This is a genomic window from Pseudomonas sp. FG98, assembly GCF_057808595.1.
The window spans coordinates 1-56522 of the sequence record NZ_JBMDIJ010000027.1 but is presented as its reverse complement, the minus strand read 5'-3'; the positions used below and the strand labels follow the sequence as shown (position 1 = coordinate 56522).

The window sequence follows — 56522 nt, the reverse complement described above, 5'->3', positions numbered from 1 at the left end:
ACCAAACCACCCATCCCGCCGCTGCAACCGCCACCCCATCACCCCCAGCGTCACCCCGCGCACCGCCATGAACAGCAGGAACGCCAACCACAACCCATGATTGCCCAGATCCCGCGCCAGCCAGGCGAAGGGCAGGGCGATGAGCACGCTGAGCAGCATGGCATCACGCATTTCCCGAGCGCGTGTGGCGCCGATGAACAGGCCGTCGAGGACATAGCTCCACACCGCAATCAACGGCAGCAGGGCCAGGTACGGCAGGTATTCGAAGGCGGTTTCGCGCACGCTGGGGATATCGGTCTGCATGGCGATGAACAAATGTCCGCCGAACAGGAACAACACGGCGAAGCCAAGGCTGGCGATCAGCGACCAGCCGCTGGCGACCGTCAGCGAGCGGCGCAGTGCCGCGCGATCGCCAGCGCCGATGGCATGCCCGCACAACGCTTCCACCGCATGGGCCAGGCCATCCAGGGCGTAGGCGGTGAGCAGCAGGCCGTTGAGCAGCAGGGCATTGGCGGCGACCGTGGCTTCGCCCATGCGCGCGCCCTGCACGGTGATCAGGAAGAACACCCCCTGCAAGGCCAGGCTGCGAATGAAGATGTCGCGATTGACGCTGAGCATCGGCCGCCAATTCTGCCAGCGCGCCAGCGCCGCCCAGATCACGCGTCCCGGATAGGCACGCAAGGACGGTCGGGTCAGGGCCAGGCCGAGCAGGGCGGCAACCCATTCGGCGATCACCGATGCGCGCGCCGAACCCACCACGCCCCAGTCCAGCCCGAGGACGAACCACAGGTTGAGGACGATGTTCAGCAGGTTGGTGGTCAGCAGGATCGCCAATGGCGCCCGGGCGTTCTGCGTGCCGAGGAACCAGCCGACCAGGGCGTAGGTGGCCAGCGCCGCAGGCAGGCCGAGCAGGCGGGTGGTGAAGAAGTCGCGGGTGCCTTGTTCCAGGTCCGCGCCCGGCTGCATCAGGCCGAGGGCAAGGTGGCTCAGCGGGATCGCCAGCAAGCCGAGCAGCAAGGCAAACAGCAGCGCCAGGCTCAGCCCTTGCAGCAGCACCTGGCGCAAGCCGTCGCCGTCGGCCCGCCCGGCGGCCTGGGCGGCGAAGCCGGTGGAGCCCATGCGCAGGAAGCCCAGTACCGCCACCAGCAGGGTGTACAGGCTGCCACCCACCGCCACCGAGCCAAGCTGGTGGGCATGGGGCAGGTGGCCGATGACCGTGCTGTCGACCAGCGCCACCAGTGGCACCGAGATATTCGACAGGATCATCGGCGCGGCCAGGGCCCAGACCTTGTGGTGGGTGGGGCGGTGGCGCCAGTCGGTGAGCAACGCGGGCATGAAGCGGTCCTTCGCATAGAAGAGGTGGGCGACATTCTACCCATCCCGCGGCACTTTGCCGGGTGAACCCTGTCTCACCTCGGCATCGGTCCCCGGTGAAACCGCGGACCTTGATATATAGTTTCCCGTCTGCCCCTGCTGCCGAAGAGTTTCCTCCCATGCTGAACAAAGGATTGTGGCTGGCCTGTGCGCTGGCGCTGCTGAGTGCCTGCGACTCGTCTTCCCCCGACAAACCCGCCCCGGCGCCGGCTGAAAAAGCCGCTGCCGCAGCCAGCGCACCGAAGGTCGACGATGCGACCCTGGCCCAGCGCTATGCCGGCCGCGAACTGAACGTGGTGGATGTCTCGGAAGTGCAGGTCGATGGCGCCAGCGCGCTGTCGGTGACCTTCTCCGCACCATTGGAAGCCGACCAGCGCTTCGCCGAGCGCCTGCATCTGGTGGACACCACCAAGGGCAAGGTCGACGGTGCCTGGGAGCTCTCCGACAACCGCATGGAACTGCGTCTGCGCCATCTGGAGCCCAAGCGCAAGCTGGTGCTGACCATCGACGCCGGCCTGCGCAGCGTCAACGGCAACTCGCTGGCCAACGAATATGTCAGCCGCCTGGAAACCCGCGACATGGAGCCGAGCATCGGCTTCGCCAGCCGCGGTTCGCTGCTGCCGACCCGCCTTGCCGAAGGCCTGCCGGTGATCGCCCTGAACGTGGACAAGGTCGAGGTGGAGTTCTTCCGCATCAAGCCCGAGTCGCTGCCGACCTTCCTCGGCTCCTGGGGCCGCAGCAGTTCGCTGCAAAGCTACGAGGCCCGCGACCTGCTGCCGATGGCCGACCTGGTGTACGCCGGACGCTTCGACCTGAACCCGGCGGCCAACACCCGCGAAACCCTGCTGCTGCCCATGGCCGGGATCAAGCCATTGCAGGAAGCCGGGGTGTACCTGGCGGTGATGCGCGAGGCCGGCACCTACAACTACTCGCAGCCGGCAACCCTGTTCACCCTCAGCGATATCGGCCTGTCGGTGCACCGCTACAGCAATCGCCTGGACGTGTTCACTCAAGCGCTTGAAGGCGGCAAGGCCCTCGGGTCCATCGACCTCGACCTGCTCGACCACGACGGCAAGGTCCTCGCCCAGGGCAAGACCGACAGCGACGGCCATGCGCAACTGCCCCTGCCGCCCAAGGCCGACGTGCTGCTGGCGCGCCAGGGTGCCAATACCACGATGCTGCGCCTGAACAGCGCCGCGCTGGACCTCTCCGAATTCACCGTCACCGGCCCCCAGGCCAATCCGCTGCAACTCTTCGTCTTCGGCCCGCGTGATCTGTATCGCCCCGGCGAGACCGTGCTGCTCAACGGCCTGCTGCGCGACCAGGACGGCAAGCCGGTGAAGAGCCAGCCGATCAATGTCGAAGTGCGCCGCCCGGACGAGCAGGTCAGCCGCAAGTTCGTCTGGGAGGCGGATGCCAACGGCTTCTACCAGTACCAGCTGCAATTGGCCGGCGAAGCGCCGACCGGGCGCTGGCAACTGCTGTTCGACCTGGGGGGCGGGCGCAAGCAGGTCTACGAAGTGCTGGTGGAGGACTTCCTGCCCGAGCGCCTGGCCCTGGAGCTGAAGGGCAGCGACACACCGTTGAGCCCGGATGAAACGGCGGAAATCAGCGTCAACGGTCGCTACCTCTACGGCGCCCCGGCGGCGGGCAATCGCCTCAGCGGCCAGGTCTACGTGCGCCCGCTGCGCGAAGCGGTGCCGGCGCTGCCCGGCTATCAGTTTGGTTCGGTGACCGAAGGCGAACTCAGCCACGATCTGGAGCTGGAAGAGTCCACCCTCGACGCCAACGGCGAGGCCACCATCAGCGTCGCCAGCGAATGGGCCGAAGCCCGCTCGCCGCTGCAACTGACGGTGCAGGCCAGTCTGCAGGAGTCCGGTGGCCGGCCGATCACCCGGCGCCTGGAGCAGCCGATCTGGCCGGCGGATCATCTGCCGGGGCTGCGCGGCCTGTTCGATGGCGAGGAAACCGACGGCGATGCACCGGTGGAAGTCGAATTGCTGATGGCCGACCGCGACGGCAACAAGCTGGCCGCCGACAACCTGCGGGTGCGTCTGGTCCGCGAGCGCCGCGACTACTACTGGAACTACTCGCAGAGCGACGGTTGGAGCTACAACTTCAACGAGAAATACCTCACCGAAAGCGAGCAGAGCGTCAGCGTGCCCAAGGGCAGCACCACCAAGTTGAGCTTCCCGGTGGAGTGGGGCCCGTACCGGGTCGAAGTGGAAGACCCGGAAACCGGCGTCACCAGCAGCCTGCGCTTCTGGGCCGGTTATCGCGCCCAGGACAACGCCGACGGCGGCGCGGTGCGTCCCGACCAGGTACGCCTGGCCCTGGACAAGCCGGCCTACAACGATGGTGACACGGCCAAGGTCACCGTCACCCCGCCGGCCGCCGGCAAGGGCTACCTCATGGTCGAAGGGGGCGATGGCCCGTTGTGGTGGCAGGAGATCGACGTGCCGGCCGAGGGCAAGGCCTTCGACATCAAGCTGGACCCGAAATGGGCGCGCCATGACCTCTATGTCAGCGCCCTGGTGATCCGTCCCGGCGAGCGCAAGGCCAATGTCACGCCCAAGCGCGCGGTGGGCGTGCTGCACCTGCCGTTGGACCGCGCCCAGCGCAAGCTGGCGGTCACCCTCGAAGCGCCAGAGAAGATGCGACCCAAGCACCCACTGACGGTGAACATCCAGGCGCGCAATGCCGACGGCAGCGTGCCGAAGCAGGTCCAGGTACTGCTGGCCGCAGTGGACGTGGGCATCCTCAATATCACCAGCTACGTCACTCCGGACCCGTTCACCGGCATGTTCGGACGCAAGGCCTACGGCGCCGACCAGCTTGATATCTATGGCCAGTTGATCGAAGCCGGGCAGGGCCGCCTGGCCAGCCTGGCCTTCGGTGGTGACGCCGGCATGGCCAAGGGTGGCAAGCGCCCGGACACCAGCGTGACCATCGTTGCCCTGCAAAGCGCGCCGGTGACCCTGGATGCCGAAGGCAAGGGCCAGGCTACAGTGGATATTCCCGACTTCAACGGCGAACTGCGCCTGATGGCCCAGGCCTGGAGCGAAGACCGCTTCGGCGTGGCCGAGGCCAAGACCGTGGTGGCCGCGCCGCTGATCGCCGAGCTGTCGGCGCCGCGCTTCCTCGCCGGCGGCGACCGCACCAGCCTGGCCCTGGACCTGTCCAACCTGTCCGGTCAGGAGCAGACCCTCGCCGTGGCCGTTGCCACTGAGGGTCAACTGGACCTGCAAGGCGCCTCGCACCAATCGCTGAAGCTCAAGCAGGGCCAGCGCGTCACCCTGAAGATCCCGGTGCAGGCCACCGGCGGCTACGGCCAGGGCCGCATCACCGTGCGGGTCGACGGCCTGGTCCTGCCGGGTGAAACCGACACCGGCTTCTCCCGCGACTGGACCCTGGGCATCCGCCCGGCTTACCCGGCGCAGCTCAAGCACTACCGCGTGGCGCTGAACGGCGGCGAGCCCTGGACCCTGCCGGAGCAGGACCTGGCGACCTTCGAACAGGCCGGACTGGAGGGCACCCTGGCCTTGTCCAGCCGTCCGCCGCTGAACCTGGCCGAGCAGATCCGCGCGCTCAAGGCTTACCCCTATGGCTGTGCCGAGCAGACCACCAGCGGCCTGTACCCGTCGCTGTATGCCGACGCCGCGACGCTCAAGCGCCTGGGCCTGACCGGCGAGCCGGCGGACGAGCGCAAGCGCAAGGTCGAGATGGGCATCGAGCGCCTGCTGGGCATGCAGCGCTACAACGGCAGTTTCGGCCTGTGGAGCTCCGACGGCGACGAGGAATACTGGCTGACCGCCTATATCACCGACTTCCTCCTGCGCGCCCGCGACCAGGGCTTCGCCGTGCCGCCGGAAGCGCTGAAAAAGGCTAGCGAGCGCCTGCTGCGCTATGTGCAGGAGCGCAACCTGATCGAGGTCAACTACAGCGAAAACGCCGAGCACAGCCGCTTTGCCGTACAGGCCTACGCTGCGCTGGTGCTGTCGCGCAGCAAGCAGGCGCCGCTGGGTGCGCTGCGCAGCCTGTTCGAGCGACGTGCCGATGCCCGTTCCGGCCTGCCGCTGGTGCAACTGGCCATCGCCCTCGACACCATGGGCGACAAGCCACGCGCCGACCAGGCGCTGCTGGCCGGTCTGGCGGCCGGTCGCGAGAAGGGTTGGTTGGCTGATTACGGCAGTGCGCTGCGTGACCAGGCGCTGATCATCGCCCTGCTCGACGAGTACAAGCTGGCGAGCAAGGACATCCCGGATCGCCTGTTCAAGCTCTCCGACCAACTGGCGGCCAGCCCGTGGCTGTCGACCCAGGAGCGCAATGCGCTGTTCCTCGCCGGGCGTGGCCTGGCCCAGCAGCCGGAAAGCAACTGGAGCGCGCAACTGGACAGCGCCGGGCAGGTCCGCGAGCTGAATCCGCAGCAGTCCGGCCTGCATCTGGAAGGCGCGCTGCTGGCCTCGCCGCTGACCCTGCGCAACGAAGGCGATCAGACCCTGTATCAACGCCTGACCCTGTCCGGCTACCCGCGCCAGGCGCCGCCGGCCAGTGGCAACAACATGACCATCCGCCGCGACTACCTGGGCATGAATGGCCAGGCGCTGGATCTCAAATCGCTGGAAAGTGGCGACCTGGTGCTGGTGCACCTGGCGATCGAGGCCAAGGAGCGGGTGCCGGATGCCTTGGTAGTCGACCTGTTGCCAGCGGGCCTGGAGCTGGAAAACCAGAACCTCGCGCAAAGCGCCGCCAGCCTGGACAACGCCAGCAGTGCGGTGAAGCAATGGCGCGAGGCGATGGAGAACGCCAACGTGGTGCACCAGGAATACCGTGATGACCGTTATGTCGCGGCACTGAACCTGGATGGCTATGGCACCACCCATCTGCTGTACCTGGCGCGGGCGGTGACCCCGGGCAGCTACCGGGTGCCGCCGCCGCAGGTGGAATCGATGTACCGGCCGGATTGGCAGGCGGTGGGGGCGAGTGCCGGGGAGATGGTGATCAAGGGCCGCTGAGCCCTTGAGGGCCTCATCGCCGGCAACGCCGGCTCCCACAGGATTCTGGGTCAGCCACAGTATCTGTGCCCGGCGCGATCCCTGTGGGAGCTGGCTTGCCAGCGATGCTTTTGCTCAGCGCACCACCCAACTCAACACCCACAACCCCAGCAGTGCCCAGATGATCCCCGCAATCACCGATGCCCGCATGAACGCCCTGACCGCCGAATACAGCAACAGCAAGCCGATCAGCAGGATCAGGATGCTGATCAGCGAGGTATCCATCCCCAGGGTGCGAGCCAGGCCGTCGATGAAGTTGCCTCCGGCATTGGCCAGCATGGCGAACAGGCCGCTCAGCAGGTCCACCACGAATTTGATTGCGGCGCCCAGCGCCTGCCCCAGCCACTCGAAAAAGCCTTCTACCTGCATGGTCGTGTCCTGATGATCGTCACAGCATTGGTGCTGCATCCCAGCCTTTGGCCATCTGCGGGCCGCTGCGGTTCCCGTTCGTGTTCAGCGTAGCCCTGCCACGGGGGCGCAAGGCGCGCCTGGCGAGTATCGCGGCCCTGGCCGCGCTGGGCCTGGTGGCGCTGCTGTGGCTGGCCGACCGGATCTGGCCGCTGCCACTGCCCGCCGACGACCTGGCCCGGGTGGTGCTGGCCGAGGACGGCACGCCGTTGTGGCGCTTCGCCGATGCCGATGGCGTGTGGCGTTATCCGGTGTCGGTGGACGAGGTCTCGCCGCTGTATCTGCAAGCGCTGCTGACCTACGAGGACCGCTGGTTCTACAGCCATCCCGGGGTCAACCCGCTGTCTCTCGGCCGTGCTGCGTGGCAGAACCTCTCCGGCGGCCGGGTGCTGTCCGGCGGCAGCACCCTGTCGATGCAGGTGGCGCGCCTGCTCGATCCCCATGAACGGACCTTGCCCGGCAAGCTGCGCCAACTGTGGCGCACGCTGCAACTGGAGTGGCACCTGTCCAAGCGCGAGATCCTCGAGATCTACCTCAACCGCGCGCCCTTCGGCGGCACCCTGCAAGGCGTGGCGGCGGCGAGCTGGGCCTACCTGGGCAAGTCGCCGCAACAACTGACCCCGGCCGAGGCGGCGCTGCTGGCGGTACTGCCCCAGGCTCCCAGCCGACTGCGCCCGGACCGCCATGCACAGCGCGCCACGGCGGCACGGGACAAGGTCCTGCAGCGTCTTGGCGAGTATCAGGTCTGGCCTCGACAGCAGATCCGCGAAGCCATGGAGGAACCCCTGCTTCTCGCCCCACGCCAGGAGCCGGCGCTGGCCCCGTTGCTGGCACGGCGCCTGAACCGTCCGGACAGCCCGCCGCTGATCCGCACCACCCTCGATGCCAGCTTGCAGCGCCGCCTCGAAGACCTCCTCGCCGGCTGGCGTGCGCGCCTGCCCGAACGCACCTCCGCAGCGATCCTGGTGGTCGAGTCGCAGACCATGGCGGTGCGCGCCTATCTCGGCTCGGTGGACCTCAACGACGAGCGCCGCTTTGGCCATGTCGACATGATCAGCGCCTGGCGCTCGCCGGGTTCGACGCTAAAACCGTTCCTCTACGGCATGGCCATGGACGATGGTCTGATCCATTCCGAATCGCTGTTGCAGGACGTGCCGCGCCGCTACGGCGACTACCGCCCCGGCAACTTCTCCATGGGCTTCAGCGGACCGGTCGCGGCCAGCTCGGCCTTGTCGCTGTCGCTCAACCTGCCGGCCGTGCAATTGCTCGAAGCCTACGGGCCCAAGCGCTTTGCCGCGCAACTGCGCGCCGGTGGCATCCCCATCAGCCTGCCGGCCCTGGCCGAACCGAACCTGTCATTGATCCTCGGCGGCGGAGGCAGCCGCCTGGAGGACCTGGTGGCCGGCTACAGCGCCTTCGCCCGCGATGGCATGAGCGCTGGCCTGCGCCTGCAACCGCAGGCGCCGCTGGTGGAGCGGCGCATGCTCTCGCCGGGGGCAGCCTGGATCGTCCGGCGGATTCTCAGCGGCCAGGCCCGGCCGGACCGCGATCCTCATGCAGAGCTGGTACAGCGCCCGCAACTGGCCTGGAAGACCGGCACCAGCTACGGCTTTCGCGATGCCTGGTCGATCGGGGTCGGTCCGCGCTACCTGATCGGCGTGTGGATCGGCCGGCCTGACGGTACCCCTGTGCCGGGCCAGTTCGGCCTGGCCTCGGCGGCGCCGCTGATGCTCCAGGTCCATGATGTGCTGAGCAACCGCGACAGTCAGCGCGGTATCCGCACCCCGGTGCCGCCAGTTCCGGCCAGCGTCGGCGTCGCCGCGATCTGCTGGCCGCTGGGTCAGTCGTTGGCGCGCAGCGATGGCAATTGTCGGCGCCAGCGCTTCGCCTGGACCCTCGATGGCACCACGCCGCCGACCTTGCTGGCGCAGGACCAGCCGCTGGGGGTCGGACTGCTGGAAAAGGTCTGGGTCAACGAGCGCGGGTTGCGGGTCGATGCTGGTTGCCCAGGCGCCCAGTCGCGGGATGTCGCCCTGTGGCCTGCGCCGCTGGAGCCCTGGCTGAACCGGGTGGAGCGCCGCGAAGCGCGGCTGCCGGCCATCGATCCGGCTTGCCCGCCGCAGGTGCCGGCCAGCGCGCCGCCGCTGTCCATCGTCGGTGTGCGCCAGGGCGATCAGCTCAGGCGTCCGGCCACCAGCCGCGACGCCTTGCTGCTGGATATCTCGGCGCTGGGCGGCGATGGCCAGCGCTGGTGGTTCCTCAATGGCGCGCCGCTGGGCGAAACCGCTGGCCAGGAAGTGCTCAAGACCCGTTTCGACGCGGCCGGGCAATACGAACTGAGCGTGCTCGATGCCAGCGGCCAGACCGCCCGCCTGACCTTCCAGGTCAGCGACTGAAACCGATAGAGCGCCTCTGCAAAAGGGGCGCGTCGACACGGCTGTCTGGCGCCAGATACCCGTCAAATGGTTATAGCGCGAAAGTCGAAGTGCCATCATCCAGGCCGAGGAGCCCTTTCAAGTCATTGAATTTGAAGGGCTTTTTTTGCCATCAACAACGTATATATCGGGTTAATACCAAGTTCAGAATTGTGACTCCACGCCTGCCGGACTGAGATAGCTGCACCGACGCGGAGGTTTCGTTCCTGGAGCTCTCCGCACACATAAAGCAGCGGCAGCGAAAGCAATGGAGTCGCCATGAACACTCAAGCGTGGATGAAAGCAAGTTCGGCACTGGCACTGGTGATGGCTGTAAGCCTCTCGGCAGGATGCAGCAGCGGTGGCGGTGGTTCTCATAGCGTTGTGGACGGTTCTTCTTCCCCGGCGTCCGCCGACAGTGCGGCAGCCGACAGCAGCACCAGCAGCACCGATGGCAGCACCGCCAGCACCGACAGCGGGACCGGCGGTGGCTCCGGCTCGGGCAGCAGCACTGCCAGCAGTGGTGGTTCGGGCGGCGGCGGCGGTGGCGGTACGGGCAGCTCTGGTGTCGCCAGCGGCGGCTCCAGCGGTTCTGGCAGCACCGGCAGTGGCTCCACTGGCTCGTCCGGCGGTACTGGCACTTCCTCCAGCAGCGGCCTGATCGCCGATGTCGGCGCCGCCGCAGGCAGCGCGGTCAGCAGCGTCGGCGCCGCCGTGACCAGTTTGCCCGTACTGGGTGATACCGGTGTCGGCACCGTGCTTTCCTCGACCGGCAACACCGTCACCAGCACGACGGCAAGTATCGGTAATACCCTCAATCAACTGGGCGCCGGCAACAACGCCATCGGCAGTACCCTGGAAAGCGTCAAAGGTGGCGTGATTCAGTTGGGCAGCGGTACCCAGGGCCTGGTCGGCAGCGGCACCATCGAGCAACTGCCGGTGGTCGGCGGCACGGTCAACCAGGTGGTGACCATGCTCGGCGATACCCTCAGCACCCAGACTGGCACCGGTGCCCTGGGTAATGTGACCTCGCAAGTAACCAATGTCGCGGTTCCTGTGGTAGCCCTGGCCAACGGCGTGGTTACCAGCCTGGGCTCGGCGGCCAACCTGACCTCGCCGGTGGGTGGTGTTGTCGAGCAGGTCGGCAGCGTCGTGAACAACGTCGGCAGTGCGGTGAGCGGCGCCGGCAACGACAGCGGTGTCCTCGGCACCGTCGGTGGCCTGGTCAGCACGGTGGGTACCACCCTGACCCAAGGTGCTACCAGTGGCACATCAAGTACTAACAAAAATGGAGTGGTCGGTACCGTCACCGGCGTGCTGGGTGGTGTCGGTCTCGGCGTGTGGCAAGCCGCAGGGCAAAGCCCGCTGGGTACGGTCGGCATCAGCGTGGCCAATGCTAGCGACGCAGTCGCCGTAGGCGGCCAGCTGGCGGGTGGCGATGGTGTGGCAGACCACGGCGTGGCGCACCAGACCGCCGCTGTGGTCAAGCCTGTGGCAGAGGTGCTCGTGCCAGTGGTGAATACCGTGGCCGGCATCACTCAAACAGTTGGTGAAACCACCGGGCTGGCCGCTCCGGTCAACGACCTGCTGGGTAGCGTCGGTGGCCTGACGGCCTCCCTGGGCAATGCGATTGGACAGAGCGACAACCCGGCGATGCAGCATGTAGGCGCGCTGTTGGGTGGTATGGCGCCTATTTCCGGCTCCTCCGGTACTGTCAACCAATCGGGCTACGGCGCCAGTGGCGTCCTTGGCTCTACTGGCGGCACCTTGCTCGGCGACTCCCAGGGCAGTGGCTTGGCCGGCCTGGGTGGCGTAGTCGGCGGTGTCACCAGCACTGTCGGTGGTGTGGTGGATAGCCTGTCCGGCAGCGGAGTGCCTGGCACCGTGGGTGGTCTCACCACCACCGTGGGCGGTGTCCTGAGCGGTATCACGCAAAACACTGCGGCGCCTGGTTCCAACACCGGTACATCTGGCGGCACCACCGGCTCTGGTGGACTGGGTGGCGTGACCGGCGCGGTGACCGGCGTGGTGGGTGGCCTGACCGGTGCTACCGGCGGCACCAGCGGTGCTCTGGGTGGCGTGACCAGCACCGTGGGTAATGTGGTCAGCGGCCTGACTGGCGGTACCAGCGGAGCGACCGATGTTCTGGGCGGCGTGACCAGCACCGTGGGTAATGTGGTCGGCGGCCTGACTGGCGGTACCAGCGGAGCAACCGGCGCCCTGGGTGGTGTGACCGATGCGGTAGGCGGTGTAGTAGGTGGGGTGACCAACACTGTCAGCGGCGTACTGGGCGGCGTGACTGGCGGTACCACCGGCACCAGTGGCGGCGCACTGAGTGGCGTCACCGGTACCCTGGGCGGCGTGGTCAGCGGCGTGACCGGCACTCTTGGCGGTGTGACTGGCGGCACTACCGGCACCAGCGGCGGCGCACTGAGTGGCGTTACTAGCACCGTGGGCGGGGTGGTCGGTGGCGTAACCGGTACGGTCGGCAACGTCCTCGGCGGCGTGACCGGCGGTGCTACCAACACGACGGGCAGCACTGGCGGCATCCTGGGTGGGGTACTCGGTGGAGTCACCGGCGCTACCGGCGGTACCACCACCAGCGGCGGTGGTCTGTTGGGCACCGGCCTGCTGGGCGGCAAGAAGTAAAAAAGCCATCATCGGTTAGACGATTTTTCGGGCAACACCTACGCTTGAGTCTGACGAGGGAACCGTCTTGGTTCCCTCGTACTTTTCAGGACGATGGAGTGCCCTATGCGATCGATGGCAATCGCGCTGGTGAGTCTTTCCTGGGTCAGCGCGCTACAGGCCGAGCCGCTCCCAACCTTTCTGAACAGCAACGATACCGAACGAAATCTGCCGGCACCCAACCTGCCGGCAGATGCATTTCGGCCGACCGCACCGAAGTTGCAGGTCCCCGCTCCCGCGCCAACGCAAGCCGAGGCGCTGTTGATGAGCACCAGGGTGCTGGTGCGCAAGGTGCGTATCGAGGGCGGTACGGTCTACCCGCTCAGCGAACTGGGAGAAAACTTCAAGGACGTGATCGGCCGCGAAGCGACCATCGGCGAACTGATCGAAGCTACCCGCCGCGTGACCCAGCGCTACCAGCAGGACGGTTACCTGCTGTCCTACGCGTTCCTGCCGATCCAGGACTTTGCCGGCGGGCTGCTGCGGGTGGTGCTGGTCGAGGGGTATGTCAGCGACTACGAAGTGCAGGGCGATATCGGCCGGGTCTCCGGCTACCTCGACAAGCTGGTGGACAAGCTCAAGGCCGAACGGCCACTGACCCGCAAGACCTTCGATCGCTACACCGCGATCATGACCCGTACCCCGGGCGTCACGGTGCAGGCCAGGGTACCGCCGCCCAATACCACCGACGGCGCGAGCAAGCTTTTCGTCCAGGCATCGCGCAAGCCTTTCACCACCACGATGAGCCTTAACGAAAGCAGCCGCGATGACATCCAGGTGCTGCTGGGCGCCAGCAGCAACTCGCAGACCGCCATGGCTGAACAGCTCAGCGTCAGCGCCCTGTTTCCTCCGGGTGAGGACAAGGAGCATTACTACCGGGTCGACTACTCACAGTACCTGGACAGCGAAGGCACGCAACTGGCGCTGTCGGCGTCGCGCTACCGCAGCGATCCCAGCGCGGTGGTGCGCCTGCAGGGCGGTATCGATCTCAAGCAGCACCGGGAAAACGATCGCTACTCCATCGGCCTCAGCCACCCGATCATCGCCGCGCCCAACGAGTGGTTCAGCCTGTCGGCGCGTTTCTATGCGGTGGATGACACCACGGACTATCGCGTCGTCGGCTTCCCGCTGAAAATCAACACCAGCACCGATATCCGCGCCCTGGCCTTCGAAGGCGACTGGCGCAAGGCGACGGACACCCAGTTGCGGATCATCAGCGCCGGTGTTTACCAGGGCTTCGATCGCTTTGGCGCCAACACCGATGCCGGTTACGACCTGGACTTCTTCCGCCTGCGCGTATCCGGCGTGCAGAGCGACCGCTTCTTCGGCAGTTGGCAGGGCGTGGCCTCCGCCGCGCTGTACTGGACCGACGACAACCTGCCCGACAGCGAGCGGGCGGTATTCGGTGGACAGAACTTCGGCCGTGGCTACCCGGTGGACCAGGCCTCCGGCGACAAGGGCTGGGGCGCGGCCTACGAGGTCAACTACAGCTTCCGCCGCGATGGCGCTTGGGTGAAGTTGCTGCAGCCCTACATCGTGTTCGATGCCGCGAAGACCTGGTTCAACGAGCAGCAGATCCAGGACTCGAAGATGTCCTCGGCAGCGCTGGGCCTGCGCTTTGGCGATGCGCAGTACTACAACATCTCCCTGGAGGTGGCCAAGCCGATGTCCGATATCGCCCTCGACAGTTTCAACCGGCGGCCGCGGTTTACCGTGAGTTTCAGTTATCAATTGTGAGGTTGATTGCGAGATCAGCGAGGCCTCCGCGGGAGTGGGTAAACCACTTCCACGGAGGCCGCTTTATTGCGTTGCCCGCCTGCCGTGCCGGGCATCCAGCGGAAACAGGTTGCCCAGGGTTTCCAGCAGGCGGATGTGGTAGATGGGCTTGCGGAACAGGTCGAGCACTTCGAGGTGCCGCAGTTCGCTGACGGCATCCAGGTTGGCGTGGCCAGTGGTGACGATCACCGGCAGGTGCTGGCGCGAGGTGTGCTCGCGCAGGCGCTTGATCAGGGAGATACCGGATTCCTCCGGCATGTTCAGGTCGGTAATGACCAGGGCGATATCCGGATGCCGGGTCAACTGCTGGAGGGCGATCTTCACCGATGTCGCCGTGTGGCAACGGAATCCTTCACCTTCCAGCAGCTCCGCCAGTTCCAGCAACGCGTCCTCTTCATCATCCACCAGCAGCAACTGTTCGCGTGGGTGGGAAGCTGGCATGGCGCTGTCCTGTCATGCAGTGGCATTGGCCCAGTGGGGCATCGGGTGATGCCCCGGCGGGGCGCTCGTGAAGATCACGTCAGCGCACCGAGGATGTTGTTGAAGATGGCGGTGATCGCCGCGGAAATGGTCGGTACGAAAGCCACCAGCGCTATCGCCACCATGGCCGCGACCAATGCGTACTCGATACCCGATGCGCCGTCCGTGCGCTGACCGAACTCCCGAATGGAAAGCATGATTTTCTTCAATGACATGATGTAACTCCTTGCGCCAGAACGCTGGTGAAACGGAGGGCTTTGCGTGATTCCCCTTCGCCATCAGAGCATCGTCAAGAGTTAACACCTGAGCAAATGTAAGAAAGCATTAACCCGAAAGTGATAACGGAAAGCCGCCGCCAATAAGCCGTTGTTTTAAAAACGTGACGCAGGTCACAGTGAAAATTTTCCGGTGGCGTAATGGCGTTTTGTCCTAGCTGGACTACCGTCAAATAGCGAAATAGTTACTTCCAAGTGTGTATTTCAGGCCTGTTTACAAGAAGTCACGGGCTGCGGCGATGAGGCAGGGAGGGGCCGAACATGAGCAGTCGCATAACCTTGATTCTTGCCGGACTGTTTCTCCTGGGTGCGATCATTGCCGGTTACTGGGGCCTGGTCCTGAGCAAGCAGCCCGAGCCATCCGCACCTGCGCCGCAACCGGCGGTCCAGCCGGTGACCCTGGCGGTCAATACGGCCCAGGACGAACTGCGCAAACCGGTGGTGGTGCTGCGCCGCGACGTCCCCGCCAACCAGCCGCTGAGCAACGATGATCTCGCCGTGGAGCGCCTGCTGGTGGCGCCGGCCGGCAGTTTCCAGACCCTCGAACAGGTCGCCGGGCGCACGCCCTGGCGCGATCTGCCGGCGGGCACCTGGCTGGAAGAAAGCAGCTTCGAGGCCGGTGGCCCGCTGGCACGGATGATCGAGCCCGGCGAGCGTGCCCTGACCCTGGGAGTGGACGAAGTCAGTGGTGCCGGTGGCCATCTGCGGCCCGGTGATTACGTCGATGTTCTGGTGTACCTGCGCGATGAACAGGACAACCCGCTGGCCAGCGCCCAGGTCATCGTCCCGGCCCTGCGCCTGCTCAGCGTCGGCCAGCAGATCGGCCTGGCGCGCGACGGTCTGCCCGCCGAGCCGGTCGAGTCCGATCCCAAGGTCCGCGAAGAAAAACGCCGCAATCTGCCACGCACCGTGGTGGTTGCTGTGCCCGAGGCGCTGGCCAGCCGCCTGACCCTCGCCGCCCAGGCCGGCAGCCTGCGCCTGGCGGTGCGCAGCGCCGAAGAGAAACTGCTGGCGCGCTTCTGGGCCGATCCGAAGACCAGCGTCAATGCCGTCGAGAATGCCAACCGCCAGCTCTACCGCTTCAACCAGCTGGCCATGACGTCACCGGCGCCGGTTGCGCATCAGGTCGTCGCTCCGGCGCCGAAGCGCGGCATCGAGATCATTCGCGGCGCGCAGTCGCCAGAGTCCCTTCACTGACCCAGCAAGGATGCCCCTTCGATGAACACTCGTTCCTTGCGGATTCGCTCCTGCACCCTGATGGCCTCCCTGCTGGCGCTGCTGCCGTTGTCCCAGGTGCAGGCCGCCGCCAAGGGCTGTGCCGCGCTGCCGCAGATTCCCGCGACCCTCGAGATCGACCAGGGCCTGCAACAGGAGGTGCGTCTGCCGGTGAGCATCAGCCGGGCGGCGGTGGGCGACCCCAAGATCGCCGACGTGCATGCGGTCGGCACCGACGCCGTGCTGCTCACCGCCATGGGCCAGGGCGCGACCAGCCTGAGCCTGTGGACCGCCTGTTCGAGCACGCCGCGCCAGACCATGGTCTTCGTTCGCGGACGGGCCACGACGGACATGGCCGCGATCCAGGTGCCCGGGTCGATGGAGGAAGAACTGCCGATGCAGATCCAGGCGGATATCCGCTTTGTCGAGGTCAGTCGGACCAAGCTCAAGGAGGCTGGGGCCAGGTTGTTCTACAACGGCTCCAACAACTCGCTGATTGGCTCGCCCGGGACGGTGCCGAATACTTCGGTAACGCCAGGACAGGTGCCGGTCACTCGCCAGCTTCCTAACGACCAGCCACTGACAACGCCGCAGATTCCCTTGGTGAACGAAGCGTTCAATATCGTCTGGGGGGGCGGTAGCAGCCGCGCCCTTGTTGCGATCAACGCCCTGGAGAACAGCGGCTTCGCCTACACCCTGGCGCGTCCGAGCCTGGTGGTCTTGAGCGGCATGACCGCCAGCTTTCTGGCCGGCGGCGAAATCCCGATCCCGGTGCCCAGCAGCGGCAGCGACAGTCTGTCGATCGAATACAAGGAGTTCGGCGTACGTCTTGCGCTGACGCCGACGATTGTCAGCCGTGATCGGATCAATCTGAAGGTTGCCCCGGAGGTCAGCGAGCTGGACTACAACAACGCCGTGCAGATATCCGGCGTTACGGTACCGGCGCTCAAGGTCCGTCGTACCGACACCAGCATCGCCCTCGCCGATGGCGAAAGCTTCGTCATCAGCGGCCTGATCAACAGCAGCAATCGCTCCGCCGTGGACAAGTTCCCCGGCCTTGGCGACATCCCCATTCTCGGTGCGTTTTTCCGCCAGTCCTCGGTGCAACGTGAGGAAACCGAGCTGCTGATGATCGTGACCCCGCACCTGGTCCGGCCACTGGCCGCCAATGCGAAATTGCCGGAACTGCCGGGCGAACGCCTGCGCACCTACGACCCGAGCTGGGGCCGGCTGTTCTTCCTGGAAAACGGCGACTTCGATCGCAAGAGTGGGTTATCCCGATGAGCGAGAGCCTGAGCCAGACCTTTCTGGCGATCACCCGCAACGAGGGCGATCTGCAATGGTTGCAGTCCGCGCTGACGCCGCTGGGCCAGGTGGTCGGTGCCGGCAGCGGCAGCCTCGACGAACTGCTGGCGCTGGTCGACGTGACCTTCGCCAACCTGCTGTTCGTCGGTCTTGACCGTGAGCATGTGGTCAACCAGTGCGCCCTGATCGAAGGGGTGCTGGAGGCCAAGCCGATGCTGGCCATCGTCGCCCTCGGCGACGGCATGGACAACCAGTTGGTGCTCAACGCCATGCGCGCCGGGGCGCGGGATTTCGTGCCCTACGGCTCACGCTCCAGCGAGGTGGCCGGGCTGGTTCGGCGCCTGGGCAAGCGCCTGCCGCCGGTCACCACCAACCCGCACCTGGGCGGCCTCACCGTGCTTTATGGCACCCAGTGCGGCTCCGATGGTGCGCTGCTCACCGTGCACATGGGCCAGGTGGTGCAGAAGAGCGGCCAGCAGACCCTGCTGCTCGACCTCGGCCTGCCCCGTGGCGACAGCCTGGCGCTGCTCGGCCTGGAAGCGTCATTCCACTTCGGCGATGCCTTGCGTCATCTGCGCCGTCTCGACAGCACCCTGATCGACAGCGCCTTCGTCCGTGAAAGCAACGGCCTGCGCCTGCTGGCCTACGCCCCCGGCGACGAGCCGCTGGAGCGCACCAGTGCCGCCGAGCTGTACATGCTGCTCAGCGCCCTGCGCCAGCACTTCCAGCACATCGTGGTGAACCTCACCGGGCAGGCCGACTGCGAGGCGCTGCGCACCTTTGTCAGCCACTGCGACAAACTGATCTGGTACACCGACCAGAACGTCATCGAGTGCCGGCGCAATCTGGAAGTGCTGAACACCTGGCGGGAAAAGGGCATGAACCTGGAGCACGCCAAGCTGCTGGTCGATCGCTACCTGCGCAGCGTGATCCCGGATGCCGAAGCCCTCGGCAAACGCTTTGCCCTGCCGGTGCTGACCGAACTGCCGGCCAGCGCGGAGGTGCGCCTGAATGCGCGCAACCAGGGCCTGAGCCTGTTCGAGCTGGCACCGCGGGACAACCTGACCCAGGCCCTCAAGACCCTTGGCGAGCGCCTGGCGCGGCGCTCGGAAAACATCAAGCCCAAGGCCGACAGCTGGATAAGCAGGCTCTGGGGACACAAGCATGAGCAGTGACGAACTGTTCGGTGGCCCCCGGCACAACCTCGGTTCCGATCCGCAGGCGCTCAAGCGCGCCTTGCACCGCTACATCATCGACGCCATCGAAGACACCGGACGCAACCTGCTGGAGGGTTCGCGCCCGGCGCTGGCGCAATTCGTCGTCGAGCAGGTCGGCGAATACATCGCCCGCCTGCACCTGGCGCTGTCGCGTTATGAAATGGAGCGTATGGCCGAGGAACTGGTGGACGAACTCACCGGCTTCGGTCCGCTGGAGGTGTTGCTGCGCGACAGCAGCGTGACCGAGATCCTGGTCAACGGCCCGTTCCGCGTGTTTGTCGAGCGCGCCGGCGTGCTGCACCAGACCGACCTGCGCTTTATCGATTCGCACCATGTCGAGCGGGTCATGCAGCGCATCCTCGCGCCGCTGGGACGGCGCCTGGACGAGTCGTCGCCGATGGTCGACGCGCGCATGCCCGACGGCAGCCGGGTCAACGCGATCATCCCGCCGGTGGCGCTGGACGGGCCCTGCCTGTCGATCCGCAAGTTCCGCAAGGACATGCTCAAGAGCGCCGACCTGCTGGCGACCCGGGCCATCGATCCGGCGATCCTGGAGTTCTTCGAAACCGCCGTGGGCAAGCGCTGCAACATCCTGGTCAGCGGCGGTACCGGCACCGGCAAGACCACCTTGCTCAACATCCTCAGCCAGTTGATCAGCCCCCACGAACGCCTGGTGACCATCGAGGACGTGGCTGAACTGCAACTGGATCACCCGCATGTGGTGCGCCTGGAAACCCGCCCGCCGAATGCCGAGGGGCATGGCGAGATCAAGGCCAGCGAGCTGATCCGCAATGCCCTGCGCATGCGTCCGGACCGCATCCTGCTCGGCGAGATCCGCGGTGTCGAAGTGATCGACGTACTGACCGCGATGAACACCGGCCACGACGGCTCGATGAGCACCGTGCACGCCAACACCGCCCAGGACGCCTTGCTGCGCCTGGAAACCCTGGTCGGCCTGACCGGGCGCCAGGTGGCGGAAAAGACCCTGCGGCAGATGATCTGCGCGGCCCTCGACGTGGTCATCCAGCTGGCCCGTCTGCCCGATGGCCGCCGCTGCATCAGCGAGGTGCTGGAAGTGGTCGGTCTGCGCGACGACACCTACGTCACCAACACCCTGTTCCGTTTCGACCGGCGCGGTGGCGGCGGCTTTGTGCGCGAAGCGATCAATCCGGCCGGAGACAAACTGCGTCGCGAGCACTCGGAGCCAGCGCCATGATCGCCGTGGTTCTCGGCCTGTTCGGCCTGGCCCTGTTGGCCGCCTCGGTGGGGCTGTTCTACAACGGCGTGCGCAAGTCCGCCGAGGAGCGCACCCTGCAGAGGCTTGGCCAGCAACCCGAGGCGGTGACCATCGAAGCACCGGTGCGCGGCTCGCTGGAGTTGCTGTTGCTGCGCGCCGGCTTCGACCACCGCGCCGACCGTTTCATGCTCTGGGGCGCGGCCTGGCTGTTGCTGATCGCCCTGGCCGGCAGCCAGATGGGCTGGCCGGGGGCGCTGATGATGACGGTGCTCGGCCCGCTGTTGTGGCGCTTGTACATGAGCTGGCGCTATCACCGTCGGTTGCGCCGGATGGTCGAGCAATTGCCGACGATGCTGGACCACGCGGTGCGCAGCCTCAAGGCCGGACGCACCTTGAGCGACGCGGTGCTGGGCGCCGTGGAGGTGTCCGCCGATCCACTGAAAAGCGCGATGCGGCGGGTGCAGCGCAACGTGCAGATGGGCGCCAGCCTCGATGAAGCGCTGCACGATCTTGCCGAGCTGTATGCCCAGGACGAGTTCCGCGTGTTCGCCCTGGGGCTGCGCATCAACCACCGCTATGGCGGCAATGCCAGCGAGCTGCTGGAAAACCTGATCAAGCTGATCCGCGAGCGCGATCAGGGCGCCCGCCAGTTGCGCGCAATGACCGGTGAAACGCGGATGACCGCGATGGTCCTGGCCCTGCTGCCGATCTGCATGGTCGGCTATTTCATGGCGGTCAACCCCGGTTACCTGTTGTCGATGTGGAACAACCACAGCGGGCAGATGATGTTGCTGGCGGCCTTCATCCTCCAGGTGCTGGGCTGCGTCGCGCTATGGCGCATGTTGCGGAGTATCTGAAATGGCCTTGTTGATCAGTGCCGTGCTGTTCTTCCTCACCTTCGTGCTGCTGGTCTCGGTGCTGGCCCGGCAGCACCGGCGCGAACGCCTGATCGCCATGCGCCTGCAAGGGCAGCCGACCCCGCAGGAGGAGGAGGACAGTTGGCTGCAGCGCCTGGGCAACAGTGCCCTGGCTCAGCGCTCGCTGAACCTGGATGGCGAGACCCGCATGCTGCTCGACCGCATCGGCTGGCGCCGCTCGCGGCAGCGCTCGTTGTTCGCCGCGCTGCAGGTGGGTGTACCGCTGCTGGGGCTGGGGATCGCGGTGGTTGTGCAGCAGCTGTTCTATCCCGACAGCCGCACGCCCTTGCTGATGCCGATATTCGGCCTGGGTATCGGCTATCTGCTGCCCAAGCGTGTCCTCGCCTGGTCGGCGGCGCGGCGCCAGCGCCAGATCGCCGAGGAAGTGTCCAGCTTCATTCCGCTGCTGCGCATCCTCTTCGACTCCGGGCTGGCGGTGGAGCAAAGCCTGCGCATCCTCAGTACCGAAGGCCGGCAGTTGCTGCCGGTGCTGAGCGAAGAGCTGCGCCTGATCCTGGTGCGGGTCGATTCCGGGTTGGCCCTGGCTCCGGAACTGGAGCAGACCGCGAAGCTGCTATCGGTGGACGAGTTCAACGATACCTGCGTGATTCTCCAGCAGTTGCTGACCCAGGGTGGCGGCGCGATGAAGTCGCTGCTGGCGCTCAAGCAACTGCTCGATGACCGGCGTCTGACCCGGTTGCAGGAAAGGATTTCGAAAATGTCCGGGAAGATGTCCATCGTCATGATGGTGTTCCTGTTCCCGGCGCTGTTGATCGTTCTGGCTGGTCCCGGGCTTACCGCCCTGGCCCGGGCCTTCAGTTCCTGAAAGGGGAGAGGTGCATGAAGCTTGCGGGATTGATCGTTGGAGCGCTGCTGTTGACCGGCTGCGCCGGTCAGAATGGAGCGCCCTGGCTGGCGCTGTCGGGGAGCCCGGGTACCTGTCCCAAGCCGGACTCCTCGCAGGATCTGGCCCTGAGCATGGCCGATGAAATGCTCGCCGACGGGCGTCCCCATGCCAGCCTCGCCCATCTGGAGGAAATGCCCGACAACCTGATCCAGGTGCGCGTGCGCAAGGCCAAGGTGCTGCGCCTGATTGGCAGCAGCGACGCCGAGCCCTTGTATCGCGGACTGCTCGGCACTTGCATGGCTGCCGAGGCAGAGCACGGCCTGGGCCAACTGGCGGCGGACCGTGGCGACAAGGTCCAGGCCCGGCAGCACCTGATGCGCGCCGCACGCCTGGCGCCGACCGACGAAAAGGTGCGCAACGACCTTGGGGTGATCTACCTGGAGCTGGGTGATCTGGAGAAGGCGCGCTTCGAATTTCTTACCGCCATCGAACTGAAGGACGACCGTCTCGCGGCGGTCAATCTGGTCACCCTGTTGCTGTACCAGGACAAGTGGCAGCAGGCTGCCGACCTGGTCAGCCGCCTGGGCCTGAGTGCCGCGCAGTTCAGCGAAGCCCAGGCCCGTGCCGAGCAACTCAAACCTGGCGGCACGCAGCCGCCCCGGAGTTCGTCATGAAGGCTCGAATCCTCACCGTGACCCTGCTTGCCAGCCTGCCCCTGATGGCCAGCGCGATGCCACCGGGGCCATCGTCCAAGGCCCAGCTCACCACCGAAACCTGGCTGCAACTCCAGCCCCGCGGCCTGCACGCCTCGGACAAGCCGCAGGAGGCCACGCCGCGGGAGTACGACAAGTCCATGGAGCGCTGGTTGAAGGTGTATGACTACAAGATTCCGGAGGTCTTCAAGTGGGAGAAGGTGAGTTCCGGGAGTTCAGGGGGCACCAAGTGATCCTGTGTCGAATTTGATGGCCTGATCGCTGGCAAGCCAGCTCCCACAGGGACCGCGCCGAGCACAGATACTGTGACCGGCCCAAAACCCTGTGGGAGTCGGCTTGCCGACGATGAGGCCAGCACTCACAACTTCAATCTGCCTGCCACCATGGAATCTCCCACAGTGCCGAACCTGTGGGAGCTGGCTTGCCAGCGATGGGGCCTTTGGCAGCCCTGCTGTACTCAGTGCTCGGTAACCCTCTGCCGCATCCCCGCGCCATTGGGCGACAGCGCCAGCGCCAGTTGGGTGCGGTTGTGCATGTGGGTCAGGCGCAGCACCTGGGAGACGTACAGCTTCACTGTGTTCTCGGTGATGCCCAGCTCGCAGGCGATCTGGTAGTTGGTCTTGCCCTGGCCGACCAGCCGGGCCACGTCGAGCTGGCGCGGCGATAGCGGGGCGAAGATGGTCGGGATGGCTTCGCCGTCGGCTGCGCTTTCCTCGCTGGCTTCCACCCGGGTCGGCGCCTGGGTGCGGGCCTTGTCGAGGTCCTGGTAGAGGTCGTCGATGGATTCCGCCAGGTACTTGAGCTTCTGGTTCAGGTGACCCAGTTGCTGATAGTCCTTCTGCCGCGCCAGCAGCACGTTCTCCTGGCGTTGCAGGCCTTCGAGCAGTTCGCCGAGGTCGACCGGCTTCTGGTAGTAGTCGGCGAAGCCTTCGCGCAGGGCCTTGATCACGTCCTGCTTGTCGGCGCGGCCGGTGAGCATGATGGCTTCGAAGATGCGCTCGGTGCCGGCGATGCTTTTCAGCGCCTTGACCAGCTCGATGCCGTCGTACTCGGGCATGTTCAGGTCACACACGATCAGGCCGATGCCCGGGTCGGCCTTGAAGCGCTCGATGGCATTGACGCTGGAATGGCAGGGTACGCAACGGTAACCGCTGCTTTCGAGAAACTCGCACAACTCTTCGACGATCAACGGCTGGTCATCGACGACGAGCACTTTCACTTGGCTGGTTGGCATTTGAATCGCGACTCCATGCTGAAGTGCCCTTCCTGTAATGCTGCCAAGGAGCGGTCCCGGGTCACGGTGGGGCACTATCTAGAAAGTAGTCGCTCCTTTCAATTATTTACAAGGAGTGACACCCGGATTAGAGGGCTCAGGCGACTAATGGATCCACAAAACCGAGAGCAAAAAGCCGCTGAACAGGAAGGGCGCGAACGGCTGTTTTTTTGACAGTTCTTCCTGCATCTCGCGAAGGCGCTTCTTAAGCTTTTGATTGAGCAAGGACCATATCCAGCGCCGCCCGATCAGCCAGGCCAGCACGGTGACCCCGGCACCGATGAAAGTACCGAGCAGATACCACTGGTCGGTTGCCAGGGCCAGGGCACCGAGCAATTTCACGTCGCCGGCGCCAAGCCGACCAAGGATATAACCCGGAAGGGTTAACAACATCACCAAGGCCAGGGCCAGGGCGGCATCGGCGGGTTCGGCGCCGATCCAGGTGTGTCCGGTGAAGAGCAGGTAGGCGAGGGCGAAGGCGGCTGCACCGAGAGTCAGGGTGTTGGCGATCTGCCGTTCACGGACATCCTGTTCAGCGCAGAGGGCAAGCCACAACAGCAGGACGAGACTTTGCATTGGCGAAACGCCATCCCTTGGTCGGATTGATTCTATATTTGTCTGGTAGGTGTCACTGTCAGGGTAGACGCGATCATGAAAGCAAGCCTTGCTGGACGGCAAAAAGGTGCGGTGGCCATTGAGTTCGCCCTTGTGTTCCTGATGTTCTTCGCGGTGTTCTACGGATTGCTCAGCTACAGCCTGCCGATGCTGATGGTGCAGTCGTTCAACCAGGCCAGCAGCGAGGCGGTACGCCGTTGCGTGGCCCTGGATCCGGCCAGCGCCAGTTACGGCACCGACGTCACCAACCTGGCCCGACAGACCCTGGAGCAGCAGTTGTCCTGGCTGCCCGGTCCGCTGAGCTTCCAGTTCGCTACGGACGCCACGGTGACCCTGAGTGGCACCAGGCTGCTCACGGTCAGCGTCCACTACAGCAAGAGCAAGCTGACCTCGACCCTGCCGGTGCTGGTCCTGCCGGTCATCGGCGAGATCCCGCGCTTGCCGACGACCCTGGGCACCCAGACGAGCCTGCAGCTTTGAACGGCGGCTCGGGGCTGTTCGAGCGCTGGCGGACCCGCGCCGGCGAAACCCGGGACTGGCCGGAGGCGTCGGCGCCGCCGGCGGTCGGCCTGCAACTGTGGCTGGACCCGCAAGGCCGCGTGCTGCGCCTGAGCGGCCCGCTGCGCACGGCGCTGGCGCTGCCCGCGCAGATGCCGGCCCATCTGCACGACTACGTGCAGCCGCAGAGCCTGCTGGCCCTGGAGGGCGAGCCGGCGGACTGGCAGGCTCATCCCCTGGACCTGGACTTCCGCGCCGCCGCCGGCCACAGCCTGCACACCCGCGGCTGGTTGCTGCCCCAGGCCGAGGGCTGGCTGTTGCAACTGTTCGATATCGGCGACCTGATCCAGCAACAGCGCCAGGGCGTCGAAGCCCGTCAGCAGCAACTGCTGGCGGGGGAGATCGCCGCCGCGCTGCGCGATTGCAGTCTGTCCCACCTGAACGACGAAGCCGAGGAGCAGTTGCAGCGCCTGGCCTGGTACTGGCGGGCGACCTGGGCGGCCATCCTGTTGCCGGGTGCCCACGGCTGGAAGTGCCTGGTCCATAGCGGCGACAGCCTGCCCATGAGCGAAGGGCGGCTGAACCTGGCGCTCAATGCCCTGCCTGCCGGGCATCTGTCCCACAGCAGCCGCCAGGCGGTTTTGCAGGCCCTGGAAATACCCTTCTACCTGATGCCCCACACCCAGCAGCATGAGGTCCGCGCCTGGCTGTTGTGCGAGGACAGTGGCGGGCCGCGCCTGGACGACGAGGCCCTGCTGCTGGCCGATGCCCTGCTCGAACCCTTGCTCGCGCGCCTGGCCGGCGATCGCCTGCAGGCCAGCCAGCAGCGCCTGGACAATGTCCAGGGTCTGTTAGGGGCCGGCTGGTGGGAGTGGACTCCGCAGGACTCCAGCCTGCACCTGGCGCCGGGCCTGGCAGCGAGCTTCGGCGTGCCGGCGCGGATCAGCCTGGCCGACTGGCTGGCCCAGGTGCACCCGGCCGACCGCGAGGCGACGTTGCTGGCCTTCACCGCCCTGCAACGCCAGGGCGACAGCCTGCAACTGTGCCTGCGCCTGTTGGGCGATACGCCGCGCTGGTATCGCCTGTGCGGCGAGATCGGCGGCCAGGGCGACGCCCGGCGCCTGCAGGGCTTCATGCTCGATATCAGCGATATCAAGCAGCAGGAACAGCAAGCCAGCGCTGCCCATGCGCGGCTCGATAACCTGATCGCCAGCTCGCCGGCGGTGATCTACATCCAGCGCTACGAAGACGGCGCGTTGCACGCCGAATTCTTCAGCGCCAGCCTGCAACCCTTGCTGGGCTGGCGCAGCACGCCGGGCGAGCGCTTGCAGCCGGCGCACTGGGTGCATCCGGACGACCAGCCGCTGTGGCTGGAGCGTACCCGCACGCTGCTGCGCGAGGGCCAGGTGCGCAGTCGCTATCGCCTGCGTGACCGCGACGGCGGCTGGCATTGGCTGCTCGACGAAGCCCGCCTGTTGCGCAACGACCTGGGCATGCCGGTGGAGGCGGTGGGCTTGTGGCTCGACGTCACCGAGGCGACCCAGACCGCCGAGCGCGTGCGCCAGAGCGAGGAGCGCTACCGCGTGCTGGTGGAGGACTCGCCGGCGATGATCTGTCGCTATCGACCCGACCTCGAACTGCTCTACGGCAACCAGCCGCTGGCCGATTACCTGGAATGTACGCCGGCGCAATTGCCGGGGATGAACCTGGGCGCGTGGATGTCGGCGGAGCAGCGTGAGCTGTTTGTGCAGCGCATTGCCGGGCTTACCCCGCAGGCACCGGTGAGCAGCGACGAAGTCTGCCTGCAACTGCCGGGACGCCAGCATGCCTGGTGGGTCTGGTCCGACCGCGGGCTGTTCGACGAGCAGGGGCGGCTGCTGGAAATCCAGGCGGTGGGCCGCGACAACACCGAGGTGCGCCGGGCCCAGCAACTGGTCCTGCAGAGCGCCAAGATGGCCACCCTGGGCGAAATGTCCACCGGCTTGGCCCATGAGATCAACCAGCCGCTCAATGTCATGCGCATGGCCGTGGTCAACGCGCTCAAGCGCATGGAAAACGGCGACCTGGACGTGGAGTACCTGCAGGAGAAACTCAAGCGCATCGATGCCCAGGTGGTGCGAGCCTCCAAGGTGGTCGATCACATGCGCGTGTTCGGCCGTCGCTCCGAGGTCGAGCGGGCGCTGTTCGAGCCCTGGCTGGCGGTGGAGGGCGCGCTGTCGCTGCTGGCCGACGGCATGGCGGCCAAGGGCATCGACATCCACCTCGGCGACCCGCTGGAAGGGTCGATCTACGGGCATCAGGACCAGTTGGAGCAGGTGCTGATCAACCTGATGGTCAATGCCCGCGATGTGCTGCTGGAGAAGAAGCCGGCGCAGCTATGGATCTCGCTGACTGGCGAGTGCGACGCGCAATGGCTGCGGTTGATCGTCGAAGACAGCGGCGGTGGGGTCGAGCCGCGTCTGCTGGAGCGCATCTTCGAGCCCTTCTTCACCACCAAGCCGGCCGGGGTCGGAACCGGGCTTGGGCTGTCGGTGAGCTATCGCATCGTCGAAAGCATGGGCGGCAGCCTGAGTGTCGACAACGCTGAGCACGGCGCGCGCTTCGTGATCGCCTTGCCGCTTCAGAGCACCAGATGAGCGCGGTTGTTGCTGCAATCGAGGTTGGCGCCGACATCGACCACCATCAGGTCGATGCCGAGCACCTTGAGCAGTGAGTTGATCAGCGGGTCGGTGATGCGCCCGAGCAGGGTGGTGATCTGCGGCAGGAGGATGGTCACCACGTTGTTCAGCAGGCTGGTGGCCGAGGTCACCACCTGGGCGAGCGGGGTGCTGCCCTGGGGTTGGTAGGTCAGCAACTGGATGCCGCTGAAGGTGCTGCCGAGGCTGCTGACGGCATTGCTGGCGCCGGGTGTGGTCAGGTAGACCGGTGGCTGGTCGAGGTTGGGCGGGGCGCTGGTGCCGCTGAAGACCAGCGGTGAGGCGCCGGGTGGCGAGCCGATCGCGGCCGTGGCGACCTTGATGCCCACACCCCCGCCGGCGTAGGGCACCCGGGTGCCGCAGCCCAGGGTGATCAGCGTCAGCTTGGTGCACACGTTGGTGCCGAAGTCGATCAGCGGAATGGGCTGCACGGCGGCGTTGCCCGAGGTGAAGAAATCACTGGCCGTGTTGAACTTGCCGAGGGAGACCCAGGCAGCGGCGGACTTTGTGCTGGCGGTCAGGCTCTTGTTCGGCGAGCAACTGTAGTTGGTCACCTGGCTGGTCGCCGAGGCGACTTCCAGGCCGATGTCGAGGTGCGGTGGCGAGTCGGGTACCAGCTGGATATCGCTGACCTTGCACGGTACCAGGATCAGGCAGCCGACCGATTGCAGGGTGCCGTTGAGGTTGAGGCTGAGCAGCGGGTTGATGATGTTGGTCAGCGGCGTGGCCAGGTTGAGCACGGCGTTGGTCAGCCCGGCGATGGAGCCGAGCACCGGCAGGTTGAGGGAGGCCAGCACGCGCACCTGCGCGGTGTGCACTTCGATCACGTCGGTGGCCGGGTTGCCGATGGCCGATAGCTGCTCCGGCTCGATTACCTTGACCTTGATCGTGCCGGTCACCAGGCCGAGCAGGTTCAGCGGGATCTGCGCGATCGCCGCGCTGTTTTTCGCCGCCAGCATCACCGCGGCCTGGACCAGGTCGATGGCGTTGAGCGTGGCATCGAGCCCGGCGGTGGAGGTACCGTTCTTCAGGTCGAGGATGTCGCCCAGCTGGATCAGCGTGCTGTTGTCGGCACCTGCCACCACCGTGCCCAGGTTGGTCACCACGCTTGCCGCCGCGCCGCTGCGCGAGAGCACCGTGGCGGCGGCGCGGATCAGGTCGGTGGCGCGCAGGTTCTTGCTCAGCAACTGGTCGTACTGGCCGGCGCCGACGTTGACGTCGATGGCCAGTTGGTCGAGGAAGTCGAGCAGGTCGATATTGGTGTTGGCGATGCCTTGCCAGCCCACTGCGTCCAGGGTGACCCGGCCGCCGAGGGGATCGATCAAGGCGTTGAGCAGGGCCGATTTGCTCGAATCCATGGTCGCCAGGGTCGAGCGCAGGCGCAGCATGGCCCGTGGCGGCAGTGGCGCGGCGGCCACGGCCTGGGCCTGCAGTGTGGTGGTGGCGGGGATCGCCTGGCCGGCCACCAGGCTGCGAATGCCGGCGGCGAAGCTGGTGGGCACATTGTTGGTTGCCACCACCTGGATGGCCTGGGCGATGGCCGGGTTGGCGCTGAAGCTGCGCCGGCTGGCGGCGCCGGTGGTCACGCTGCCGCAACTGGTGGCCAGGGTCCGGCCGTTGCCGACGCTGAAGCCGTTGCGGTTGGCGCTGACGATGGCGAGTGCCGCCGCCTGCGGGCCGATGCCGTTGCAGGTCGCGCTTTGTCCGGCGGCTTCCAGGGCGGCCATATCGACCACCCGCTGCAACTTGCGTTTTTCCATGTACAGCCGCCCGCCATCCACCGCAAGCAGGCCGAAGACCAGGGCCATGGCCAGGGTCAGCACCGCTACCAGACCAATGGCGCCGCGCTGGCGTTTCGCGAATCGGGGAGACACGAGCACTCCTTTGCCGGCACATGCCGTGCACGTCGCGTGCGTTCAAGGAGTGTAGTCAAGAACATGGCCAGTCGCCTGTACTGGCTTGTGGGAGCGGGTTCACCCGCGATTGCGATAGTGAATTCGCCATCGTTATCGCGGGTAAACCCGCTCCCACAGGGGCCCGGCACAATCCATCTAGCGTGGCGGGTAGTTGGCCAGCACCTGGGCGACGGTTTTCTGGATCGCCGTGTTGCGCTCTTCAGGCGTCGGCGGGTAGTGGTTCATTACCTGCTCGGCACTGCCGCGCCAGACCAGCTTGCCGTCGCGGCCATCGAACAGGTCGACCTGGATGGTCGCCACCTTGTATTCGACGGTGCGGGTCTCGGCGAAGGACGGGCCGCCCCAGTAGCCGCCGTAGTAGCCACCCCAGCCGCCACCATACTGGGTGGTGATCTGCTGGTGACGGTTTTCCACGATCAGGTAGGTCTGCACGTTGAGGTCGCCGCGGCTGCCGGCCTGGGCCGGGCGCAGGCCACGTTGGTCAAGTTGTCCGCTGACGGCCTGGCGGATGCGCTGTTCGGTGAGGTCGCTCTTGATCCGCGGGTCGTCCGGGCGGTACTGCAGCGCCGGCTCCTGCCAGGTCCAGCTGCGGTAGCCGGCGAAGTCGCGGCTGGCGTCGAAGTCCTGGGTGACGTTGTTGCTCTGGCAGGCTGCAAGCAGTGCCAGCAAGGACAGTAAGGCGAGACGTCGGAACATGATGATTCTCCAAGGGACTAGCTGGGAGGATAGCCGCTCATGGCTTTGTCGACGGCCTTGCGCAGGGCGTCGGCGCGATCGGCCAGGGAGCCCCGGCTGTCGGTCTCGGCACTGGCGCTCCAGACCGGCTGGCCGCTGCCGGCATCGAACAGATCGACGCGTACCACCAGCACTTCGACCTCGTAGGTACGGACCACCGGCACGCTGCCGTAGACCCCATAGCTGTTGCCGTAATAGCCGTGGCGGTAGCCCATGCCGCCGTAGCCGCCGTAGGGGTAATAGTCATCGTCGCGGTACTGGCGCAGGCGGCGCTCCAGGCGCATATCGGCGCTGACCAGCAGATCGCCGCGGGCCTCCCGCGCCGGGCGCAGGCCGCGCTGGTCGAGGGCATTGCTGACTGCCTCGGCCAGTTGCGCCGGATCGGCCGACGCGCTGCCGGCCGGCAACTGGCCGTTGCGCCAGCTCCAGTTGCGGTAGCGTCCGTAGTCGCGGGCTGGGGCCGGGTAGGCGCTGCGGTCGAAGGTGGTGGCTGCCTGCGGCGGTGCTGGTGGCAGGGGATTGGAGCTGGCGACATAGGGGTTGCTGCCCTGGCAGGCGGCCAGGGTCAGGCAGGCAGTGGCAAGAACGACACGGTACGGCATGCGGCTCTCCCTAACGGGGACGGCAGATCCAGTGCAGATAGCGGCCAAGGCCGGCGAAGGCCGGGTGGCGACGGTGGGCCAGTTCCATTTCCAGCAGGTCGAGGAGTTCGGCGCGGGCCTGGAACTCGGTGGGCATGTAGTCGTGGAAGACCCGCACGCCACTCTCGGCTTCTACCTGCCATAGACCTTCAAGTTGCGCCTTGAGTTCGCGTGGATCAAGGGGTTTCTGCGGGGTCAGGCTCTGCTTTTCGCCGGCCAGGGTATTGCGCCGCATCTTGCGGAAATGGCCCTTGAGCAGGTTGCGGTAGACCAGCGCATCGCGGTTGTAGAAGGCCAGGGACAGCAGGCCGTCGGCGCGGGTCAGTTGATGCAGCACCGGCAGGATCGACTCGGGTTCGGCCAGCCATTCCAGCACCGCGTGGCACAGCACCAGGTCGTAGGGCTCGGTCAGTTCGCCGAGCAGGTCCTGCCAGGGCGCCTGGATGAAGGTGGCGTGCTGGTTGGCAGCGGCGAAGCGTTCGCGGGCGCCGTCGAGCATCGGTGCCGCCGGTTCGGCCAGGGTCAGTTGGTGACCGCGTTCGGCCAGCCACAGGGCCATATGGCCGAGGCCGGCGCCGATATCGAGGATGCGCAGCGGGCGGTCCGGCAGGACTTCGGCGAGGTCGGCCTGAAGCACGGCCAGGCGGATCGCGCCCTTGGCGCCGCCGTAGATCTTCTCGGCGAAGCGGGTCGCCAGGGCATCGAAATGGCGGTCGTTCATTTGGCGAAGCGCCTCTCGCTATCGGCCAGCTTGGCCCGGACGACCTGTTCCATGTCCAGGCCGAGTTCGCTGCACAGCAGAAGCAGATACAGCACGATATCGCCCACTTCCTGGCCGGCGTGTGCCAACTGATCGGCGGGCAGCTGGCGCGACTGGTCTTCGCTCAGCCACTGGAAGATCTCCACCAGCTCGGCCATCTCCACGCTGGCGGCCATGGCCAGGTTCTTCGGGCTATGGAAACCGCGCCAATCGTTGTTGTCGCGGATGGTGTGCAGGCGTTGGGTGAGTTCTTGCAGATTCATTTCGGGTCTCCTGAGGCGGTATAGCTTCAGGGGGAAGTGGTGGGCTGGCAAGGGGACTGGTGGCGTCTGGTCGGGCCAATCGCTGGCAACGCCAGCTCCCACGGGGTTTTGTGTCGTGCTTCGGCTTTGTGGACAGCCTGGTACTCAGTGGGAGCCGGCGTTGCCGGCGATGAGGCCGCATGCTTTAACACATAACTTCTGGAGTACGAGGGCTCCGGTCCTTAACCTGTTCGGCCTCTTCTTAATGGCGGCTGTGTGCAGGAGACCCTCGGGTCTGCCGGGTTCTCTGCTCACCCGGTTTTCCACCCTTCACACCGCCGCCACCCATTTAGTGCTTCGGCCCTAAGCGCTCTGCGGCGGGCATGAAACAGCATGCTTAAACACAAAGTTTCTGGAACCTGAAAATCCTAGGACGTAACCTACGCGATCTGTCGGTCTTGGCTTCCTTGCTCATGGAAACCACTCCTTCTAGGCTTTCGCGGTCGCTGATGACTGGCGACCGGGTGTGGAAACCTGAGCTGGTGAAAAGATCTGCTATGGCAGCTGTGCGCGGGAGGCTTTCGGGCCTGCCGGGTTTACCTTTTCACTCGGTTTTCCACCCCGCGTACAGCCGCCACCCTTTTGTGTGGAAACAAACGGGTGTCGGCTTTGGTTGAAAAACTGAAAAGGAAAGCCAAATGAAGAAAATCGTCCCCGATCCACCCCTCGCACCAACCTGTTCCCGCTCTTTCGGTGACTGTCCCGGCAGCCATCCGCCCCTGTTCTCGGTCAATGCCGGGATCGATCCACACAGTGCCCTGGTGCATGCCTCGATGTTCCTGCGTTGTGCGTATGACTCGGCCCAGCAGTCGGTGGTGCCGGAGGCGGGTAGCAGCTTTCCGTGGTTGACCATGCATGCGGTGGAAGCCGCCAAGGGACTGGTCGATGCCTTGCTTGAGGGTATGGAGCAGCAGAGCTGGCAGCAGTCATAAGCTCTCGGTTGTGGCTGGCCGGTGACCCTGTGGGAGCGGGTTTACCCGCGATGGAGGCGGTGCATTCACTATCGTAATCGCGGGTAAACCCGCTCCCACAGGGTCACCAGCCAGCCGTTAGACCCGCTCAGGCTGGCTGCCAGATTCCGGTCATGTGTACCAGCCCAGCATGCCCACTCAAGCGAAACTGCCCATTCGCCGCCGCCTCACTGCCATCCAGGATCACCTCGCTGGGCAAGCGCACCGGCTTGTGAAAGTCCACCGCCACCTCATAGCCACTGCGTGGCAAGTGCCCGCGCAGGTGCGCCAGGGCCACGGCCTTGCTCCACATGCCATGGGCGATGGCCTGGGGGAAGCCGAACAGCTTGGCGCTGGCGGCACTGAGGTGGATCGGGTTGTAGTCGCCGCACACCCGGGCGTAACGCCGGCCGATATCGCTGTCGGCATACCAGCGGGTCAGCTCGCTCATCTCCAGGGGCTCGGCTGTCTCCACTTCCGGAGCCTCGCCTTCCACCTTCATCCCACGACACAGCATGCGGCTGGTTTCCGACCAGATCAGCCCGATGCTGTCCTCGGCATCGGTGCGCATATCAATGGTGGCGCCCTTTTCATGGGGCTGGAGGTTATCCACAGACACCGAGAAGCGCAGCCGCGAGACCCCACCCAGCGGCCGCAGCACGCGAATCCGGTTGCTCAGGTGGACCATGCCGAGCAACGGCGCGGGAAAGTCCTTGGCAGTGAGCAACTGCATCTGCAGGGCGAACGCCATCACATGGGGATAAGTCGGCGGCAGGCGCCCGTCGTTCACGAACAGGCAGAGCTTGCGATAGGCGGCGAGGTTGCCCTCGTCGACATTGATCCCACACCGCAGCCCGTAGCGGGGCAGGCTGTCGCCGCTGATCTTGCGTTTGCTCGCCGCCTTCAGGTACAGCCCGCCAAGGCCGGCGGTGGAGCCGAGGTCGTGCCAGGTCTGGGTCATGGTCAGGCCCCCATCACGGCCTGGCCGCAGACGCGCAGCACCTGGCCACTGACCGCGCCGCTGCCCGGCTGGGCCAGCCAGGCCACCGCTTCGGCGACGTCCTGGGGCAGGCCGCCCTGGCCCAGCGAGCTCATGCGCCGCCCGGCTTCGCGCAGGGTGAAGGGGATGGCCGCGGTCATGCGGGTTTCGATAAAGCCGGGGGCCACGGCATTGATGCTGATGCCGCGCTCGGCCAGCAGCGGCGCCCAGGCCTGGGCCAGGCCGATCAACCCGGCCTTGCTCGCGGCGTAGTTGGATTGGCCGCGGTTGCCGGCAATGCCGCTGATCGAGGCCATGACCACGATGCGCCCGTCATCGCGCAGGGCGCCGCCATCGATCAGGGCCTGGGTCAGCACGGCCGGGGCCTTGAGGTTGACCGCCATGACCGAGTCCCAGTATTCCGGGGTCATGTTGGCGAGGGTCTTGTCGCGGGTGATGCCGGCGTTGTGCACGACGATGTCGATGCCGTCCGGCAGGCCTTCGAGTAGCCGGGCCGGGGCATCGCTGGCGCAGATGTCGAGGTCCAGGGCGCGGCCGCCGAGGCGCTCGGCCAGGGCCTTGAGGTCATCGGCGGCCTGGGGCACGTCGAGCAGGACCACGTCGGCGCCATCCCGGGCCAGAGTCTCGGCGATGGACGCGCCGATACCACGTGCCGCGCCGGTAACCAGTGCCTTGCGCCCGGCCAAGGGGCGGGTCCAGTCCTGCACCTGGCTGGCGCAGGCTTCCAGGCGCAGGGCCTGGCCGCTGATAAAGGCGCTTTTCGGCGAGAGGAAGAAACGCAGCGCGCCCTCAAGCTGGTCCTCGGCATCCCGCGCCACGTAGAGCAGTTGCAGGGTGCCGCCGTTGCGCAGTTCCTTGGCCAGGGAGCGGGCGAAGCCTTCCAGGGCGCGCTGGGCGACCCGGGCCAGGACATCGTCGAGTTGCTCCGGCGGTCGTCCGAGAACCACCACATGGGCGCTGCGGTCCAGGCTGCGCAGCAATGGCTGGAAGAACTCGCGCAGTTGCTTGAGCTGGTCGATGTCGCTCAGGTGGCTGGCATCGAAGACCACCGCCTTGAGCTTGCTGCCCAGCCCGGCGACCCAGGTCGGCAGGCCGAGGGACTCGTCGGCGAAACTGAACAGCTCGCCGGTCAGGCGCTGGCCGAATTCCGCCACCTTCACTGCCAGCGGCCCGCCGCCGAGCAGCAGCGCCCCCTCCACGGGCCGCAGCCGGCCAGCTTCCCAGCGCTCCAGGCGGGCTGGTGCCGGCAGGCCGACAGCGCCTACCAGACGCCGGCCAAGGTCGGAGTTGGCGAAGTTGATATAGCGGTCGGTCATGGCACGTCTCCCTGAAATAAGCATCAGAGTGTGGACCATGATCGGCCGTTGGTCGTTCGAACCGGGAAAAAACTCCTACGCTCTATGCGTCTATTTCGGGAAAAAGGAATGTCTTGTATGCGAGCTTTGCGTCGGGTCGCGATCATCGGCGGCAATCGAATCCCTTTCGCCCGCTCCAATGGCGCCTATGCCACGGCCAGCAACCAGGTGATGCTGACCGCCGCCCTGGAAGGGCTGATCGAGCGCTTCGGCCTGCATGGCCAGCGCCTGGGCGAGGTGGTGGCGGGGGCGGTGCTCAAGCATTCCCGCGATCTCAATCTGACCCGTGAGTGCGTGCTCGGCTCGCGGTTGTCGCCGCAGACGCCGGCCTACGACATCCAGCTGGCCTGCGGCACCGGTCTGGAGGCGGCGCTGCTGGTGGCCAACAAGATCGCCCTCGGGCAGATCGACTGCGGTATCGCCGGCGGCGTCGATACCACCTCGGATGCGCCCATCGCGGTTAATGAGGGGCTGCGCCGGGTGCTGCTGGAGGCCAATCGCGGCAAGACCACCGGCGACAAGCTCAAGGCCCTGCTCAAGCTGCGCCCCTGGCACCTCAAGCCGGAGTTCCCGCGCAACGGCGAGCCGCGCACTGGCTTGTCCATGGGCCAGCATTGCGAGCTGATGGCGCAGCACTGGGGCATCGCCCGGGAAGATCAGGACGCCCTCGCTCTGCTCAGCCACCAGCACCTGGCGGCGGCCTTCAACGAGGGCTGGCAGGATGATTTGCTCACCCCGTTCCAGGGCCTGACCCGTGACAACAACCTGCGCCCCGACCTGACCCTGGAAAAGCTCGCGTCCCTCAAGCCGGTGTTCGAGCGCAATGGCAACGGCACCCTGACCCCCGGCAACTCCACGCCGCTGACCGATGGCGCGTCGGTGGTGCTGCTGGCCAGCGAGGAGTGGGCGAAGGAGCGCGGTCTGCCGGTGCTGGCCTATCTGCTGGATGGCGAGACCGCTGCGGTGGATTTCGTCAAAGGCCACGAAGGCCTGCTGATGGCGCCGGTCTATGCCGTACCGCGCCTGCTCGCACGCCATGGCCTGAGCCTGCAGGACTTCGACTACTACGAAATCCACGAAGCCTTCGCCGCGCAGGTGCTGTGCACCTTGAAGGCCTGGGAAGACCCCGAGTACTGTCGCGAGCGCCTCGGTCTGGAGCAGCCGCTGGGCAGCATCGACCGTTCGAAGCTGAACGTGAAGGGCAGCTCGCTGGCCGCCGGTCATCCCTTCGCCGCGACCGGCGGGCGGGTTCTGGCCAATATGGCCAAGCTGCTCGACCGGGCGGGTCAAGGGCGCGGCCTGATTTCGATCTGCGCCGCAGGTGGACAGGGGGTGACGGCGATCATCGAGCGTTGACTGGCCCAGATCATGCGACTGGCCCTGAACCCTGTGGGAGCCGGCATTGCCGGCGATGAGGCGCACAGCATCGACATCGATCTTGCTGGTTGGGTTGTTCTTTCAGGCCCTATCGCTGGCAATGCCAGCTCCCACAGGGTGCGCGTCAAGCTTGAGAGAATTGTGTAGATACCCATGCTTGCATGGGTGGAGTCTCGAATCATCTTGTAATAATTGCTGGCGGCGTTAACCTGCAAGGCAGTTTCCGTCTTGCGACATAAGGCCAAGCGATGCCGATCAACGGACAAAACACCTCACCCCGTCGGATTCCCGATATCACCGTGCTGCCGAGGCCGCTGTATGCGCGCGCGGAAAGCCTGGGCGCCGGCTCGTGGACGACCCGGCACCGGCATGACTGGGTGCAGTTTTCCTACGCTATCAGCGGGGTGCTTGGCGTATCCACCGCCGAGGGCAGCTACTTTGCGCCGCCGCAGTGGGGCGTGTGGGTGCCGGCCGGGGTCGAGCATGAGGTGACCGCCTCGACCCGCGCCGAGATGCGCAGCCTCTATATTCGCCGCAGCGATTCGGCCTGGGCGCCAGCACATTGTCGGGTGCTGGAGGTGACGCCGCTGGCCCGCGAGTTGATCAAGCAGTTTTGCCAGTATCCGGTGGAGTACCCGGAGGGCGAGAGCGACGAGGCGCATCTGGTCCGGGTTTTGCTCGATCAATTGCGTACCTTGCCGGAAGTGGAATTCTCCCTGCCCTTGCCGCAACACCCGGGCCTGCGCCAGGTGTGCGACAGGCTGCTGGAAAACCCCGATCACAACCTCGGCCTGGAGCACTGGGCACAGCAACTGGGCCGTTCGGAAAAGACCCTGATGCGCCTGTTCCAGCGCGAGACCGGCCTGAATTTCCGCGCGTGGCGCCAGCGCATGCGCCTGTTGTCCTCGCTGGAGGCCCTGGAGCAGGGCCAGAGCGTCACACAGGCGGCGCTGGGATGCGGTTACGATTCCACTTCGGCGTACATTGCCGCCTTCAAGGGGCTGTTTGGTGCCACTCCCGGGGAACTGTTCCGGGACTGAGCTGACGTAAATTGAAACTATCCCGCCTTTGATCCGAGACCATCTCCGGCAGGGCGCTTGAGCTATCGTGTGCGCCTCGCCTGAACGAGGCACCTCCATTTCAGTGGCACAAAGGAGCAAGAACAAAAGCCGATGAAGACTCCCAAACGGATAGAACCGCTGATCGAAGACGGTATGGTCGATGAAGTGCTGCGCCCGCTGATGAGCGGCAAGGAAGCAGCGGTCTACGTGGTGCGTTGCGGTCGCCAGCTGCGCTGCGCCAAGGTCTACAAGGAAGCCGACAAACGCAGCTTCCGCCAGGCCGCCGAGTACCAGGAAGGGCGCAAGGTGCGCAACAGCCGCCAGGCGCGGGCCATGGCCAAGGGCTCGAAGTACGGGCGCAAGGAAGCCGAGGAAGCGTGGCAGAACGCCGAAGTGGCGGCGCTGTTCCGTCTCGCCAGCGCCGGGGTACGGGTGCCCAAGCCCTACGATTTTCTCGATGGCGTGCTGTTGATGGAGCTGGTCACCGACGAAGACGGCCAGGCTGCGCCACGGCTTAACGATGTCCATCTGGAGGCCGACCAGGCCCGCGAGTACCACGCCTTCATCATTCGCCAGATCGTGCTGATGCTTTGCGCCGGCCTGGTCCATGGCGACCTTTCCGAATTCAACGTGCTGCTCGGGCCGGAGGGCCCGGTGATCATCGACCTGCCCCAGGCGGTGGACGCGGCGGCCAACAACCATGCCTTCAAGATGCTCGAACGGGATGTGGCGAACATGGCCCACTACTTCGGCCGCTTCGCTCCCGAGCTCAAGCAGACCCGCTATGCCAAGGAGATGTGGGCGTTGTACGAGGAGGGCAAGCTGCTGCCGGACAGCGTGCTGAGCGGGGACTGGCAGGATGACGAGCACACCGCCGATGTGGGCGGGGTGATGCGCGAGATCGAGGCGGCGAAGTTCGAGGATGCCCGGCGCCGGGCTGGCCGCGAAGAGGCCGAGCGCGGGCCGGTGAAGGGCGAGGAACCGCCGCCGCCGTGGGCGCAGTGAAGCCCTCATCGCTGGCAAGCCAGCTCCCACAGGGGCGGCACAGACCTTGAGACTTGTGCAGTACCTGTGGGAGCCGGCTTGCCGGCGATGAGGCATTTGGAGGCAGCATCAATCTGTTGTTCAGTGACAGCAGCCGGCCGCCAGGTCCTTGAGGATCGGGCAGTCGGGGCGGTCGTCGCCGTGGCAGTGGGCGACCAGTTCGCTGAGGGTGTCGCGCAGGCTGACCAACTCCTCGATGCGCCGGTTCAGGTCGGCGATGTGCTCATTGGCCAGCGCCTTGACGTCGGCGCTGGCGCGCTGGCGGTCCTGCCACAGGGTCAGCAGCTTCGCCACTTCTTCCAGCGAGAATCCCAGGTCCCGCGAGCGCTTGATGAAGGTCAGGCTGTGCAGGTCGTCCTGGCCGTAGAGGCGATAGCCGCTGTCGCTGCGCGAGGCGGGTTTGAGCAGGCCGATGGACTCGTAGTAACGGATCATCTTCGCGCTCAGGCCAGTGCGCCTGGCTGCCTGACCGATGTTCATGCCTTGTGTTCCTCCGTAGGGGTTTCCGGTTTCCAGGTTTTCAACAACAGCGCGTTGCTCACCACGCTGACGCTGGACAGGGCCATGGCCGCGCCGGCGAGGACCGGGTTGAGCAGGCCGAAGGCAGCCAGGGGAATGCCGATCAGGTTGTAGATGAAGGCCCAGAACAGGTTCTGGCGGATTTTCGCGTAGGTCTTGCGGCTGATCTCCAGGGCCGCCGGGACCAGGCGCGGATCGCCGCGCATCAGGGTGATGCCGGCAGCCTGCATGGCCACGTCGGTGCCGCCGCCCATGGCGATGCCGATATCGGCAGCGGCCAGGGCCGGGGCGTCGTTGATGCCGTCGCCGACCATCGCCACCACGCCGGATTTTTTCAGCGACGCCACTTCCGCCGCCTTGTCCGCCGGCAGCACCTCGGCGTGCACATCCTCGATACCCAGGGCCGTGGCCACCACGGCGGCGCTGCCGCGGTTGTCGCCGGTCAGCAGATGGCTGCTGATGTTTTCCGCGGCCAGTTGCTTGACCGCCTGTTCGGCACCGGGCTTGAGGCTGTCGCCGAAGGCGAACAGACCCAGCACGCGGGCCTGCGGGCTGCGCTCGATCAGCCAGGACAGGGTGCGGCCCTCGGCCTCCCAGGCCTGGGCATCGCTGGCCAGGTCGTCGGGTTGCAGGCCGCTTTCGTCGAGCAGGCGGCGATTGCCCAGGGCCAGGTCGCGGCCGTCGAGGTGGCCGGCGATGCCGCGTCCGGTCAGGGATTGGCTGTCCTGGATATCCGCTACGTTCAGGCCACGTTCCGCGCAGGCATCGAGCACGGCCTTGGCCAGCGGGTGTTCGCTGCCGCGCTGCAGGGCGCCGGCCAGTTGCAGCAATTGCGCGTCGTCGCCGTCCACGGCGTGCTGGTGGACGATGCGCGGGCTGCCGGAGGTCAGGGTGCCGGTCTTGTCGAACACCACGCGGTTGACCGCATGGGCCCGCTCCAGGGCTTCGGCGTCCTTGATCAGGATGCCGTGGCGCGCGGCCACGCCGGTGCCGGCCATGATTGCGGTGGGGGTGGCCAGGCCGAGGGCGCACGGGCAGGCGATCACCAGCACGGCCACGGCATTGATCAGGGCCACTTCCAGCGAGGCGCCGGCCAGCCACCAGCCGGTCAGGGTCAGCAGGGCCAGGACCAGCACGGTGGGGACAAACACCTGGCTGACCCGGTCCACCAGCTTCTGGATCGGTGCCTTGGCCGCCTGGGCGTCTTCCACCAGGCGGATGATCCGTGCCAGCACGGTTTCCGTGCCCAGCGCCAGGGTCCGCACCAGCAGGCGGCCTTCGCCGTTGATGGCGCCGCCGGTGACGCGGTCGCCGGGCTGTTTCGGCACGGGCAGGCTTTCGCCGCTGATCAAGGCTTCGTCGGCATGGCTTTGGCCTTCGACCACTTCGCCATCCACCGGAAAGCGCTCGCCTGGCTTGACCAGCACCAGGTCGTTGAGGCGCAGGGCGCTGATCGGCACATCGCGCTCGACCCCGTCCACCACCTGCAACGCCCGCTCCGGACGCAAGGCTTCGAGGGCGCGGATGGCACTGGCGGTCTGGCGCTTGGCGCGGCTTTCCAGGTACTTGCCGAGCAGGACCAGGGCGATCACCACCGCCGAGGCTTCGAAATACAGGTGCGGCGCCATGCCCGCATGGGCCTGGGACCATTCATAGAGGCTCAGGCCATAGCCGGCGCTGGTGCCGAGGGCGACCAGCAGGTCCATGTTGCCGGCACCGGCGCGCACGGCCTTGAAGGCGGCGACATAGAAGCGCGCGCCGAGAATGAACTGCACAGGCGTAGCCAGGGCGAACTGCGCCCAGGCCGGCAACATCCACGAGACACCGAAGGGTTGCAGGAGCATCGGCAGCACCAGCGGCAGGGCCAGCAGCAGCGCCAGGGCCACGGCCCAACGCTCGTTGCGCAGTCGGCGTTCGCCGTCGTCGCGGGTCTGGGCGCTGTCTTGAGGCAGGCTGGCGCTGTAGCCGGCACGCTCGACGGCGGCGATCAGCGTGGTGCTGTCGAGGTGGTCGAGCAGTTCGATATGGGCGCGTTCGCTGGCGAGGTTGACGCTGACCGATTGCACGCCGGGAACCTTTTTCAAGGCCCGCTCGACGCGGCCGGCGCAGGAGGCGCAGGTCATGCCGCCGATATTTAGTTCGATGGACTGGGTGGGCACGCTGTAGCCAGCCTGATTGACCGCTTCGACCAGGGCTGGCAAGCGGTCGGCCGGCGCCTGGACGCGGGCCTGCTCGGTGGCGAGATTGACATTGACCTGCTCGGCGCCGGCGACTTTGCGCAGCGCCCGTTCGACCCGACCGGCGCAACTGGCGCAGGTCATGCCGGCGATCGGCAGGTCGAAGGTGATTGACTCGGGCATGGGGCTCTCCTCCGTGGACTGGCCTCCAGCATCAACCTTGCCACGCTGGCAAGGTCAATAGCCCAGGTCGGCCTGCTTCAGGTAGAGGCCAGTGTGGCTCATGGCGATACGGTATTTATTGATCTGCCCGGCCTTCAGGTTGAGACGCTGGGAGCGCTGGTTCTCGATGCCGTTGAGGCAGCCTGGGGCTTGCCCCGGCAGCAGGCGCAAGCGCACGTCGACGTCACCGGCTGGCAGGTTGAAGGAGGTGGATTGTTCCTGGAACAGGCGGCCGGAGAGCTGGTCGTTGAGGTAGATTCCGATCTCGCAGTTGGTCGCCACTTCGAGGCGTTCGCGGGAAATGATCACCACGCTGTAATCCGACGGGCCTGCGGCGCTGGCCAGGGGGATCTGGCTGAACATACCGAGCAGACCGAGAAGGCCGAGTGCTGCCTTGCCCATGGCTGAAACTCCTGCTGATAAATCGACAAGCACGCAGCTTGGCCGACCCGGGCAAGGATTTCCAGCCCGGCAGCATCACGGCAAACTTGACCTTGCCCCGGTGGCAAGCTTGAGACTGCGGACAAATCCAACCAGGAGTCAGCAACGATGCAAGTATTCAACGTGGAAGGGATGACCTGCGGCCACTGCGTCAAGGCGGTGACCAACGCGGTGCAGCGCGAGGATGCGGCGGCGGAGGTCAAGGTGGATCTGGCGCAGAAGCAGGTGTCGGTGAAGAGTGAACTGCCGACCGAGCAGATTCTCGGGTTGATCCGGGATGAGGGTTACGAAGCGCGGGTGATCTGAGTCGATCCGGTGCCTTGTGGGAGCGGGTTCACCCGCGATTGCCATGGTGGGTCCAGCATCGCAATCGCGGGTGAACCCGCTCCCACAGGATCCGCAAACAGCCTCGTGATTTTTCACATATTTCCAGCAGGTCCCCGGTAGACTAGCCAACTTGCTTAGCTAGCTACGGATTCCCATGAACCTGCGAACCATCCTGATCCTCGGCGCCCTGAGTGCGTTCGGGCCGTTGGCGATCGACTTCTATCTGCCCGGCTTCCCGGCCATGGCACTGGCCTTCGGCACCGACGAGAAACATATCCAGAGCACCCTGGCCGCCTATTTCCTCGGCCTGTCCATCGGCCAGCTGGCCTATGGGCCGATCGCCGACCGCTTCGGCCGGCGCATCCCGCTGCTGGGTGGCGTGGTGCTGTTTACCCTGGCGTCCCTGGCCTGCGCCTACGCGCCAAGCCTCGATGCGCTGATCGCCGCGCGCTTCGTCCAGGCCCTCGGTGGTTGCGCCGGGATGGTGTTGTCCCGGGCCATCGTCAGCGATAAATGCGATGCGGTGGGCTCGGCCAAGGTCTTCTCGCAGTTGATGCTGGTGATGGGCCTGGCGCCGATCCTCGCGCCGATGCTCGGCGGGGTGCTGGTCAATCTGTACGGCTGGCAGTCGATCTTCATCGCCCTGACCTTGTTCAGTGCGCTGTGCACCCTGGCCGTCGCCCTGGGCCTGCCCGAGAGCCTGCCGGCCAATCAGCCACGGCCACCGTTGTCCGGTGCGCTGGGCCAGTACTGGCGCCTGCTCAAGGATCCGCGTTATCTCGGCCACGCCGTTACCGGCGGCATCGCCATGGCCGGGATGTTCGCCTATATCGCCGGTTCGCCTTTCGTTTTCATCAAGCTCTACGGCGTACCGGCCGAGCACTATGGCTGGCTGTTCGGTGCCAATGCTGCGGGGTTCATCCTGGTGGCGCAGATCAATGCGCGGCTGCTGGCCAAGCGTGGCCCGGCGTTCCTGCTGGCGCGGATGGTCTGGTTGTACCTGGCGGCGGGCGTGGTGCTACTGGGTGTCAGCGCGCTGCACACCGAGGCGCTGTGGCCGTTGCTGATCCCGCTGTTCGTCTGTATCGCCAGCCTCGGCTGCATCATCCCCAACGCCTCGGCCTGCGCCATGAACGGGCAGGGTGCGCGGGCGGGGAGTGCGTCGGCGTTGCTGGGTTGCCTGCAGTTCAGTGTCGCAGCAGGCGCGGCGGCACTGGTGGGCGTGTTGCATGATGGCAGTGCGATGCCCATGGCCATGGTCATCACCCTGTGCGGGGTGGCGGCGGTGACAGCGGCAACCCTGACCCGCCGCCTGCAGCTCAGCCGGCATGCCTGAACAACGGGTGGGGCGCGTTGATCCGGGCCTGAAGGGTATTGATGAAGGCCTTGGCCTCGGCCTCGCTGCGAAAACTCACTACATGCTGGTCAAGCCGGACCTCCCAGGGGCGGTCCGGTTTTTTGCCTGTCGCATCGAGCACTACTTTCATCGCGGCATACCTCCGGTTGGCAAAGGTCGCCCGATTGTAGGCGCGACTTTCCCGCGCGCGGCATGACCTGAGGCAAGTCGCGGACTGGCGGTCATGCCGCACGTCGGGTTGTCAGAAGCCTTCGAGGACGATCTTGCCCTTGGCCGCGCCACTCTCCAGCAACTGATGGGCGCGGCGCAGGTTTTCGGCGTTGATGGTGCCGAAATGCTCACCCAGGGTGGTCTTCAGCGTGCCCGCGTCGATCAGCTCGGCAACCCGGTTGAGCAGTTTGTGCTGCTCCAGCATGTCCGGGGTTTCGAACAGCGAACGGGTGTACATGAACTCCCAGTGCAGCGACAGGCTCTTGCGCTTGAGCTTGACCACGTCGAGCTGCTTGGGATCGTCGATCAGCGCCAGTTTGCCTTGCGGCGCCAGGGCCTCGACCAGTTGATCGAGGTGCTGGTCGGTCTGGGTCAGGCTGGCGACATGGGTGACGTGCTCCACGCCTTCGGCACGCAGGGCCTCGGCCAGCGGCTGGCGATGGTCGACCACCAGGTCGGCACCCAGCGCGCGGGCCCAGGCCTGGGTTTCAGGGCGCGACGCCGTACCGATCACGCGCAGGCCGGTGAGCTGGCGAGCCAGCTGGGTGAGGATCGAACCGACGCCACCGGCGGCACCGACGATCAGCAGGCTCTGGCCCAGGTCGGCCTTGCCCTCGGCGATCTGCAGGCGCTCGAACAGCAGTTCCCAGGCGGTGATCGCGGTCAGCGGCAGGGCGGCGGCTTCGGCGAAGCCCAGGGACTTCGGCATATGGCCGACGATGCGCTCGTCCACCACATGCAGTTCGCTGTTGCCGCCGGCACGGGCGATGGAACCGGCGTAGTAGACCTTGTCCCCTGGCTGGAACAGGCTGACTTCGCTACCGACTGCCTTGACCACGCCGGCCACGTCCCAGCCCAGTACCTTGGCTGCGCCCGGTTCCGGCTGGACGTTGCGGCGGACCTTGGTATCCACCGGGTTGACCGAGATTGCCCGGACTTCCACCAGCAGGTCTCGCGGGCCCGGTTCGGGGGTTGGCAGTTCGATATCTTGCAGGGCGGCGGCGTCTTCGATCGGCAGCGACTGATAATAGGCAATGGCTTTCATCGGCGGATTCCTCGTGAAGTGGATGGCGGCCATGATTGATCCTTTCGTTTCCGGTTAAAAGCCGCTAAAACCGCAGAAACTTTCAAAATAATTTTGAAGATGGAGGCTGCCGTCGTGCTGCGCTTCGATGATCTGCAATTGTTTGTCCGCGCCGCCGAGAATGGCAGCTTGTCGGCGGCGGCCCGCCTGCTGGACCTGTCGCCGGCGGTGGCCAGTGCGGCACTCAAGCGCCTGGAGGCACAGTTGGGGGGCCGCTTGCTGGCCCGCTCCACCCGCAGCCTGCGCCTGACCGCCGAGGGCGAGGGCTTTCTGGCCCATGCCCGGGCGGCACTGGCGAGCCTGGATGAAGGGCGGCGCTTGCTGGCCAGGGAACAGGACGAGGTCGCCGGGGTGTTGCAACTGTCGGCGCCGTCCGACTTCGGTCGCAATGTGCTGCTGCCCTGGCTGGACGAATTGCAGCAGGCCCATCCGCGGCTCAACGTGCGCCTGCTGCTGGGCGACCGCAACGCCGATCTGTTTCGCCAGCCGGTGGATATCGCCCTGCGCTACGGCACGCCCGAGGATTCCAGCCTGGTGGCGGTGCCGTTGTGTCCGGACAACCGCCGGGTGGTCTGCGCTTCGCCGGACTACCTGGCCCGCCACGGCGAGCCGCGCAGCGTCGCGCAACTGAGCGAGCACAATTGCCTGCTGTACCAGCTTGGCAGCGGTGTGCATGACCACTGGCGCTTTCAGGCGAACGGGCAGGAGCTGGGGGTGCTGGTCAGTGGCGACCGGTTCTGCGATGACGCCGATGTGGTGCGGCGCTGGGCCCTGGCCGGGGCCGGCATCGCCTACAAGTCATGGCTGGACGTGGCCGCCGATGTGCGTGCCGGGCGCCTGCGGGTACTGCTGGGGCAATACCGTGGCGAGTCCACGCCCCTGAACCTTTTGTGTACCCATCGCGCCCAGTTGGGCAAGCCGGTACAGCTCTTGAGTGCATTGCTCAAGGAGCGTTGTCGTACATTGCTTGATGATCTTTAAACGCAGTGCGTTTGATTATTGGCAGCGTCTTACATCCTCTGCGCATTTATTTGAAAGGCATCATTACTTTCAATGTAGGTGCATTGCTTTGGCGAGCCAGGCCGGGGGTGTTTTGCACTATCGGCGCACCCGTTAATCCATGGGCGTTTGCGGGCATATCAAGGGGCTGGTGCGGGGCATGAAGCCCGCCCCGGCAGGTTTCATGGGTCGGTAAACCTTCGCCGATCTGTCGTAAAACAGCGACGATTATCGGAAGTAAGCATGCTTATACTGAGCCGGGCAATTGCCGCCATCAAGATAATGTTTCCTCGGCTGAAATAGCGCTGGATGTGCTGTTCGGCACCAACTCTTTACTAAAGAAAACCGGGAGTAACTTCCCGGTGCAGGCCACCGTTCAACTTCGGTCTGCCCGGGAATGGGGGGAAACGCTATCTCGCCAATGACAATCACGCAGGGAGTGGAGACATGCAACCGATAGCCAGTATCAGCCAGGTCGCCAGTTTGATGGCTGACCCGAAACGCAGTGCCATGCTCTGGGCGCTGATCGATGGAATGGCGCGTCCATCGGAGGAATTGGCCATGTTGGCCGGCCTGACGCCCTCGTCGGCCTGTGCGCACCTGGCCCGGCTGTCGGCCAGCGGGCTGCTCAAGCGCGAAGCCCGTGGACGCAAGCGCTATTTCCGCCTGGCCGCCCCTGAAATCGGCACTGCGGTCGAGGCCCTGGCCAGCGTGGCGATACGCGATGTCGAGCCGCTGCTGGCCAGGCGGGAGCCCACGATCGGCGTGCCATTGGCGATGCGCAAGGCGCGTTTGTGTCGCGATCATCTGGGCGGCGAGGTGGCGGCAGACCTGCTTCAACGCCTGCTGGATGCCCAGTGGCTGCAGCAGACCGAGCAGCAACTGGATATCACCCTCACGGGAAGGGAGGCGTTCGCCAGCCTCGGCATTTTCATCGATGCCCTGGCGTTGCGCGATGGCCGGGTGTGCAGCCTGTGCAGTTGTTGCAGCGAAGTGGATGAACGCCGTCCGCACCTTGGCGGCGCATTGGGCAGCAGCGTGCTCAAGCTGTTCGTGCAGTCCGGCTGGGTGCGGATCACCGACGAGTCGCGGGCGGCGCAGGTAACCGCGGTGGGCTTGCGCGGCATCCAGCAGATCGCGCGGATGCCGCCCCCGATGCTGATCGGGTGACGGCGGGAGCCGCTCGCCACAGTGGGCGAGCGGGTGTCAGGCCTTGACCAGACGGGCGTCGAGGCTGTTCTGCGCCAGGCGACGGGCCTGGTCCTGGGTCATGCCCAGGTGAGTGTGCAGGGCGTGGAAGTTTTCGGTGACATAGCCGCCGAAGTAGGCCGGGTCGTCCGAGTTCACCGTGACCTTCACCCCACGCTCGAGCATGTCGAGGATGTTGTGCTGGCTCATGTGGTCGAACACGCACAGCTTGGTGTTGGACAGCGGGCACACGGTCAGCGGGATCTGCTCGTCGATGATGCGCTGCATCAGGCGCTCGTCCTCGATGGCGCGCACGCCGTGGTCGATGCGCTGGATCTTCAGCAGGTCGAGGGCTTCCCAGATGTACTCGGGCGGGCCTTCCTCGCCGGCGTGGGCGACGGTCAGGAAGCCTTCGCTGCGAGCGCGGTCGAAGACGCGCTGGAACTTGCTGGGCGGGTGGCCCATTTCCGAGCTGTCGAGGCCGACGGCGACGAAAGCATCGCGGAAGGGCAGGGCCTGGTCGAGGGTCTTGTGCGCCTCTTCCTCGCTGAGGTGGCGCAGGAAGCTGAGGATCAGCCCGCTGCCGATACCCAGTTGCTCGCGACCGTCCTTCAGTGCGCGGGTGATGCCGTCGAGCACCACTTCGAAGGGAATGCCGCGATCGGTGTGGGTCTGCGGGTCGAAGAAGGGCTCGGTATGAATGACGTTCTGCGCCTTGCAGCGTTGCAGGTAGGCCCAGGTCAGGTCGTAGAAGTCCTGCTCGGTACGCAGTACGTCGGCGCCCTGGTAATACAGGTCGAGGAATTCTTGCAGGTTATTGAAGGCGTAGGCCGCGCGCAGGGTTTCGACATCGTTCCACGGCAGCGCGATCTTGTTGCGCTCGGCCAGGGCGAACAGCAGCTCGGGCTCCAGCGAACCTTCCAGATGGAGGTGCAGTTCTGCCTTGGGCAGCGCGTTAAGCCAGTCGTACATGGGGAAATCTCATCAGGTGCAATCGGCGCATTCTACAGAGGTTGTCAGACCGGTGCGGTGAAACCTGACCGGCAAGTTGAACTATAGAAGCGCCGTGCTCCGTGCAGCGGACAAAAAACGCAGTCAGCCAGCGATCAGTTGCGCAGCGGCCTTGCGGTGCCTGGCGATCAATTGCTGGAGATCCAGGCCTTCGACCTGGCCGTCGATCACGCGCCAGTGGCCACCGATCATCACTCGATCGGCCCGGTCGGCACCGCACAGCAGCAGGGCGGAAAGCGGGTCGTGACTGCCGGAGAAACGCAGCTCGTCGAGCTTGAACAGGGCCAGGTCGGCCTGCTTGCCTACGGCGAGCTCGCCGATGTCGGTCCGCCCCAGCAGTTTTGCCGAGCCGCGGGTGGCCCAGCTCAGCACCCGTTCCGGGGTGATGGCCTCGGCGCCGTAGCGCAGGCGTTGCAGGTAGAGGGCCTGGCGGGCTTCGAGAATCATGTTGGAGGCATCGTTGGAGGCCGAGCCGTCCACGCCGATGCCGACGGGAGCGCCGGCATCGGTCAAGGCCACTGTCGGGCAGATGCCCGAGGCCAGGCGCATGTTCGAGCTGGGACAGTGGCTGATGCCGGTACCGGCCGCGCCGAGGCGGGCGATTTCATCGGTGTTGAAGTGGATGCCGTGGGCCAGCCAGGTGCGTGGTCCGAGCCAGCCGACGCTGTCGAGGTAATCCACGGTGCGCAGGCCGAAGCGTTGCAGGCAGAAAGCCTCTTCGTCGAGGGTTTCGGCAAGGTGGGTGTGCAGGCGGACGTCCAGCTCTTCGGCCAGTTCGGCACTGGCGCGCATGATTTCCGGGGTGACCGAGAACGGCGAGCAGGGCGCCAGGGCGATCTGGATCTGCGCGCCGGCACCGCGCTCGTGGTAGCTGTGGATAAGTCGTTGGCTGTCGGCCAGGATCACTTCGCCTTGTTGCACCGTCTGTTGTGGCGGCAGGCCGCCATCGGCTTCGCCCAGGCTCATGGAACCGCGGGTCAGCATGGCGCGCATGCCCAGTTTGCGGGTGGCTTCGACCTGAACGTCGATGGCGTTTTCCAGGCCGTTGGGGAACAGGTAGTGGTGGTCGGCGGCGGTGGTGCAGCCGGACAGCAACAGTTCGGTCAGGGCCACCTGGGTCGCCAGCTCCAGCCTGGCCGGGGTGAGGCGGGCCCAGACCGGGTACAGGGTCTTCAGCCAGGGAAACAACGGCTGATTTACCACCGGTGCCCAGGTCCGGGTGAGGGTCTGGTAGAAGTGGTGGTGGGTGTTGATCAGGCCTGGCAAGACTACGTGCTCGCGGGCATCGAAGGTCTGTTGGCAAGGCAGGAAGGGGACCTGGCCGAGGGCCAGGACTTCACGAATGGCACCGTCTTCGATGACCAGGCCGCCGCGGGCATCGAGCTCGTTGGCGGTGAAGATGGCGAGGGGGTTTTTCAGCCAGGTACGGTTCGCGGGCATTTTGCCGGCTCCTCTGAAAGTGGGTTCAGGTTCGCCAGCTCAGTGTTGCCCTGTCTGCTGATCCAGGTCCGCCGCGGTGGGCGAGGCGCGAGTCTACACCCACCGCGTTGGCGATCACCAGATCAGCGCGTCGCCCTTGTAGTTGATGTAATGCACGCCTGGTTTGCCGGTGTAAGCCTTGACCTGTTCGACCATGCCGCGGGTGCTGGTGGCCACGTCGATATCGGCACCTTCGCCCCCCATGTCGGTCTTGACCCAGCCCGGGTGCATGGCCAGTACGCTCAGGCGGGTATCGCCAAGGCGCACGACGAAGCTGTTAATCATCGAGTTGAGCGCGGCCTTGCTGGCCTTGTACAGGGCCAGGTCCGGGGCGTCCGGAATGGCCACGCTGCCCAGTATCGAGCTCATGAAGGCGATGACCCCGCCGTTCTCGCGCAGTTGCCCGGCGAAGCGTTGGGCAACGCGGATCGGCGCCACGCTGTTGGTCATGAACAACTCGCCGATGTCGGCGAGTTGTGCGGCTTCGGCGTCCTGGTTGTCCGGGCCCTTGACCCCGGCGTTGACGAACAGCAGGTCGAAGGTCTGGCCGGCGAGCTGTTTCTGCAAGGCGTCGAGCTGGACGGGGCTGTTCATTTCCAGGGTTTCCACCTGCACACCCGGCAGCGCCTTGAGCGCGCCGGCCTTGGCTGTGTCGCGCACGGTGGCGACCACCTTCCAGCCGTCTTCGCTCAGGCGTTCCGCCAGGCCCAGGCCAAGGCCGCGGGAGGCGCCGATGATGAGGGCGGTTTTCGTAGTCATGCGGGAGCTCCTTTCAAGGTGAGGGGACAGCGGTCTTCCAGGCGCTGCTTGAGCGCCTGGCGCAGTTCGACAAGGGCATCGATGCGCGCCTCGATCAGTGCCAGCTTGTCCTGGATGAAGCGGGTTACCAGTGCTTCGGGGTCTTGTGCCCGCCACAGTTCGGCGACGTTCTGGCTGATTTCGCCAAGGCTGAAACCAAGTTTCTGCGCGGTCTTGATCAGCAGCACCAACTGCACGGTCTCTACCGGATAGTCACGATAGCCGTTGGCGCTGCGGTTGGAGCGGATAAGGCCGCGTTCTTCATAAAAACGCAGGGTGTCGCGGCTGACGCTGCAGGTCTGCGCCAATTCTCCGATACGCACGGGCATTCCTGGGGAAGGGGTTGACCCTGGAGCATACTCCAGGCTTTAGCCTGCCGCCCTCACTTTCCAACAAGGAGCGGTATATGTGGAGCCAGAGCGGTTATCGGGGGTTGGTCAGGGCCAGTGGCTGGTATGACTTGCTGGTGACGGCGGCGTTCGTCACACCCTGGAGCCTGATGTTGTTGCACGGCTTTTTGCGGCAGCTCAGCGCGCAATGGGGACTGGATGGTGAGCTGCCGGAGTTCGCCCCGTTGTACGGGCTGATGGCCAATCTGATGGGGTCGATCGTGTGTGTGTGGTCGATCCTGCGTATTCGTGACCCACAAATGCAGTTCGGCCGTTATGACGCGGCAGGTCGCCTGCTGTTCGCGACCTGGCAGGGGTATGCCTTGATGCACGGCGCTACCCAGCTGCTTTGGGGGATTCTGGTGATGGAGCTGGCGTGGGCTGTCCTGCAACTTTGGCCGGTGCGGGAAACTGTTCAAAAAACGATCAATCAAGCCGGGTGACGGCCTGGCAAGCGATTGGCGCAGGCATACAGAGTTTATCCACAGCTTGCTCCACAGTATCTGTGAGCAAGCCGCCTGGCTGGGTATAAGCCCGGATTCGCTGTCTTCCAAAGGCGATAAACGCTGTTAAGCGCCTGATTTTTCGCTGAATGAATCGCTGTCATCAAATCTTGATCAAAATATGATCGTTCCGCTGCAAGCCTTGCTACAGAAGGCTTGCAGCGGCCTGCCCAGAGGTTATCCACAGTCAGGCCCACAGTGGATGTGGGCAAGTGTTCAGCTGGTTTCGAGGAGGATGCGGCCGCGGCTGAGGTCGGCCAGTTGGCGCTGCACGCTGTCAATGTGCTCGGCTCCGAGCGCCAGTTGCACATCCACGCCGTTGGCGGTGAATGTTTCGTCGAGGATCACACCGTCCGCTTCGGCGACCCGCAGTTTGAGCAGGGCCAGTTCGCTGAAGGAACAACTGCATTTCAGCTCGGTACGACTTATCAACAGGCGCTTCGGCGCCTGCTGCAGGCACTTGTTGGCGCCACCGCCATAGGCCCGGGCCAGGCCGCCGGTGCCTAGCTGGATACCGCCGTACCAGCGGATCACCAGGACCACCACCTGGTCGCAATCCTGCGCTTCGATAGCCGCGAGGATTGGCCGTCCGGCGGTGCCGCCGGGTTCGCCATCGTCACTGCTGCGGTATTGCGCGCCGATCTTCCACGCCCAGCAATTGTGGGTGGCGGCCAGGTCGCTGTGCTGTTCGAGAAAAGCCTGGGCGTCGGCGGGCGTGCTGATCGGCGCGGCCAAGGTGATGAAGCGACTCTTGCGAATCTCTTCGCGGTATTCGCAGGTGTCGAGCAGGGTAGAAGGCATACGCGGGGTGTTCAGTTCGGCGGTGTCAGGCCACAGCCTTTGAGAATGATGTGGATAAGGTTGTTGCCGGCCTCTTCCATGTCCTGCTTGGTCAGGCGGCTGCGGCCGGTGACCTGGCAGATCTGCGTGGCGAAGTCGGCGTAATGCTGGGTGCTGCTCCACAGCAGGAAGATCAGGTGCACGGGGTCGATCCTGTCCATCTTGCCGGCGTCGATCCAGGCCTGGAACACCGCCGCGCGCCCTTTGAACCACTCGCGGTAGTCCTGGCTGAAGTAGTCGGTCAGGCAATTGCCGCCGCTGATGATTTCCATGGCGAAGATCCGCGAGGCCTGCGGATTGCGCCGGGAAAACTCCATCTTCGCGCGGATGTACTGGGCCAGGGCCTGGGCCGGGTCGTCTTCGACGCTGAGGGCGTTGAAGGTGCTGTCCCACAACTCGATGATGTTGCTCAGGACGGCGATGTACAGCCCCAGCTTGTTGGTGAAGTAGTAGTGCAGGTTGGCCTTGGGCAGCCCGGCATTCAGGGCGATGGTGTTCATGCTGGTGCCCTTGAAGCCGTGACGGGCGAATTCGTCCTCGGCGGCCTGGATGATCGCCTGCTCGTTCTTCTGGCGGATACGTCCGGCGGGCTTGGCGGCGAGTGTTCGGTGGGCAGGCACTTCAAGGGTCATGGGCAATTCCGGCAAGCAGGGAAATTTAGGCACATGCGTTGATACCCCAGGCACGGCGGGCAGACAAGCGCGAAGACGCGAGAATATCGCAATTGCGTCCTAACGTGTCGCAGCCAGGCTCTCCAGGAAGCTTTCCAGGACCAGATGTGGACGCCGCCCCTTGCGCGTGACCCAGGCCAGGGACAGGTCATAGAAACGTTCGGTGGGCTTGAGCGCGCGCAGTCGACCCTGTTGCACCCAGAACGTGGCGTAGTGATCTGGCAGGTAACCGATGTAGCGACCGGTGAGGATCAGGAAGGCAATGCCTTCACGGTCCGAGGCGCTGGCGGTGCAATGCAGTGCCTGGTGCAGGGCCTGGATTTCGGCGGGCAGGCGGTAGGTGGGGGCGATGGCGTCCTGGGCGTTGAGGCGCTGATCGTCCAATTGCCGGTCGTCGACATAGAACAGCGGGTGACCGACCGCGCAGTAGAGCAGCGAGCGCTCGCTGTACAGCGGCTGGTATTCGAGGCCGGACAGCGGACTGGCCTGGGGCACTACGCCAACGTGCAGGCTGCCGTCGAGTACGCCCTGTTCGACCTGGCTGGGTGGAATCATGCGGATACGAATTCGCACGTCCGGGCCGCGGTCCTTGAGCTGGGCCAGGGCGTGGGTGATGCGCATGTGGGGCATGGTCACCAGGTTGTCGGTGAGGCCGATGTTCAGCTCGCCACGCAGGTGCTGGTGCAGGCCGTTGACCTCGGTGCGGAAGCTTTCCAGGGCGCTGAGCAACTGCAAGGCCGAGTGGTAGACCTCGCGGCCTTCCTCGGTCAGGGAGAAACCGGCACGGCCGCGCTGGCACAGGCGCAGGCCGAGGCGCTGTTCCAGGTCGCCCATCTGCTGGCTGATGGCCGAGCGGCCGATGCCCAGCACGTTCTCCGCCGCCGAGAAACCGCCGCATTCGACCACGCTGCGGAAAATCTTCAGCAGGCGGATATCGAAATCGCTGACCTGGGAAAGCGGTTCGGGGCGGCGGCTCATAGTTTAGTGTCCGGTAATCCAAAGATTGGAAAAGTAGAGTTTTCCAGACTTTATAGCCGTGACAAGTTATCGGCAACTCAACGAATGCTGTTCAACCTGTCTTGCGAGGTCGTGTCGATGAACCTGCCTGAAAACGCTCCTGTCGGTCTGGCCAGCCAGCTCAAGCTGGATGCGCACTGGATGCCGTATACCGCCAACCGCAATTTCCAGCGCGATCCGCGCCTGATCGTCGCCGCCGAAGGCAACTATCTGGTGGACGACAAGGGCCGCAAGATCTTCGACGCACTCTCTGGCCTGTGGACCTGCGGCGCCGGTCACACCCGCAAGGAAATCCAGGAAGCCGTTGCTCGCCAGTTGGGCGTGCTGGACTACTCGCCGGCCTTCCAGTTCGGCCATCCGCTGTCGTTCCAGTTGGCGGAAAAAATCACCGAGCTGACTCCGGGCAACCTGAACCACGTCTTTTATACCAACTCCGGTTCCGAGTGCTGTGACACCGCGGTGAAAATGGTGCGTGCCTACTGGCGCCTGAAGGGCCAGGCCACCAAGACCAAGCTCATTGGCCGTGCCCGTGGCTACCACGGCGTGAACATCGCCGGTACCAGCCTGGGTGGCGTGAACGGCAACCGCAAGCTGTTCGGCCAGTTGCTGGATGTCGACCATATTCCGCACACCGTGCTGCCGGGCAATGCCTTTACCAAGGGCATGCCGGAAGAGGGCGGCATCGCCCTGGCCGATGAAATGCTCAAGCTGATCGAGCTGCACGATGCGTCGAACATTGCCGCGCTGATCGTTGAACCGCTGGCTGGTTCCGCCGGCGTCCTGCCGCCGCCCAAGGGTTATCTGAAACGCCTGCGGGAAATCTGCGACCAGCACAACATCCTGCTGATCTTCGACGAGGTCATCACTGGCTTCGGTCGCATGGGTGCCATGACCGGTGCCGAGGCGTTCGGCGTGACTCCGGACCTGATGTGCATCGCCAAGCAGGTTACCAACGGTGCCATCCCGATGGGCGCAGTGATCGCCAGCAGCGAGATCTATCAGACCTTCATGAACCAGCCGACCCCCGAGTATGCGGTGGAATTCCCCCACGGCTACACCTACTCGGCACACCCGGTCGCCTGCGCTGCCGGTATCGCTGCGCTGGATCTGCTGCAGAAGGAAAACCTGGTGCAGTCCGCCGCTGAACTGGCGCCGCATTTCGAGAACGTGCTGCACGGCATCAAGGGCACCAAGAACGTCATCGACATCCGCAACTACGGTCTGGCCGGCGCGATTCAGATCGCTGCACGGGATGGTGACGCCATCGTCCGTCCATACGAAGCGGCGATGAAACTGTGGCAAGCCGGCTTCTATGTACGCTTTGGCGGCGACACCCTGCAGTTCGGCCCGACCTTCAATACCAAGCCGCAGGAGCTGGACCGCCTGTTCGACGCGGTTGGCGAAGCGCTGAACGCCATCGACTGATCGATTCCTCTTCCCGGGGCGGGCCGCGTGGCCTGCCCGAACCTGAATACTGGAGTTATTGCATGAGTACCGTTGCACATCTGATCAATGGCGAGCTGGTTTCCCCAAACGAACGCACTGCTGACGTTTTCAACCCGTCCACCGGGCAGGCGATCCACAAGGTGGCGCTGGCCAGCCGCGCTACCGTGCAGCAGGCGATCGACGCGGCCAAGGCAGCGTTCCCGGCCTGGCGCAATACGCCTCCGGCCAAGCGTGCTCAGGTGATGTTCCGCTTCAAGCAACTGCTGGAGCAGAACGAAGCACGTATTTCCCAACTGATCAGCGAAGAGCACGGCAAGACCCTGGAAGACGCCGCCGGTGAACTGAAGCGCGGGATCGAGAACGTCGAGTTCGCCTGTGCTGCGCCGGAAGTGCTGAAGGGTGAGTACAGCCGTAATGTCGGCCCGAATATCGATGCCTGGTCTGATTTCCAGCCTCTGGGCGTGGTGGCTGGTATCACGCCGTTCAACTTCCCGGCGATGGTGCCGCTGTGGATGTATCCGCTGGCGATTGCTTGCGGCAACACCTTTATTCTCAAGCCGTCCGAGCGTGATCCGAGCTCGACTCTGCTGATCGCACAACTGCTGCAGGAAGCGGGCCTGCCGAAAGGCGTGCTGAACGTGGTGCATGGCGACAAGGAAGCTGTCGATGCGCTGATCGAGGCGCCGGAAGTGAAGGCGCTGAGCTTCGTTGGTTCGACGCCGATCGCCGAATATATCTATTCCGAAGGCACCAAACGCGGCAAGCGCGTTCAGGCACTGGGCGGGGCGAAGAACCACGCGGTGCTGATGCCGGATGCGGATCTGGATAACGCGGTCAGCGCACTGATGGGCGCGGCCTACGGTTCCTGCGGCGAGCGCTGCATGGCGATCTCGGTGGCGGTGTGCGTGGGCGACCAGGTCGCCGATGCGCTGGTGGCCAAGCTGGTTCCGCAGATCAAGGGGCTGAAGATTGGCGCCGGTACTTCCTGTGGCCTGGATATGGGGCCGCTGGTGACTGCGGCGGCGCGGGACAAGGTTGTCGGCTATATCGACGATGGCTTGGCTGCTGGTGCCGAACTGGTGGTGGATGGGCGTGGTTTCCGCGTCGCTGGCCACGAAGACGGCTACTTTGTGGGGGGTACACTGTTCGATCGCGTCACGCCGGAAATGCGTATCTATAAAGAAGAGATCTTTGGGCCGGTGCTGTGCGTGGTTCGGGTGAACAGCCTGGAACAGGCAATGCAACTGATCAACGATCACGAATATGGCAACGGTACCTGCATCTTCACTCGTGATGGTGAAGCTGCGCGGTTGTTCTGCGACGAGATCGAAGTGGGCATGGTCGGCGTCAACGTGCCGTTGCCGGTACCGGTGGCTTACCACAGCTTCGGTGGCTGGAAGCGTTCGCTGTTTGGCGACCTGCATGCCTATGGTCCGGATGGTGTGCGTTTCTATACCCGGCGCAAGGCGATCACCCAGCGTTGGCCGCAGCGTGCCAGCCATGAGGCTTCGCAATTCGCATTCCCCAGCCTGTAACCTGGTTGCGTAGCTATATATAAGAAGCGGGGAGGCCTTTTGGCCTCCCCGCTTTGCTTTTAAGGACTATCTGGGGCGAATGACATATTTGTTGCAATAAGTGCTTGACGTCCCGTTTTATGTCTCTATAATTCGCCCCACTTCCGGCGCAGTCGGAACGGAAAAC

50 protein-coding genes (1 of these 50 running past the window's edge) are annotated in these 56522 nt (G+C 65.3%); 25 read left to right on the top strand and 25 right to left on the bottom strand.

Annotated features, from left to right (window positions below; all coding sequences use genetic code 11):
• Window positions 1–1335: the 5' portion of an MATE family efflux transporter gene (locus ACODSK_RS17255; protein WP_489017816.1), read on the bottom strand. It extends 3 nt beyond the left edge of the window; only the first 1335 of its 1338 coding nucleotides appear in the window; it begins with the start codon at window positions 1333–1335; its stop codon lies off the left edge, out of view.
• Between the two features lie 158 nt (window positions 1336–1493).
• On the opposite strand from ACODSK_RS17255, the gene ACODSK_RS17250 reads away from it, so the two are divergent.
• Window positions 1494–6389 (top strand): alpha-2-macroglobulin family protein, encoded by a 4896-nt coding sequence (locus ACODSK_RS17250; protein ID WP_489017815.1) that lies wholly within the window; start codon window positions 1494–1496, stop codon window positions 6387–6389.
• A gap of 114 nt (window positions 6390–6503) precedes the next feature.
• Here the strand turns inward: ACODSK_RS17250 and ACODSK_RS17245 are convergent, their stop codons facing one another.
• Complete coding sequence (locus tag ACODSK_RS17245; RefSeq protein WP_489017814.1) at window positions 6504–6797, bottom strand: hypothetical protein; 294 nt, start codon at window positions 6795–6797, stop codon at window positions 6504–6506.
• Between the two features lie 80 nt (window positions 6798–6877).
• On the opposite strand from ACODSK_RS17245, the gene pbpC reads away from it, so the two are divergent.
• From pbpC to ACODSK_RS17230, 3 genes are all read left to right on the top strand, one after another.
• Entirely contained in the window at window positions 6878–9232 is a 2355-nt protein-coding gene (pbpC, locus tag ACODSK_RS17240; RefSeq protein WP_489017813.1) for a peptidoglycan glycosyltransferase PbpC, read from the top strand.
• 297 nt (window positions 9233–9529) lie between these two features.
• Window positions 9530–11899: a beta strand repeat-containing protein gene (locus ACODSK_RS17235; protein WP_489017811.1), complete on the top strand. Its 2370-nt coding sequence runs from the start codon at window positions 9530–9532 to the stop codon at window positions 11897–11899.
• Between the two features lie 105 nt (window positions 11900–12004).
• A complete protein-coding gene (locus ACODSK_RS17230; protein ID WP_489017810.1) occupies window positions 12005–13675 on the top strand; it encodes a ShlB/FhaC/HecB family hemolysin secretion/activation protein in 1671 nt (556 codons plus the stop codon).
• A gap of 63 nt (window positions 13676–13738) precedes the next feature.
• Here the strand turns inward: ACODSK_RS17230 and ACODSK_RS17225 are convergent, their stop codons facing one another.
• Together ACODSK_RS17225 and ACODSK_RS17220 are read right to left on the bottom strand one after the other, a co-directional pair.
• Entirely contained in the window at window positions 13739–14155 is a 417-nt protein-coding gene (locus ACODSK_RS17225) for a response regulator (RefSeq protein WP_489017809.1), read from the bottom strand.
• A gap of 74 nt (window positions 14156–14229) precedes the next feature.
• Window positions 14230–14409 (bottom strand): Flp family type IVb pilin, encoded by a 180-nt coding sequence (locus ACODSK_RS17220; RefSeq protein WP_489017808.1) that lies wholly within the window; start codon window positions 14407–14409, stop codon window positions 14230–14232.
• Between the two features lie 321 nt (window positions 14410–14730).
• On the opposite strand from ACODSK_RS17220, the gene cpaB reads away from it, so the two are divergent.
• From cpaB to ACODSK_RS17180, 8 genes are read left to right on the top strand one after another with little or no spacing between them, the layout of a single operon-like run.
• On the top strand, window positions 14731–15666 hold the full coding sequence (gene cpaB / locus ACODSK_RS17215; protein WP_489017807.1) for a Flp pilus assembly protein CpaB: 936 nt from the start codon (window positions 14731–14733) through the stop codon (window positions 15664–15666).
• A gap of 21 nt (window positions 15667–15687) precedes the next feature.
• Window positions 15688–16968, top strand: coding sequence for a type II and III secretion system protein family protein (locus ACODSK_RS17210; RefSeq protein ID WP_489017806.1), 1281 nt, complete (start codon window positions 15688–15690; stop codon window positions 16966–16968).
• A complete protein-coding gene (locus ACODSK_RS17205) occupies window positions 16965–18164 on the top strand; it encodes a CpaE/TadZ family protein (RefSeq protein WP_489017805.1) in 1200 nt (399 codons plus the stop codon). The genes ACODSK_RS17210 and ACODSK_RS17205 overlap by 4 nt, the downstream gene beginning before the upstream one ends.
• On the top strand, window positions 18154–19422 hold the full coding sequence (locus ACODSK_RS17200) for a TadA family conjugal transfer-associated ATPase (RefSeq protein WP_489017804.1): 1269 nt from the start codon (window positions 18154–18156) through the stop codon (window positions 19420–19422). Before ACODSK_RS17205 ends, ACODSK_RS17200 begins: the two co-directional genes overlap by 11 nt.
• Window positions 19419–20300, top strand: coding sequence for a type II secretion system F family protein (locus ACODSK_RS17195; RefSeq protein ID WP_489017803.1), 882 nt, complete (start codon window positions 19419–19421; stop codon window positions 20298–20300). Before ACODSK_RS17200 ends, ACODSK_RS17195 begins: the two co-directional genes overlap by 4 nt.
• A gap of 1 nt (window position 20301) precedes the next feature.
• On the top strand, window positions 20302–21186 hold the full coding sequence (locus ACODSK_RS17190) for a type II secretion system F family protein (protein ID WP_489017802.1): 885 nt from the start codon (window positions 20302–20304) through the stop codon (window positions 21184–21186).
• Window positions 21187–21200: 14 nt separating this feature from the next.
• Window positions 21201–21881 carry a tetratricopeptide repeat protein gene (locus ACODSK_RS17185; protein ID WP_489017801.1) on the top strand — a complete coding sequence of 227 codons (681 nt, stop codon included), beginning with the start codon at window positions 21201–21203 and terminating at the stop codon, window positions 21879–21881.
• Entirely contained in the window at window positions 21878–22153 is a 276-nt protein-coding gene (locus tag ACODSK_RS17180) for a DUF3613 domain-containing protein (RefSeq protein ID WP_489017800.1), read from the top strand. Before ACODSK_RS17185 ends, ACODSK_RS17180 begins: the two co-directional genes overlap by 4 nt.
• A 224-nt stretch (window positions 22154–22377) precedes the next feature.
• On the opposite strand, the gene ACODSK_RS17175 is transcribed toward ACODSK_RS17180, so the two are convergent.
• Together ACODSK_RS17175 and ACODSK_RS17170 are read right to left on the bottom strand one after the other, a co-directional pair.
• Window positions 22378–23160, bottom strand: coding sequence for a response regulator (locus ACODSK_RS17175; protein ID WP_489017832.1), 783 nt, complete (start codon window positions 23158–23160; stop codon window positions 22378–22380).
• A 138-nt stretch (window positions 23161–23298) separates the two neighbouring features.
• On the bottom strand, window positions 23299–23769 hold the full coding sequence (locus ACODSK_RS17170; RefSeq protein WP_489017799.1) for a prepilin peptidase: 471 nt from the start codon (window positions 23767–23769) through the stop codon (window positions 23299–23301).
• Between the two features lie 75 nt (window positions 23770–23844).
• On the opposite strand from ACODSK_RS17170, the gene ACODSK_RS17165 reads away from it, so the two are divergent.
• Together ACODSK_RS17165 and ACODSK_RS17160 are read left to right on the top strand one after the other, a co-directional pair.
• Window positions 23845–24288, top strand: a complete 444-nt coding sequence (locus tag ACODSK_RS17165) for a TadE/TadG family type IV pilus assembly protein (RefSeq protein ID WP_489017798.1) — start codon at window positions 23845–23847, stop codon at window positions 24286–24288.
• Window positions 24285–26942: a PAS domain-containing sensor histidine kinase gene (locus ACODSK_RS17160; RefSeq protein WP_489017797.1), complete on the top strand. Its 2658-nt coding sequence runs from the start codon at window positions 24285–24287 to the stop codon at window positions 26940–26942. The genes ACODSK_RS17165 and ACODSK_RS17160 overlap by 4 nt, the downstream gene beginning before the upstream one ends.
• Here ACODSK_RS17160 and ACODSK_RS17155 read toward each other — a convergent pair.
• From ACODSK_RS17155 to ACODSK_RS17135, 5 genes are all read right to left on the bottom strand, one after another.
• Window positions 26927–28876, bottom strand: coding sequence for a pilus assembly protein TadG-related protein (locus ACODSK_RS17155; protein WP_489017795.1), 1950 nt, complete (start codon window positions 28874–28876; stop codon window positions 26927–26929). The genes ACODSK_RS17160 and ACODSK_RS17155 overlap by 16 nt on opposite strands.
• 177 nt (window positions 28877–29053) lie before the next feature.
• A complete protein-coding gene (locus ACODSK_RS17150; protein WP_489017794.1) occupies window positions 29054–29614 on the bottom strand; it encodes a DUF4136 domain-containing protein in 561 nt (186 codons plus the stop codon).
• A gap of 17 nt (window positions 29615–29631) precedes the next feature.
• The gene (locus ACODSK_RS17145) at window positions 29632–30255 is read right to left on the bottom strand and encodes a DUF4136 domain-containing protein (RefSeq protein WP_489017793.1); all 624 of its coding nucleotides are present in this window, start codon (window positions 30253–30255) and stop codon (window positions 29632–29634) included.
• Between the two features lie 10 nt (window positions 30256–30265).
• Entirely contained in the window at window positions 30266–31015 is a 750-nt protein-coding gene (locus tag ACODSK_RS17140; RefSeq protein WP_489017792.1) for a methyltransferase, read from the bottom strand.
• Window positions 31012–31317, bottom strand: coding sequence for a MazG-like family protein (locus tag ACODSK_RS17135; protein ID WP_489017791.1), 306 nt, complete (start codon window positions 31315–31317; stop codon window positions 31012–31014). The genes ACODSK_RS17140 and ACODSK_RS17135 overlap by 4 nt, the downstream gene beginning before the upstream one ends.
• 677 nt (window positions 31318–31994) lie before the next feature.
• On the opposite strand from ACODSK_RS17135, the gene ACODSK_RS17130 reads away from it, so the two are divergent.
• Window positions 31995–32288: a DUF3077 domain-containing protein gene (locus tag ACODSK_RS17130; protein ID WP_489017790.1), complete on the top strand. Its 294-nt coding sequence runs from the start codon at window positions 31995–31997 to the stop codon at window positions 32286–32288.
• Between the two features lie 127 nt (window positions 32289–32415).
• Here the strand turns inward: ACODSK_RS17130 and ACODSK_RS17125 are convergent, their stop codons facing one another.
• Window positions 32416–33267: a MaoC family dehydratase gene (locus ACODSK_RS17125; protein ID WP_489017788.1), complete on the bottom strand. Its 852-nt coding sequence runs from the start codon at window positions 33265–33267 to the stop codon at window positions 32416–32418.
• A 2-nt stretch (window positions 33268–33269) separates the two neighbouring features.
• Complete coding sequence (locus tag ACODSK_RS17120; protein ID WP_489017787.1) at window positions 33270–34622, bottom strand: 3-oxoacyl-ACP reductase; 1353 nt, start codon at window positions 34620–34622, stop codon at window positions 33270–33272.
• 117 nt (window positions 34623–34739) lie between these two features.
• Between ACODSK_RS17120 and ACODSK_RS17115 the strand changes: the two genes are divergently transcribed.
• The 3 genes from ACODSK_RS17115 to ACODSK_RS17105 all read left to right on the top strand — a co-directional run bounded on the left by ACODSK_RS17115 (window position 34740) and on the right by ACODSK_RS17105 (window position 38104).
• On the top strand, window positions 34740–36017 hold the full coding sequence (locus ACODSK_RS17115; protein WP_489017786.1) for an acetyl-CoA C-acetyltransferase: 1278 nt from the start codon (window positions 34740–34742) through the stop codon (window positions 36015–36017).
• A gap of 269 nt (window positions 36018–36286) precedes the next feature.
• A complete protein-coding gene (locus ACODSK_RS17110; protein ID WP_489017785.1) occupies window positions 36287–37078 on the top strand; it encodes an AraC family ligand binding domain-containing protein in 792 nt (263 codons plus the stop codon).
• Window positions 37079–37210: 132 nt separating this feature from the next.
• Window positions 37211–38104 (top strand): PA4780 family RIO1-like protein kinase, encoded by an 894-nt coding sequence (locus ACODSK_RS17105; RefSeq protein ID WP_489017784.1) that lies wholly within the window; start codon window positions 37211–37213, stop codon window positions 38102–38104.
• Between the two features lie 120 nt (window positions 38105–38224).
• Here the strand turns inward: ACODSK_RS17105 and cueR are convergent, their stop codons facing one another.
• The 3 genes from cueR to ACODSK_RS17090 are packed head-to-tail and all read right to left on the bottom strand — an operon-like array spanning window position 38225 to window position 41463.
• Window positions 38225–38623, bottom strand: a complete 399-nt coding sequence (cueR, locus tag ACODSK_RS17100; RefSeq protein WP_489017783.1) for a Cu(I)-responsive transcriptional regulator — start codon at window positions 38621–38623, stop codon at window positions 38225–38227.
• Entirely contained in the window at window positions 38620–41022 is a 2403-nt protein-coding gene (locus tag ACODSK_RS17095) for a heavy metal translocating P-type ATPase (RefSeq protein WP_489017782.1), read from the bottom strand. Before ACODSK_RS17095 ends, cueR begins: the two co-directional genes overlap by 4 nt.
• Before the next feature lie 54 nt (window positions 41023–41076).
• Window positions 41077–41463, bottom strand: a complete 387-nt coding sequence (locus ACODSK_RS17090; protein WP_489017780.1) for a hypothetical protein — start codon at window positions 41461–41463, stop codon at window positions 41077–41079.
• 147 nt (window positions 41464–41610) lie between these two features.
• Here ACODSK_RS17090 and ACODSK_RS17085 point away from each other — a divergent pair, with 147 nt between their 5' ends.
• Together ACODSK_RS17085 and ACODSK_RS17080 are read left to right on the top strand one after the other, a co-directional pair.
• Window positions 41611–41808 carry a heavy-metal-associated domain-containing protein gene (locus tag ACODSK_RS17085; RefSeq protein ID WP_489017779.1) on the top strand — a complete coding sequence of 66 codons (198 nt, stop codon included), beginning with the start codon at window positions 41611–41613 and terminating at the stop codon, window positions 41806–41808.
• Between the two features lie 175 nt (window positions 41809–41983).
• Window positions 41984–43165 (top strand): multidrug effflux MFS transporter, encoded by a 1182-nt coding sequence (locus ACODSK_RS17080; protein ID WP_489017778.1) that lies wholly within the window; start codon window positions 41984–41986, stop codon window positions 43163–43165.
• Here the strand turns inward: ACODSK_RS17080 and ACODSK_RS17075 are convergent.
• Both ACODSK_RS17075 and ACODSK_RS17070 read right to left on the bottom strand, forming a co-directional pair.
• Window positions 43149–43316, bottom strand: a complete 168-nt coding sequence (locus ACODSK_RS17075; protein ID WP_489017777.1) for a hypothetical protein — start codon at window positions 43314–43316, stop codon at window positions 43149–43151. The genes ACODSK_RS17080 and ACODSK_RS17075 overlap by 17 nt on opposite strands.
• A gap of 111 nt (window positions 43317–43427) precedes the next feature.
• A complete protein-coding gene (locus tag ACODSK_RS17070) occupies window positions 43428–44441 on the bottom strand; it encodes a zinc-binding alcohol dehydrogenase family protein (RefSeq protein WP_489017776.1) in 1014 nt (337 codons plus the stop codon).
• Between the two features lie 114 nt (window positions 44442–44555).
• Here ACODSK_RS17070 and ACODSK_RS17065 point away from each other — a divergent pair, with 114 nt between their 5' ends.
• Together ACODSK_RS17065 and ACODSK_RS17060 are read left to right on the top strand one after the other, a co-directional pair.
• A complete protein-coding gene (locus ACODSK_RS17065) occupies window positions 44556–45461 on the top strand; it encodes a LysR family transcriptional regulator (RefSeq protein WP_489017775.1) in 906 nt (301 codons plus the stop codon).
• A gap of 465 nt (window positions 45462–45926) precedes the next feature.
• Window positions 45927–46649 (top strand): ArsR/SmtB family transcription factor, encoded by a 723-nt coding sequence (locus ACODSK_RS17060; protein WP_489017774.1) that lies wholly within the window; start codon window positions 45927–45929, stop codon window positions 46647–46649.
• A gap of 36 nt (window positions 46650–46685) precedes the next feature.
• On the opposite strand, the gene ACODSK_RS17055 is transcribed toward ACODSK_RS17060, so the two are convergent.
• The 4 genes from ACODSK_RS17055 to ACODSK_RS17040 form a co-directional block, all read right to left on the bottom strand.
• Window positions 46686–47639 carry an adenosine deaminase gene (locus tag ACODSK_RS17055; RefSeq protein ID WP_489017773.1) on the bottom strand — a complete coding sequence of 318 codons (954 nt, stop codon included), beginning with the start codon at window positions 47637–47639 and terminating at the stop codon, window positions 46686–46688.
• A gap of 123 nt (window positions 47640–47762) precedes the next feature.
• Window positions 47763–49118, bottom strand: a complete 1356-nt coding sequence (locus ACODSK_RS17050) for an 8-oxoguanine deaminase (protein ID WP_489017772.1) — start codon at window positions 49116–49118, stop codon at window positions 47763–47765.
• A gap of 114 nt (window positions 49119–49232) precedes the next feature.
• Entirely contained in the window at window positions 49233–49916 is a 684-nt protein-coding gene (locus tag ACODSK_RS17045; protein ID WP_489017770.1) for an SDR family oxidoreductase, read from the bottom strand.
• Complete coding sequence (locus tag ACODSK_RS17040; protein WP_489017769.1) at window positions 49913–50278, bottom strand: MerR family transcriptional regulator; 366 nt, start codon at window positions 50276–50278, stop codon at window positions 49913–49915. Before ACODSK_RS17040 ends, ACODSK_RS17045 begins: the two co-directional genes overlap by 4 nt.
• Window positions 50279–50361: 83 nt before the next feature.
• Here ACODSK_RS17040 and ACODSK_RS17035 point away from each other — a divergent pair, with 83 nt between their 5' ends.
• Window positions 50362–50787, top strand: a complete 426-nt coding sequence (locus ACODSK_RS17035; RefSeq protein ID WP_489017768.1) for a hypothetical protein — start codon at window positions 50362–50364, stop codon at window positions 50785–50787.
• 276 nt (window positions 50788–51063) lie between these two features.
• On the opposite strand, the gene ACODSK_RS17030 is transcribed toward ACODSK_RS17035, so the two are convergent.
• The 3 genes from ACODSK_RS17030 to ACODSK_RS17020 form a co-directional block, all read right to left on the bottom strand.
• On the bottom strand, window positions 51064–51648 hold the full coding sequence (locus tag ACODSK_RS17030) for an IMPACT family protein (protein ID WP_489017767.1): 585 nt from the start codon (window positions 51646–51648) through the stop codon (window positions 51064–51066).
• An 11-nt stretch (window positions 51649–51659) separates the two neighbouring features.
• Window positions 51660–52319, bottom strand: a complete 660-nt coding sequence (locus ACODSK_RS17025) for a TetR/AcrR family transcriptional regulator (protein WP_489017766.1) — start codon at window positions 52317–52319, stop codon at window positions 51660–51662.
• A 99-nt stretch (window positions 52320–52418) separates the two neighbouring features.
• Window positions 52419–53336, bottom strand: coding sequence for a LysR family transcriptional regulator (locus ACODSK_RS17020; RefSeq protein ID WP_489017765.1), 918 nt, complete (start codon window positions 53334–53336; stop codon window positions 52419–52421).
• A 117-nt stretch (window positions 53337–53453) separates the two neighbouring features.
• On the opposite strand from ACODSK_RS17020, the gene aptA reads away from it, so the two are divergent.
• Both aptA and ACODSK_RS17010 read left to right on the top strand, forming a co-directional pair.
• Entirely contained in the window at window positions 53454–54800 is a 1347-nt protein-coding gene (gene aptA / locus ACODSK_RS17015; protein WP_489017764.1) for an omega-aminotransferase AptA, read from the top strand.
• A 62-nt stretch (window positions 54801–54862) separates the two neighbouring features.
• Window positions 54863–56356, top strand: a complete 1494-nt coding sequence (locus tag ACODSK_RS17010; protein ID WP_489017763.1) for a CoA-acylating methylmalonate-semialdehyde dehydrogenase — start codon at window positions 54863–54865, stop codon at window positions 56354–56356.
• The last annotated feature ends 166 nt before the right edge of the window (window positions 56357–56522 follow it).

Coding starts and splice junctions, on each gene's coding strand:
- ACODSK_RS17250 (WP_489017815.1), top strand. CDS start 1,494: ATGCTGAACAAAGGATTGTGGCTGGCCTGTGCGCTGGCGCTGCTGAGT.
- ACODSK_RS17245 (WP_489017814.1), bottom strand. CDS start 6,797: ATGCAGGTAGAAGGCTTTTTCGAGTGGCTGGGGCAGGCGCTGGGCGCC.
- ACODSK_RS17235 (WP_489017811.1), top strand. CDS start 9,530: ATGAACACTCAAGCGTGGATGAAAGCAAGTTCGGCACTGGCACTGGTG.
- ACODSK_RS17230 (WP_489017810.1), top strand. CDS start 12,005: ATGCGATCGATGGCAATCGCGCTGGTGAGTCTTTCCTGGGTCAGCGCG.
- ACODSK_RS17225 (WP_489017809.1), bottom strand. CDS start 14,155: ATGCCAGCTTCCCACCCACGCGAACAGTTGCTGCTGGTGGATGATGAA.
- ACODSK_RS17220 (WP_489017808.1), bottom strand. CDS start 14,409: ATGTCATTGAAGAAAATCATGCTTTCCATTCGGGAGTTCGGTCAGCGC.
- cpaB (WP_489017807.1), top strand. CDS start 14,731: ATGAGCAGTCGCATAACCTTGATTCTTGCCGGACTGTTTCTCCTGGGT.
- ACODSK_RS17210 (WP_489017806.1), top strand. CDS start 15,688: ATGAACACTCGTTCCTTGCGGATTCGCTCCTGCACCCTGATGGCCTCC.
- ACODSK_RS17205 (WP_489017805.1), top strand. CDS start 16,965: ATGAGCGAGAGCCTGAGCCAGACCTTTCTGGCGATCACCCGCAACGAG.
- ACODSK_RS17200 (WP_489017804.1), top strand. CDS start 18,154: ATGAGCAGTGACGAACTGTTCGGTGGCCCCCGGCACAACCTCGGTTCC.
- ACODSK_RS17195 (WP_489017803.1), top strand. CDS start 19,419: ATGATCGCCGTGGTTCTCGGCCTGTTCGGCCTGGCCCTGTTGGCCGCC.
- ACODSK_RS17190 (WP_489017802.1), top strand. CDS start 20,302: ATGGCCTTGTTGATCAGTGCCGTGCTGTTCTTCCTCACCTTCGTGCTG.
- ACODSK_RS17185 (WP_489017801.1), top strand. CDS start 21,201: ATGAAGCTTGCGGGATTGATCGTTGGAGCGCTGCTGTTGACCGGCTGC.
- ACODSK_RS17180 (WP_489017800.1), top strand. CDS start 21,878: ATGAAGGCTCGAATCCTCACCGTGACCCTGCTTGCCAGCCTGCCCCTG.
- ACODSK_RS17170 (WP_489017799.1), bottom strand. CDS start 23,769: ATGCAAAGTCTCGTCCTGCTGTTGTGGCTTGCCCTCTGCGCTGAACAG.
- ACODSK_RS17165 (WP_489017798.1), top strand. CDS start 23,845: ATGAAAGCAAGCCTTGCTGGACGGCAAAAAGGTGCGGTGGCCATTGAG.
- ACODSK_RS17150 (WP_489017794.1), bottom strand. CDS start 29,614: ATGTTCCGACGTCTCGCCTTACTGTCCTTGCTGGCACTGCTTGCAGCC.
- ACODSK_RS17145 (WP_489017793.1), bottom strand. CDS start 30,255: ATGCCGTACCGTGTCGTTCTTGCCACTGCCTGCCTGACCCTGGCCGCC.
- ACODSK_RS17140 (WP_489017792.1), bottom strand. CDS start 31,015: ATGAACGACCGCCATTTCGATGCCCTGGCGACCCGCTTCGCCGAGAAG.
- ACODSK_RS17135 (WP_489017791.1), bottom strand. CDS start 31,317: ATGAATCTGCAAGAACTCACCCAACGCCTGCACACCATCCGCGACAAC.
- ACODSK_RS17130 (WP_489017790.1), top strand. CDS start 31,995: ATGAAGAAAATCGTCCCCGATCCACCCCTCGCACCAACCTGTTCCCGC.
- ACODSK_RS17125 (WP_489017788.1), bottom strand. CDS start 33,267: ATGACCCAGACCTGGCACGACCTCGGCTCCACCGCCGGCCTTGGCGGG.
- ACODSK_RS17120 (WP_489017787.1), bottom strand. CDS start 34,622: ATGACCGACCGCTATATCAACTTCGCCAACTCCGACCTTGGCCGGCGT.
- ACODSK_RS17115 (WP_489017786.1), top strand. CDS start 34,740: ATGCGAGCTTTGCGTCGGGTCGCGATCATCGGCGGCAATCGAATCCCT.
- ACODSK_RS17110 (WP_489017785.1), top strand. CDS start 36,287: ATGCCGATCAACGGACAAAACACCTCACCCCGTCGGATTCCCGATATC.
- ACODSK_RS17105 (WP_489017784.1), top strand. CDS start 37,211: ATGAAGACTCCCAAACGGATAGAACCGCTGATCGAAGACGGTATGGTC.
- cueR (WP_489017783.1), bottom strand. CDS start 38,623: ATGAACATCGGTCAGGCAGCCAGGCGCACTGGCCTGAGCGCGAAGATG.
- ACODSK_RS17095 (WP_489017782.1), bottom strand. CDS start 41,022: ATGCCCGAGTCAATCACCTTCGACCTGCCGATCGCCGGCATGACCTGC.
- ACODSK_RS17090 (WP_489017780.1), bottom strand. CDS start 41,463: ATGGGCAAGGCAGCACTCGGCCTTCTCGGTCTGCTCGGTATGTTCAGC.
- ACODSK_RS17085 (WP_489017779.1), top strand. CDS start 41,611: ATGCAAGTATTCAACGTGGAAGGGATGACCTGCGGCCACTGCGTCAAG.
- ACODSK_RS17080 (WP_489017778.1), top strand. CDS start 41,984: ATGAACCTGCGAACCATCCTGATCCTCGGCGCCCTGAGTGCGTTCGGG.
- ACODSK_RS17075 (WP_489017777.1), bottom strand. CDS start 43,316: ATGAAAGTAGTGCTCGATGCGACAGGCAAAAAACCGGACCGCCCCTGG.
- ACODSK_RS17070 (WP_489017776.1), bottom strand. CDS start 44,441: ATGAAAGCCATTGCCTATTATCAGTCGCTGCCGATCGAAGACGCCGCC.
- ACODSK_RS17060 (WP_489017774.1), top strand. CDS start 45,927: ATGCAACCGATAGCCAGTATCAGCCAGGTCGCCAGTTTGATGGCTGAC.
- ACODSK_RS17055 (WP_489017773.1), bottom strand. CDS start 47,639: ATGTACGACTGGCTTAACGCGCTGCCCAAGGCAGAACTGCACCTCCAT.
- ACODSK_RS17050 (WP_489017772.1), bottom strand. CDS start 49,118: ATGCCCGCGAACCGTACCTGGCTGAAAAACCCCCTCGCCATCTTCACC.
- ACODSK_RS17045 (WP_489017770.1), bottom strand. CDS start 49,916: ATGACTACGAAAACCGCCCTCATCATCGGCGCCTCCCGCGGCCTTGGC.
- ACODSK_RS17035 (WP_489017768.1), top strand. CDS start 50,362: ATGTGGAGCCAGAGCGGTTATCGGGGGTTGGTCAGGGCCAGTGGCTGG.
- ACODSK_RS17030 (WP_489017767.1), bottom strand. CDS start 51,648: ATGCCTTCTACCCTGCTCGACACCTGCGAATACCGCGAAGAGATTCGC.
- ACODSK_RS17025 (WP_489017766.1), bottom strand. CDS start 52,319: ATGACCCTTGAAGTGCCTGCCCACCGAACACTCGCCGCCAAGCCCGCC.
- ACODSK_RS17020 (WP_489017765.1), bottom strand. CDS start 53,336: ATGAGCCGCCGCCCCGAACCGCTTTCCCAGGTCAGCGATTTCGATATC.
- aptA (WP_489017764.1), top strand. CDS start 53,454: ATGAACCTGCCTGAAAACGCTCCTGTCGGTCTGGCCAGCCAGCTCAAG.
- ACODSK_RS17010 (WP_489017763.1), top strand. CDS start 54,863: ATGAGTACCGTTGCACATCTGATCAATGGCGAGCTGGTTTCCCCAAAC.